Origin of the sequence: Geobacillus sp. FJAT-46040 (assembly GCF_002335725.1) — a bacterium.
GTDB classification, from domain to species: Bacteria; Bacillota; Bacilli; order Bacillales; family Anoxybacillaceae; genus Geobacillus; species Geobacillus thermoleovorans.
Map to the genome: position 1 here is coordinate 2,124,317 of NZ_NISS01000001.1, position 56,961 is coordinate 2,181,277.

Sequence of the window (56,961 nt, forward strand, 5' to 3'; positions counted from 1 at the left end):
AACGGCATAGCCCCCCATTTTCGGATGCCATCCAAGCCCGTACAAAATGCGGGAAGTATGCGGATGCGAAACGGGCAAATGTTGGTTCGGGACAATATAACGCCGCCAAAACCGTTCCATCTCCCGATCGGTGTAATACTTCGTCCATCCCGCACACTGCTTGACGCCGACTGTCTCGGCGACGGCATGCTCCGCCAATCCTTCCATAACGACTGCATCCAGCAACGTCGCATCTTCGCCTTCGTTCGGCAACTGCTTGAGACGGCATACATGGTTGTATTCATGCGCCACCAACGCGGCGATCTCCTCGTCGCCATGATCCGGCAGCAAGAAGAAAAACAATTTATCAGCAAACGCCACCCCGCCTTTTCCTTGGAATTCGCGCACAAGCTTCCGGTTTTCGTCATCGGCCGGCAGCAAAAATACCGGAACGTCCGGTCCCTTCCATATCCCCCGTTGCCGTTCATACAAACGGCCAAGACGTTCCCAAAGACGGCGCTCTTTCATCTCCGGCAAAAGCCGCTCGGCCTGCCGAGTGCTTCGGTACATGCCATACAGCCGTAAATAGCTGTAAATCTCACGCACCGGCATCTTGCCAAAAAGCGGCGCCAACCGTGCGCACAACCGGAGCGGATCGCCTTCATCCTCTTCAAGCCATCGATCGGTCGGAAGCAATCCCATCGCTTTTCCCTCCTTTTCTCTTACGTTATGTCGGCAGGGAAAAGACGGTGAAACAAAACAAAAAAGAGAGCCTGACGCTGAACCGAACCCGCCGTTAGTCACGCGTTTTCAGCTCTGCTCAACCAAGGCTCTCCTTTTCATCCATTACACATATTTTTTAAAAATCAATGTCGCATTATGGCCGCCAAATCCAAATGAGTTGCTTAAGACCGCACGCACGTCTTGCTTGCGCGCTTCATTCGGCACATAGTCGAGGTCGCATTCCGGATCCGGTGTTTCGTAGTTGATCGTCGGCGGAATGATGCCGTCGCGGATCGCCAGCACGGAGAAAATCGCTTCCACCGCGCCGGTCGCCCCGAGCAAATGCCCAGTCATCGACTTCGTCGAGCTGACGGCGAGCTTATAGGCATGATCGCCGAATACTTCTTTGATCGCCGCCGTCTCATACTTATCATTGTACTCGGTGCTCGTGCCGTGGGCGTTGATGTAATCGATCTCCTCCGGCTCCAGGCCAGCGTCATGAAGCGCTTGGCGCATCGCCCGCACGCCGCCTTCGCCGCCCGGAGCCGGCGCGGTGATATGGTACGCATCGGCGGTCGCACCGTAACCGACAATTTCGGCGTAAATCTTCGCGCCGCGGCGCAACGCGTGCTCCAATTCCTCAAGAACAACGATGCCTGCTCCCTCACCCATGACGAAACCGTCGCGGTTTTTGTCAAATGGGCGGCTCGCCGTTTTTGGATCTGGATTGGTTGAAAGAGCCGTATTGGCGCAAAAACCGGCGAACGACATTTTCGTAATCGGCGCTTCCGTCCCGCCGGTGATCATGACATCGGCGTCGCCGCGCTGAATGACTTTAAACGCATCACCGATCGAGTTCGCCCCGGTCGCGCAAGCGGTCACCGTGCACGAATTGATCCCTTTCGCTCCGAGGATGATCGATACTTGCCCAGCGGCCATATCCGGGATCATCATTGGCACGAAAAACGGGCTCACTCGGCGATAACCGCGCTGCTGGAAAATCTCAAACTGCTGTTCAAACGTCTCCATGCCGCCGATGCCAGAACCAATCCAAACACCGACCCGTTCAGCGTTGCTTTCATTAATGTCGAGATTGGCATCTTTGACCGCCATGAGCGCCGCAGCGACGGCGAATTGGGTAAATCGGTCCATCTTCCGCGCCTCGCGGCGGTCGATAAACAGCGACGGATCGAAGTCTTTCACTTCCGCCGCCACTTTCGCCGGAAAGTCGTCCGGATTGACGCGGGTGACAATGTCGATGCCGGACTGGCCGGCGATAATGTTTTTCCACGTCGTTTCTGCGTCATTCCCAAGCGGGGTGACGGCGCCTATGCCTGTCACGACGACTCGTCTTTTTTCCATCGTTTCCGTCTCTCCTTTTATTTCGATAATATACGTGCCGTTAACGGCCCCAGCGCAAAGCGATCGCGCCCCACGTCAGCCCGCCGCCGAATCCGACCATAATGATGAGATCATCGTCATGGATTTTGCCCGCTTCCAACTCTTCTACAAGCGAAATCGGAATGGATGCGGCCGACGTGTTGCCATATCGACGGATGGTTGTCGATATTTTCTCTTCTGGCAGCTCGAGCCGCTGTCTGGCCGCTTCGACGATGCGAATGTTCGCTTGATGCGGAATGAGAAAGTCGACATCGTCTTTCGTGAGCCCGGCTTTTTCAAGCACACGCACGCTTGATTCTCCCATTTGCCGGACGGCGAACTTGAATACTTCACGGCCGTTCATGACGATATATTCGTCTTTGTATAAATGTTTTCCTCCTGTTCCGTCAGCTCCCAACTCGAAAGATAAAATCCCGCGCCCGGGCGACACCGGACCCATGACGACCGCTCCGGCGCCGTCGCCGAACAGCACCGCCGTGTTGCGGTCGGTCCAATCGGTGATTTTCGATAGTTTGTCTGCCCCCACTACTAATATATACTTGTAGGCGCCTGTGTCAATAAATTGGGCGGCCGTGACCATCCCGTACATAAACCCCGCGCAGGCAGCGCTGATATCAAGCGCAGCGGCGTTGACGGCGCCAAGCCGCTCTTGCAGCATGCAAGCGACCGACGGAAACGGACGGTCCGGAGTGACGGTGGCAACTAAAATGAGATCAATATCCTTCGCCTCCATGCCAGCGTCTTGAAGCGCCCTTTCTGCGGCAAAATACGCCATATGGGACGTATCGATGTCATCCGGAGCGATGCGGCGCTCCTCGATCCCGGTGCGCGTCCGGATCCATTCATCCGATGTATCCATCATTTTTTCCAAATCAAAGTTGGTCAACACTTTTTCCGGCACATAGCGGCCGACCCCGATAATTCCTGCTCCCATATCATTCATCTCCTCTTTCTTTCCCAAAATGGCAAAAAAACGCTCACGCTGACAACCAAACTTGAATGTACAATCAGTCTACATCACCAATTATTATTACTTGGTACTAATTTTAGCCGAAAGAGCGTGGATGCGCAATAGAAAACGAAAGTTGAACCAGCGCTTTCCGTACCCCTAAGGCATTTGTCCAAACCGCTTTTTCCCTTCTGCCATACAATACAAATACGAGCAACCATCGCATGAAAGGGAGGATCGCCCATGGCCAACGGCGAAGCACAAGAACAACATCGCGAACGGCAAGACCGTTTTTCCCGCCTAATGTTCGGATCTTTTCCTTCTCGCGCAACCGGCGAGCGCGAAGATCAAGGGAGCGGGGCAGAACCGCCTTTACTGCCGAACATCGATTTCATGAAGCTGTTTGAAAACGTCAATACGCTAGCCGACTCATTGCAACAATTAAAACCGCTCGTGAAAAAGATCACCTCGCTCGTCGACTTATTGAAAAAATAGCAGACGCACCGGTCGATGCGTCTGCCCTTGTCGTTTACGGGAGTTCATTGTATTGGCAGAAAAATTGCCCGATTTGCCGAGCCAGTTGGCGCCGTTTCTCCGGCAGCTCGTAAACGACGCGCACCCGGTTGTTTGTCGTTTTCATCCATTGTTCATATTTACGGCTATGCAAGGCGGATGGATACGGGCTCACTCCGGCCAGCTGCCAAATCGTCACCGGAACGTCATGAGGACTGAGAAAGAGGGACGGAACAGCCTCGGGCACCTCCTCTTCTTTCAAGCCATAGGCAGTCGCGATTTCCCTCACCATCCGCCGGTACACGAATGGATGTTCCTGTTCATAGTCAAGCTGGGCGCGAACATCAAGGCAAGGGTTGATCATGGCGACGGCGCGGATTTGACTTGGCATGGCGCCAAGCAGTTGCAAGGCAACGAGCGCGCCCATTCCTTCGGCAACGATATAGATGCGCTGGTTCACAATTTCGCTTTTCAACACCGAGTAAATGAGTTGGCGCGCCAGCCGGACCGCTTTCGGACTTCCCCAATGCCGGCCGTACAAATGGGACGAAAAGACCGTATACCCACGTTCCAACCAATCTTCCAGCCATTGGCGCCGCCCCGGATGCTCGAGCCAAAAACTCGTCTGTTCGTTCACAAAATGGTCGCCGTCGCCCATTAAAAAAAGGGCAAACCCATTTGGGCGCTCCGGCACATGAACGATGCACCATTGCTCATCGAGTTGAAAAAACCGCCGTTGTCCTGCCATCGTTTCCATTCACCCTTGTTTGGCAATGCATAATGGTACAGTATACGATATGCGCGGCCAAAAAAAACGTCCGGGTATATGCCTACGTGACAAATTGTGATAAGATAAGAAAAGGAATGACGAGAAGATGGGAGGAACAAAGATGCGCTTGTTTTGGACGTTTTTTTGGACGTTTTTGCTCGTGCAAATGGCAACGTACGTCATGGGCTCGATGCAAGGGATCGGCTATAACTTCGCAACCGGTGCTTTGCTTGGCGTCATCGTGACGATCTTAGTCTTCGTGATTGCAGCCTTGATTCCGGACGAGCCGGCTGGGGATCACCATCATTGATCATTCGCTTCATAAGACAACGCCTTGGGGTGAAAGTCCCAAGGCGTTGTTTTTTGTCATTTTTAACCGAGAATCCTCCCACTTCAACACCTATATAATAGATGCAATTTGAAGCTTTAACATTTGTAGCTTTTACCGAGCATTTGATCGACTGTCGGGCGACCGAACAACGCCGCTTTCAGACCCATGTATGGGTCTGTGAAGCGGGTGGTTGTTCGGTCTTCCGTCACGCCTTGGCGTGACGGAGGCAAGCCTGTGGCTTGCCTTCGACAGTCGAAAAATGGACAAGCGACTTTTCCATCAAGGATATGTGAAACTTTTTCGTTGCATCTATCCTGAAAATACCCGAACTTCAAAATGTGCAAGGTTTCAGAGTTCGACATAGCGACATTTTCATCCCTTCGATGGTGACGAAATCTTTTTGTCATGGGAGTCTATATAGGTGTAAGTGGAGGAGCATTCCATCCATATTGATCTGGGCTTGTGTTTTCCGCCCATGCTCAAACAATGCGACCAACCCCGGCAGACAAGAAGCACGTCTCTCCGCGTCGTCGGCGCCCCCTTCGGCTCGTTTACGCCGACGGACGAATGGCGATCTGCCCGTTGTCAACATCGACCGTGACGGTGCTGTAATCTTTCACCCGCCCAGCGATCAGCTCTTTCGCAAGCGGCGTTTCGATTTGCTTTTGCATAAACCGTTTGAGCGGGCGGGCGCCGTATACTGGGTCGAAGCCCGCTTCGGCGATGTATTGCTTCGCCGCTTCCGTCAGCACGAGTTCGATATGCCGATCGGCCAAACGGGCCGACAGCTCGCGGGCGAACTTTTCGACGATGCCTTTCACTTCATTCATCGACAATGGCTTAAATAAGACGATATCGTCGATCCGGTTTAAAAATTCTGGGCGGAAATGGGCGCGCAGTTGGTCAAACACTTGTTTGCGCGTTTCTTCATCGATGTCGCCATGTTTGTTTTCTAACAACAGCGGCGATCCGATGTTCGATGTCATAATGACGACCGTGTTTTTAAAGTCGACCGTCCGCCCTTGCGAATCGGTGAGCCGTCCGTCATCCAGCAGCTGCAACAGGATGTTGAACACTTCCGGATGAGCTTTTTCGATTTCATCGAACAACAGAACGGAATACGGCTTGCGCCGCACCGCCTCGGTCAGCTGGCCGCCTTCCTCATAGCCGACATAGCCGGGCGGCGCTCCGATCAAGCGGGAGACGGCGTGTTTTTCCATATACTCGGACATGTCAAGACGGATGAGCTGCTCCTCACTGTCAAACAGCGCCTCGGCGAGCGCTTTGGCCAGTTCCGTTTTGCCGACGCCGGTCGGTCCGAGGAACAAAAACGATCCGATCGGGCGGTTCGGGTCTTTCATGCCGGCCCGCGCCCGCAAGACGGCGTCAGCGACAAGCTCGACCGCTTCGTCTTGACCGATGACCCGTCTATGCAGCAATTCATGAAGGCGAAGCAGCTTTTCCCTCTCTCCCTCGACGAGGCGGGTGAGCGGAATGCCAGTCCAGCGTGACACGATTTCGGCAATCTCTTCTTCCGTCACTTCCTCGCGCAGCAATTTCCCTTCACTTTGCTCACTGATTTCTTGCTCGAGCTGTTTGAGTTGCTTTTCCAACTGCGGAATGCGGCCATGGCGAAGCTCCGCCGCCTTGTTTAAATCATACTCGTTTTCCGCCTCTTCCAGTTCGCGTTTTGCCCGCTCGAGCGCCTCGCGCAAACGGCGGACGCGGTCAAGCGCCTCTTTTTCTTTTTGCCATTGCGCTTTCATGGCGTTCGCCTTTTCACGCAAATCGGCAAGTTCTTTTTGCAATGCCGCAAGCCGCTCGCGGCTCGCTTCATCCGTTTCTTTGCTTAAGGCCGCCTCTTCAATTTCAAGCTGCATGACGCGGCGCATCACTTCGTCCAGCTCCGACGGCATCGATTCCATTTCCGTCCGGATCGTCGCGCACGCTTCATCGACCAAATCGATCGCTTTGTCAGGCAAAAAGCGGTCAGAGATGTAACGGTCGGACAAAACGGCGGCCGCGACGAGCGCGCGATCGTGGATTTTCACTCCATGGTGCACTTCATACCGTTCTTTCAATCCGCGCAAAATCGAAATCGTGTCCTCGACACTCGGCTCTTGGACAAGCACTTGTTGGAAGCGGCGCTCGAGCGCCGGGTCTTTTTCGATGTATTGCCGGTACTCATCAAGCGTCGTCGCCCCGATGCAGCGCAACTCGCCGCGGGCAAGCATCGGCTTGAGCATATTGCCGGCGTCAATCGCCCCTTCCGCTCTGCCGGCGCCGACGATCGTATGCAGCTCGTCAATGAACAATATGATGCGGCCGTCGCTTTTTTTGATTTCGTTTAACACCGCTTTCAGCCGTTCTTCAAATTCACCGCGAAACTTTGCTCCGGCGACGAGCGCGCTCATATCAAGAGCGAAAATCGTTTTGTCTTTCAGCCCTTCCGGGACATCTTTGCGCACGATGCGTTGAGCGAGCCCTTCGACAATAGCGGTCTTCCCGACGCCCGGCTCGCCGATCAACACCGGGTTGTTTTTCGTCTTCCGCGACAAAATGCGGATGATGCGGCGAATTTCACTGTCGCGGCCGATGACCGGGTCGATTTTTCCCGCTTTCGCTTCCGCGACAAGGTCGCGCCCGTATTTTGCCAACGCTTCATAGGTTGCTTCCGGATGTGGACTCGTCACGCGTTGATCCCCCCTTACGTTTCTCACTGCCGCTAATAGTGCTTCCTTCGTCAGTCCAAACGACGCCAGCTGCCGAGCGACCGGCTCGGCGCCATGAGGCAACGCGAGCAGCACATGTTCGACCGATATGTACTCGTCTTGCATTCGCTTCGCTTCGTTTTCCGCCTCCTCAAGCAGCCGCGCTAAGGCGGGCGCAACATACAGCTGCCCGTCCGCCCCATGCACTTCAGGCTTTTGGCGAAGCTGGCTGCGAAGCCAGTCCGCAACCTTTTCCTTGTCGGCGCCGGAAAGCTCCACGAGCCGCGGCGCCAGGCCGCCTTCTTGTTCGAGCAGCGCAATCAGGAGATGCTCGACATCAAGCTGTTGATGATGTCGTTCTTTGGCGAGCGACTGCGCCGCCATCAGCGCCTCTTGCAGTTTTTCCGTCAAACGGCTTGCGTCCATGCCGCCCCCTCCATTTGACCTTCTTTGACCATAAATCATTATAGCGGATCGCGAAGCACACGGCAAATCAAAAGCCACTCCATACTTGGAATGGCTTTTGTTGTGCTTCACGGTTTGCGCAAATACGTCCAATGCCGATTATGGTTCGACGTTTCCGGGAACGTATCGCCGGCTTTCAGTTTCAGCTTTTTCGGGTGTTTTACATTGTCGCCCGTTTCGCCGATTTCAATGTACACGCCGTTGTTCGGCGCTTTATCCCCTGATTTGAAATGGCGCGGTTGGCCCATTTGTTTCATCCCCCTTGCTTCGATTGCATTTGTTAGCATTCCCGGTTTCGCCGCTGTTCATAAGAAGGGAAATGATGGGGCCGCCGCACACGGAGCGTCAAGCCTTCACAATAAAAACGTTTTTTCTCATGAAAATCCTTTTCCTTGCAAAGAACGAAAAAGGAACTCCCGAAACGGGAATTCCTTTCTCCTATAGGATCGACACTAAAATCGCTTTTTGGGCATGAAGCCGGTTGCCGGCCTGCTCAAATACGACCGAGTTCGGGCCGTCCATGACGCCGGCCGTCACTTCTTCGCCGCGGTGGGCCGGCAGACAATGCAAAAAGAGGTAATCGGGTTTGGCCGCTTTGACGAGCTCTTCGTTGACTTGATACGGCTGAAACACTTGAAGCCGCTCGGCGCTTTCGCTTTCTTGGCCCATGCTCGTCCATACGTCCGTATAAATCGCATCCGCTCCGGCCACTGCCTCAAGCGGGTCGTGCGTCACAACAACTGTTGCTCCGGTTTTCTCGCCGATCTGGCGCGCTGCCTCGACGTATTCCTCCTTCGGCTCATAGCCTGGCGGACAGGCAATGAAAATATCCATTCCCACTTTTGCTGCGGCCGCAAGCAAGGCGTTGGCGACGTTGTTGCCGTCGCCGACATAGGCGAGTTTGATGCCTTGGAACGTTTTCTTCGCTTCGTAAATCGTCAGCAAATCCGCCAACGCCTGGCACGGATGATCGTCGTCCGTCAGGCCGTTGATGACCGGAACGGACGCATATTCGGCCAACTCCTCGACTTTTTGATGGGCAAATGTGCGAATCATCATGACATCGACGTATTGCGACAAGACGCGGGCCGTATCGGCGATCGTTTCGCCGCGGCCAAGCTGCAAATCGTTTCCGTTTAAATACATCGCCTGGCCGCCAAGCTGAATCATGCCGACTTCAAACGACACGCGCGTGCGCGTTGACGGCTTTTCAAAAATCATCGCCATTGTTTTCCCGGAAAGCGGCGTATACGATACACCGGCTTTTTGTTTCGCTTTTAAATCAGCTGCTAACGCCAACAAGTCCATAATTTCGTCTGTTGAAAAATCGAGCAGCGTTAAAAAATCTCTCCCTTTTAATGACATCACTGCATTCATGCGATCACCGCCTGTTCTGCCTGTTTTTTCTTTTCCAACCAGCCGTGGATCGGCTGCACATCAAGATGATCGACATCGAGCGCCTGCAAGAAGAGCTTCAATGTCTCACGTTCCGTGAAGACGAGCAATTGTCGGGACAACGCAGTCATTCGTTTGTTCGCTTCGCCTTCCTCTTTGCCCAAGTCGATCACCGCGAGCGCCGTGTCGCGCTTCACCCAATCGGCAAACGGGACATCAGCGACGATGGTCAGCTGTTTCGCCGTCATCTCCGCCTCCAGCTCGGCGTCGATGTTGCCGATGACGTAGACCTCGTTCGCGTTCGCTTTCTTTTGCAAATACGGATAAAACGCTTTATACGCCGCTTCCTCCTTCGTTGCGGCGATGCTGATGCCTTCGCCGGTCGATTTCATCTCCGGTCCAACCACCGGGTCAACCCCCGGCAGCTTATGGGTCGAAAAGACCGGATACTTTAACACGGCGTACGGCATGACCGCCAAGCCGCGCGCTTTTTCGTCCACGATGTCGACAAGCGATTTCCCAAGCAATAATTTTGTCGCAATTTGCGCCAATGGCACGCCGGTCGTTTTGCTGACGATCGGCACCGTCCGGCTGGCGCGCGGGTTCACTTCCAGGACATATACATTGCCGTCCGCAATGACATATTGAATGTTCATAATTCCTTTAAAGCCGAGTTTTTTCGCAATCCGGCCCGCATAGTCGATGATTTTCGCTTTTTCTTCGTCTGTGAGCGTCTGCGCCGGCAGCCAAGCATAGCTGTCACCGGAGTGGACGCCGGCTTTTTCGACGTGTTCAATGATGACCGGCAGCACGATGTCTGTTCCATCCGTCACGATGTCCGCTTCTGCCTCTTTCCCGTCCAAATACGCATCAATCAAAATCGGATAGGTCAACTCGCCTTGCTCGATCAAAGCAGCGAGCTGCGCCTCGCTATGGACGATAAACATGCCGCGGCCCCCGATGACATACGACGGGCGAAGCAGCACCGGGCAGCCGATCTCGGCCGCTTTGGCGGCGAGCTCCTCGGCGTTGTTCGCCATCAAGCCCGGTACGTGCGGGATGTCAAGCTCCTCAAGCAACTGGTAAAAACGATCGCGGTCCTCGAGCTGGTCAATCATATCGTACGTGACGCCAAGCAGCGGCACGCCGGCTTCTTCAAGCCCTTTGACCAAATTGATCGCCGTCTGTCCGCCAAACTGAACGATGACATGCTTGATTTGTTCCGCTTCAATGACATCCAAGACGCTCTCTAAGGTAAGTGGCTCAAAGTAAAGGCGGTCGGCGACGGCAAAGTCCGTGCTGACGGTTTCTGGATTGTTGTTGATCATCACCGTTTCATAGCCTTCTTTTTGCAAGGCGAACACGCTATGAACGGAGCTGTAGTCAAACTCAATGCCTTGGCCGATGCGGATCGGTCCGGCTCCAATGATCAGCACTTTCTCTTTGCCGCTCGGTTGTTTTCGCTCGTCTTCGCCGAAATAGGTTGAGTAGTAATAATCCGTTTCTGAATGAAATTCGGCCGCGCACGTGTCGACCATTTTGTATGACGGCACGATGCCAAGTTCCTTCCGCTTGTTGCGCACGTCAAGCTCCGTCACGCCCCACGTTTCAGCTAAAAAGGCGTCGCTACATCCTTTTTCTTTCAAGAAACGGAACGTTTGCTCCTCAATCGTGTCCAACGTTGCAGCCGCTGCCTGTTTTTCAAGGGCGACAAGCCGCTCGAACGAGCAAAGGAAAAAGCGGTCGATTTTCGTCCATTTGTGAATGGCTTCAACCGACACCCCGCGGCGGAGCAGTTCCAAAATCGCGAAAAAGCGGCGGTCGTCTTTGTCGACAAGCAGCTGTTTCAGCTCATCATTCGTTTTCACCGAAAGCTCCGGCAAAAACAGTCCGTTGTTTTTGCCTTCGAGCGACTGCACCGCTTTTTGAAACGCCCGCTCCATGTTACGGTCGATCGCCATCACTTCCCCGGTCGCCTTCATTTGCGTGCCGAGCTTCCGATCCGCGTGCGGAAACTTGTCAAACGGCAAGCGCGGAAACTTGACGACGACATAATCCAAGGCCGGTTCAAAGCTGGCGTACGTCGTTTTCGTCACCGGATTGACGAGTTCCGCGAGCGTATAGCCGACCGCCAGCTTCGCCGCAATGCGGGCGATTGGGTAGCCGGTCGCTTTCGAGGCGAGCGCTGACGAGCGGCTGACGCGCGGGTTGACTTCAATCAAGTAATATTGTTTGCTGTTCGGGTCAAGGGCGAACTGAATGTTGCAGCCGCCGATGATCCCTAAGGCGGAAATGATTTTCACTGCTGAAGAACGAAGCATTTGGTACTCTTCATCGGTCAACGTCTGCGACGGTGCAACGACGATCGAATCTCCTGTATGAATGCCGACCGGATCGACGTTTTCCATATTGCAAACGGTAATGCACGTATTCGATTGGTCGCGCATCACTTCATATTCAATTTCCTTAAATCCGGCGACGCTCCGTTCGATCAAACATTGATGAATCGGGCTTTCGTTCAATCCTTTTTCCACGAGCGCGAGAAACTGCTCCATGTTTTCGGCAATGCCGCCGCCCGTCCCGCCGAGCGTATACGCAGGACGAATAATGATCGGAAAACCGATTTGTTCGGCGAACGCGACCGCTTCCTCGACGCTTGTAACAATTTCGCTTTCCGGCACCGGTTCGCCAAGCTCATGCATTAACGCGCGGAACGCTTCGCGGTCCTCCCCGCGCTTAATCGCTTCAATCGGTGTTCCGAGCAGTCTCACCCCATACTTTTCAAGCACGCCGGCTTCATGCAGCTGAAACGCCAAATTGAGCCCTGTCTGGCCCCCGAATGTGGCGAGCAGCCCGTCCGGGCGTTCTTTGGCAATGATCGCTTCGACCGCCTCAACGGTGAGCGGTTCAAAATACACGGCATCGGCATGGACATCATCGGTCATGATCGTCGCCGGATTGTTGTTCACTAAAATGACGCGGTATCCTTCTTCCTTTAAGGCGATGCACGCCTGCGTGCCGGAATAATCAAACTCAGCGGCCTGGCCGATGACGATCGGCCCCGACCCGATCAGGAGAATCGATTGAAGCGAAGAATCTTTAGGCATAGACGTTCTCTCCCTTGAACACGGTTTGCAAAAATTCGTCGAAAATATAGCCGGTATCGTGCGGCCCCGGATGCGCCTCCGGATGGTATTGCACGGACAAAATCGGTTTATGGCGATGGACGATGCCCTCGACCGAACCGTCGTTGACGTTGATGAAACGAATGTCAAACGGTTTGCCCACCAAACTGCCTTCTTTGACGACATAACTATGGTTTTGTGATGTCATCATCACGTTTTGCTTCACCGCGTCCCACACCGGTTGATTGGCGCCGCGATGCCCGAAGCGGAGTTTTTCCGTATCCGCCCCGTACGCCAAGGCAACGAGCTGATGGCCAAGGCAAATCGCAAGCGTCGGATACCGGTCGATCAGCTGACGGATAGCAGGAAGCTGATGGCGTAACTGTTTCGGATCGCCTGGGCCGTTCGAGAGGACAAGCCCGTCCGGTTTCAGCGCATCAATCGCTTCCGGCGTCGTATCATGCGGCACAACCGTCACCCGGCAGCCGCGTGCAAGAAGCGACTGCAAAATCGATTTTTTATAGCCGAAATCGACGAGCACCAAATGCGGGCCGCCTTCGCCGTATGTTTCGATCGTTTTCGTTGACACCGCGCGCACGGGAAATACTGCTTCCTCGCCTCCAACGGCTGAAATCGGCGACAAACTTAATTCCGCCATCATCGTTCCAGCGGTGCGGATTTCTTTCACAAGGGCGCGCGTGTCCACATGCGTGAGAAGCGGAATGTTCCAATGCTGCAAGTATTCCGCCAGACTGTATTTCGCCCCGTAATGAAACCCTTCTCGGCTCGCTTCGTAGACGACGACCGCTTCGACGTGCGGCCGCTTGCTTTCAAAATCGTTTTCGTTGATGCCGTAATTGCCGATGAGCGGGTACGTAAAAACGATGATTTGGTTTTTATACGACGGGTCGGTCAACACTTCTTGATACCCGGTCATGCCGGTGAAAAAAACGATCTCCCCGCTCACCTTTTCTTCAAGCGGAGCGGCGAGCTCCCCGCTGAACGTTTTTCCGCTCGCCACATGCAAATACGCTTTCATTGGCGCCACCTCATCGTTTGAGTTTTTATAACCGTTCAGGAATTTTTATGCATGAACAGGAATAAAAATTAAGCCGTCGGCCGTCCGTTTACAAGACGGCTGAGGCGTTGGCGTTGTTCAACACGTTTGTCAAAATGTCCACCGCTTCATCGATTTCCGCTTTCGTCACGACAAGCGGCGGCAACAGGCGGATCACGTTCGGCCCCGCCGAAAGGACGAGCAAGCCGTTTTCGTGAATCAATGGCAACAGCGGTGCGACGTCCGTTTGGCACTCGATTCCGACCAGCAGCCCGAGTCCGCGCACGTCCTTGACGATGTCAAGCGAAGCGAGCGCGTCATGGAGGCGTGCAAGCAAATAGCGGCCTTTCTCCTGCACATCTTGCAAAAACGCCGGATCAAACACCACTTCTAACGTCGCCTTGGCGGCGGCCATCGCGATCGGGTTGCCGCCAAACGTCGACCCGTGCACCCCAGGTCCAAACGATTCTTTCAAAAACGCTTTGCCGATCATCGCCCCAACCGGAATGCCGCTGCCAAGCCCTTTCGCTGCGGTGATGATGTCCGGCTCCACATCAAAGTGCTGGTACGCAAACGGCTTCCCAGTCCGGCCGATGCCAGTTTGCACCTCATCGATGATCAAAAGCGCCCCGTGCTGTTGACACAGCTCCGACGCTGTCTGTAAAAACGCCGGGTCAACCGGGCGGACGCCGCCTTCCCCTTGGACGACTTCAAGCATGACTGCCGCCACTTCTTCGCTCATCGCCTGCTTGAGCGCGTCGACATCATTCAGCGGCAAGTGAATGAATTCCGGAAGCAGCGGACCAAAACCGCTATGCACTTTCTCCTGCCCGGTTGCCGCCATCGTCGCGAACGTGCGGCCGTGAAACGACTGGCGGAACGTAATGACTTTGTGTCTCCCGGTATGTTTGCGCGCCAGCTTCAGCGCCGCCTCGTTCGCTTCCGCCCCGCTGTTGCAGAAAAAAACATAATCGCCGGCGCTGTGGGCGACAAGCAAGGAGGCGACCTCTTCTTGAATCGGGATCGTAAACAAGTTCGAGACGTGCCAATATTGATTCAGCTGTTGTTCAATGCCCTTTTGGACATGCGGATGGCGATGGCCGAGATTGCAGACGGCAATGCCGGAAACAAAGTCGAGATATTGTTTTCCGTTCACATCGGTCACCACCGTCCCTTCGGCCGACTGGACGGCGATATTCCAACGGTTGTAAGTTGGAAACAGCGCGCTCATGATGAGTAGACCCCCACTTCGTTTTCTTTTCGAATCGTTGTCCCATACCATGTTCCGTTCTGATAAAACGTCGTTTTGCCACTGACGATCATCACTTCCGGCAGCGCATCGGATAGGGCGGAGAGCGCCGCTTGCACTTTCGGGATCATCCCGCCCGTGATGACGCCGTCTTCGATCAGTCGTTCAATCATTTCCACCGTCGCCTCAGCCACGAGCGCACCGTCTCGCAAAATGCCGGGCACGTTCGTCACAAACACGAGCTGGCTGGCGCCGATGGCCGCTGCGACCGCCCCGGCGGCCGTGTCGGCGTTAATGTTGTACGTTTGCCCGTTTTGGTCGATGCCAAGCGGGGAAATGACCGGGATGTAGCCCGCCGCAAGCAGCGTGCGCAACAGCTGGGAACGAACGGTTTTCACACGGCCGACATAGCCGAGTTTGGCCAAGTCGATCGGTTCTGCTTCAAGCAGCCCCCCGTCCACGCCGGAAACACCGACCGCGGGCAAACCGTGCTGTCTGAGCATCGCGACAAGCTGTTTGTTCACTTTGCCGGAGAGCACCATTTCCACAACCGCGAGCACGTCTTTCGTCGTCTTCCGCAAGCCGTTGACAAACTCGCTCGGCACGGACAATTTTTTTAACATGTGTCCGATTTCCGGCCCGCCGCCGTGGACGATGACGACCTCCATCCCTTGTTCCCGCATCGTTCTGACGCTGGCAAAAAAGGCGGGAGACAGCTCATCGAGCACACTGCCGCCGCATTTGATGACGACCGTTTTCCCCATCGTTCTCTCTCCTTACGTCCGATAGCTGGCGTTAATTTTCACATAATCGTATGTCAAATCGCAGCCCCACGCAACGCCGACACCATCGCCTATATGCAAATCGACCTCAATGACGACCGTCTCTTGTTGCAAATACGCCTCCGCTTCTTCTTCCGAGAACGGCTGCGGCTCGCTTCCTTTCAGCATCACCATCGGCCCGATGGCGACATCGACGTTGTCCGGGTTCACTTCGGCATCCGAATAGCCGATCGCGCCGATGATCCGCCCCCAGTTGGCGTCCGCGCCGTAAACGGCCGTTTTCACTAAGTTGGAGCCAACGATTTGCTTGGCGATTTTTTTCGCTTCCTCATCCGTTTTCGCGCCGCGCACGCGCACTTCAATGAGCTTCGTCGCCCCCTCGCCGTCTTTGGCGATTTGCTTCGCCAAGTCTTCGCACGTTTTCCGCAGCGCCTCGTAAAAGTGTTCCCAGTCCGGATGATCCGGCGTCAACTCATCATTTCCAGCAAGACCGCTTGCCATCACGACGACCATATCATTTGTCGACGTATCGCCGTCGACCGTAATTTGGTTAAACGAAACGTCCGTAATCGACCGCAGCGCCGCGTGCAGCACCGGCGACGAAACATTGGCATCCGTCGTGATGAATGCGAGCATCGTCGCCATGTTCGGATGGATCATCCCCGATCCTTTCGCCGCTCCGCCGACGGTGACCGTTTTCCCGTCGATCGTTGTTTGGTAACAGGCGCGCTTCATCACCGTATCGGTCGTTAAAATCGCCGTTTGAAACGCCTCCGCATCCGCCATCGTCACCCCTGGAACAAGCTGTTTGATGCCGGCGCGAATTTTTTCCATCGGCAAATATTCCCCGATCACGCCCGTTGAAGCGACGGCCACATGGTGCAGCGCCAGGCCAAACTGTTTCGCGCACAACTCGCGCATTTCATAGGCGTCCTTGAGCCCTTGCGCACCGGTGCAGGCGTTCGCGCATGCACTGTTGACGATGACCGCCTGCAATTTTTGTTCTACAGCGAGGCTCGCCTGCGTCACTTTGAGCGGCGCCGCCTGAAAATGGCTTTGCGTATACACCGCCGCCGCCGAAGCGGGCACGTCGCATAGAATAACCCCTAAATCGTTTTTCGAATAGCGCAGCCCGGCATTCACCCCGGCCGCTTGAAATCCTTTCGGCGTAACCACTGTTCCATCGACGACCGCCGTTACTTGCGCCGTTTGTTTCGTTGCTGTCATTGTTCGTTCCCCTTCCCTCACGGATAGATCGGCAAGGATCGGAGGCCCTCCGCCTCATCCCAACCCATCATCAAGTTGAAGTTTTGCACCGCCTGCCCGGCAGCGCCTTTCATCAAGTTGTCGATCACCGACACGACCGTCACCCGTCCCGTCCGCTCATCGTAGGCGAGGCCGATGTCGCAATAATTTGAGCCGTACACGTCTTTTGTCGCTGGAAACTGTCCAAGTTGACGGATGCGGACAAACGGCGAACCTTCATAACTTGTTTTATACAAATCTACCAAGTCGTTTGGCGAAATCGATTGTTTCGCCTTCGCATAAATCGTCGCCATAATGCCCCTTGTCATCGGAATCAAATGAGTGCTGAACGTGATCGGCTCCATCGCCTCGTTCCATGTTCCGAGCATTTGTTCAATTTCCGGAATGTGCTGATGGACGTTCACTTTATAAATTTTCACGTTTTCGTTCACTTCGGAAAAATGCGTCCCAAGCCCTGCTTTCCGTCCCGCGCCCGATACGCCCGATTTGGCGTCCACGATGATCGAGTCTTCCTTAATTAATCCTTCTTTGACAAGCGGCGCCAAGCCAAGCAGCGTCGCTGTCGGATAGCAGCCCGGATTGGATAGGAGCACGGCTCCGCACACCGCCTCACGGTTCCACTCGGTCAATCCGTACACCGCCCGCTCTAAATACGCAGATGGCGCCGCCTCGCGCCCATACCATTGTGCGTACACCGCGCCGTCTTTCAACCGGAAATCGCCCGATAAATCGATCACTTTCACTCCCCGATCCACGAGCGCCGGCGCCCACTCCCCCGACACCCCGGGCGGCGTGGCGAAAAAGACCGCGTCATACTTGGCAAGCGCCTCGATTTCAAGTTTATGCAACACCGCACCATCGACCGCGCCGACGTGCGGGAAACTTTCCGATAAATGAATTCCATCCTGCGACGACGAGAACACGTCGCAACGGCTCACATGCGGATGCCCGTATAGCAAGCGGAACAACTCCGCGCCGCTGTACCCCGTCGCCCCGATAATGGCTACGTTCATCATGTTCCCCCTCACCCGTATGCCTCATGTAGTTCTCATTATAATACTGTATAAAAATAAAATCAAATGTATATTTAATAATTTTCAAGGATTTTTTTCTTGCCCCTCCCTCCGTCTATGGGAAACGAATACCGATTTGTCCCGGCAGCCAAGGTGCATCCTTGACTCCATCGCCCTCATGTTCTTGGGATGCAAAGACTTTCACAAACGATTCCACCGATGTTCAACAAGTTTTCAATCTTTCCACTATCCTTATATTGACTTCCCTCTTTTTTCCTGTACACTTTTAGATAGCGATACATTTTACGTAAGGTTGTGATCAGATGAACGAGATGGAATCTCGTGAATGGCAGAAGTGGCTTACATCGCTTGGGCGCGATCTTCGCCTTGAGAAGGGAACGTACTTGTTTCAAGAAGGGGAAAAAGCAGACGATATTTACTATATCCAATCGGGGAAAATCCAAATCAGCAAAATGGACATGGACGGACAGGAGCTCGCGCTGCGCATTTGCAGCCAAGGAGATTTGATCGGCGAGCTGACACTGTTTTGTCCTGGGGCCCGCTACATGCTGACGGCGAAAGTGCTGGAAGACGGCGTCGTTTCCGCCATTAAGCGCGAGACGCTCGAACAAGAACTTGCCAACAATCCGACGCTGGCGATCGAGTGGATGAAATGGATGAGCCTCCATTTCCGCAAAACGCAGACGAAATTCCGCGACTTGATTTTACACGGCAAAAAAGGAGCGCTCTATTCAACGCTCATCCGTTTGTGCAACAGCTACGGCGTCATGAAAGAAGACGGCATTTTGATCGACGTGCCGCTGACGAACCAAGAGCTCGCCAACTTTTGCGGCACCGCCCGTGAAGTCGTCAACCGCATGCTCGGCGATTTGCGGAAAAAAGGCGTCATCTCCGTGCAAAAAGGCAAAATCCGCGTCCACGACCTGCAATACTTGCGCGACGAAATCGCCTGCGAAGGCTGCCCGCCCGAGCTGTGCAGCATTGACTGACGGGCGGGTGCGGCAAATAAAAGGGAAGGCCGTTCTCGGCGCTCAGGGGCGGCCTTTGCTTTTTTGAAGCAAACACTCCCCTGCTGTTGAAAGCTACACTGCCTATCAACGATGCACCTGCAACCATCGCCACGGCTTTCCAACCACCTTTTTTTGAAAGAGCGTGCAAACGTTCCGAAAGAATGTGCAAAATCCGGAACAATCCGCAAAAATTTTGCACATTATTTCCGAATCCGCCTGAAATAATTTGAAAAAGGGATTCTGAAATAATGTGCTAATTTACAAATGTCCCCCTGCTTGGTGAGTTGTTCGTAGAATAGGGTCACGGGCATGGTGGGATGTTCCTTCCTCAATGCTAGAATATGATCCTCATCATCGGGGGACAGACGTCTGGAGCGGCCGCGGTCCGAACGGCGCTTCGGCTTCAAGGCGTCGAAGCCCCCTTTTTTGTATCGGGCGCACCAATCCAGAATCGTCTTCGCCGCAATGGGTTTGTCCCCTTGATGAGGAATCGAATGCACTCGCCCGCCCACCTCATTCAAATACGCCTTGGGCTCCACCTGGCCATTCACCAACGGAGCGATCAGCCCGTACCGAAACAGCGCGATGTCGTGTCTCATCGATTCATCCATCCGGATCTCCTCCCTGTCTCCCTGTGATGTTGGACCGTCCCGGTCCCTCTGCCTCCTATCTTACGAAACGGCTCGAGATTCGTCGAGAGGAAGGGTTTGTGGGAACATCAACCATCTCCATTTTTGGTGTTAAGTAGAAAATCAGGAAGCAATTTGATCCGCAAACAGATGCCACCTCTCGTTTGTCCACAGGTCTTGGATGATCGAGCCCACCCCCCGTCCCTCCAAAGTCTGCATCCACCAAACCGCCCGTTCTGTTCTTGCGTTCCCCACAGGGCCGATGATCCCCCACCTTCTCGCCGCCGCGTGATGCAAGCGGGAGAGATTCCGTAAAAATCGTCGGACATAAAATAAGATGACCTCCTTGGTGGGAAAACCAACCTGTTTGGTCTTCGCTCCTCGCCTTGGCGTTTCGAGCCACGTTTTGACCGCTTGCCAAATAACCGATCGTGTATATTGAACATACGGGAGGAGAAAAGAAGGCAGCACACTCACGGTTTTGCGACACTCTTGACAGCGATATCGTGCGATCCAAAGGTGATACTCCCCCTCTGCCGTCAACGCATAACGTTGGTAGTATCCGTGACGATGCAAGGGGCGGCGGGATGAACAGTGGGGGCATTGGTTCACGTCGGGAAAATCGTTCCCTTTCCCACGATCCGTATACGTTTGAATGTCAATGCCAAAGTCGTGAAACTGGATCACACTTCCTCCCCCTCATTGAAACGAATGGAAATCTTTGTCCGAAACAATTCACAAAAAATTTAGCACATTCCTTCAGAAAAGGGGAGAGGGCTTTCTGAAAGAATGTGCAAAAAAATGGGCGTTTTGTGCTGAAATAAAATGATAATTTACATCACGGATTCAGGTATTTTATATCGTGCAACATGATCTCCAGTGTATCAATCCATTCACAAAGGCAGAGCGATCCGCCTTCCTTTAAGCAATTCCCTCTTGAACCTCCAGTTGCGTTAGGGTGTATGATAAGGGAGAGACTAGCAAAAGAAAGAAGGAGGACAACTGTCATGGAGACGTATTCGATCGGCGAAATCGCCAAAAAGACAGGTGTATCCATCCGGACATTGCGGTATTATGATGAAATTGGACTGCTGCAGCCAACGAAAGATCCGTCATCAGGACATCGAATCTATACGGAAGAGGACATTCTTCAATTGCACAAAATTATGAGTTTGAAGTTTATTGGGCTTAGCTTGGAAGAGATTCGACAATATATTCACCAACCAACATACGACCTTACCTTAAAAGAAACGTTGATGCTGGAAAAAAACATGCTAGAACAGAAACGAAGACAGTTAGAAAGATCCATTCAAGCCATTGAATATGCCATCACCCTTTTAGAGGAAGAAGGAGAAATTGACAGCCTTCTCTTGATGAGCTTAATCCGCAGCATTCAAACAGAAGATGATCAAAAACGATTGATGACACATTACCTAGACCAAGAAACGGTTGATGCCATCTTCCATAATGAAGAACTCAAGCAAAAAGAGAACGAAATGATCAAATCCTATGCCCAATTCGTCAAACAAGTTCACGAACTGTACGGACTCCCCGCCGACCACCCTGACGTACAGCACATGATTGAAACGTTCCTGCGCTCTACTTTTGGTCTTTTGAGCTTGGAGACCGTTGAAAAGATTACCGAGCTACTTAACCAGAACCAATGGGATTCTTTTGAGTGGAAAGAAGAATGGGATGTTCTTAGTCCCCTCCCCTTTTCCAAAGAAGAGACGCAGTGGCTTGAACAAGCGATGGATGACTACATGCAACGTCTTGAGCACATGGGTATAGATATGAAGGAATCAAAGGAAGGAGAGAACAGTGGATATGAAAAATAGGATCGAAACGAAACAAGGCAGTCCAAAACCATTTTGGTATTTGCTCAAACAAGGAAAATTGAACAAATCGCTCATTGCTTTCGCCCTCATTCTTGGATTGATTGAAAGCGGGGCTGGGTTGATCATCCCCCTGTTTGCGAAAGACTTTATTGATCTCTTAGCCCATGGCGGAATGAAGTGGCAACAAATTTTTTGGCTCTTATCTGCTTTTCTCGTTCAAACGGCGGCAGGCGGCATCTCGTTTTATCTCATGTCGTATGCCGGAGAAGCTCTAGTAGCCCAGATTCGAAGTCGATTATGGAACCACATCCTTCATTTGCCTGTTTCCTTTTTTGACCGCTATGAATCGGGGGAAACGATGAGCCGCATTACTCAAGATACAGCAGTCATCAAATTGCTTATTTCCAACCATCTCGTCACATTTTTTAGTGGCATCGTCTCTGTGATCGGTTCCATCATTTTACTGATTATGATTGATTGGCGAATTACTCTCTTTATCTTTTTGGCCGTTCCCGCTGCTATGCTCATCATCATGCCGTTGGGAAGAAAGATGCATCAAATTTCTTTGCGCACGCAAGATGAACTGGCCAAGTTTTCGGGACATCTTGGCCGGATCTTGCAAGATATCCGTCTCGTGAAATCTTATAACGGTCAACACATGGAAGCAGAAAAAGGAGATCAAGAGATCAAAAATTTAATGACCTTCGGTTTGAAAGAAGCGAAAGTCTATGCTGTCATCTCACCGATGATTGCCACCGTCATGATGCTCGTTGTCGTGATCATTGTCGGTTATGGCGGCGCCCAGGTTGCATCTGGGCATTTGACGGCGGGAGAGCTTGCGGCCATCATCATTTATATTTTTCAAATTGTCATGCCTTTCACTACTACAGCTTCCTTTTTCACCACCTTTCAAAAAGCATTGGGGGCTACAGAGCGGATTAATGAAATCTTTCAAGAGCAACGGGAACTGCTGGGCTCACAAAAAGAACCCGACTTCAATCAAACATTGCAGTTCAAACATGTTTCCTTTTCTTATCATCAAGATAAACCGGTGCTAAAAGGCATTCATTTTACCATTGAGCCAGGCAAAATTTACGCTTTTGTTGGCCCCAGCGGCGGCGGAAAAACCACCATTTTTTCACTGATTGAACGCTTTTATCTGCCAGACGAGGGACAAATCTTGTTAGGAAACATACCTATCCATGAAATCGATTTACAAAAATGGCGACAAGCGATTGGCTACGTTTCTCAAGATATTCCCATTTTGTCAAGCACCATTCGAGAAAATATTTGTTATGGATTCGAAAGCATGCCTGAGCATGAAGAAATCGAACAGGCCGCTCGGCTGGCCAACGCTCACGAATTTATTCAAAAATTGCCGAATGGCTATGAAACAGAAGTCGGCGAACGAGGGATCAAGCTTTCAGGAGGGCAGAGACAACGTATTGCGATTGCTCGAGCCATCTTAAAAAACCCAAAACTCCTGCTATTAGATGAAGCCACTTCTAACTTGGACAGCGACTCAGAAAGCCTAGTGCAAGAAGCGCTGAAAAACGTGATGAAAGGTCGAACGACGTTGATTATTGCCCATCGGCTTTCTACCGTCACCGATGCAGACACGATCTTCGTTGTCGAAGACGGGCGCATTACTGGACAGGGAAACCATGAATTATTGCTGGCTACCCATCGTTTATATCAAAAGCTGGTCACCCATCAGTTTTCCCAAGGCAAAAGGTAATTAGGCAGCCATATACTCACCGACTTTCCAACTCACATTTCGCACCTTAACAAGAGGAAGAACAAAGGACTTTGTGAGCCACTGAACGCTAGCACCAGCAGGAGGCTGGCATTGAGAGTCCACCGCACCCAGCCGGTCAATCAATGGTGGAAGACCAAGATCTTACGAATGCGGATGTCCATAGGTGCAACCCTCTTTGCTCCCCTTGCGTGTCAAGGATTCATTCTGTGAAGCAACCATTCTTCCAAAAACAGGAGCTGAAACAATGAATCAGCTCCCCACTATAGGCAACACGTTCAATTTGATTGTATCAATTTTTGTAAAACATTGCCATCGAACTTTGTCGACCGATCAAAAATACAAAAAGAGCGGTGCGATGCCGCTCCCTTTTCTGCCTCCGATGGCGAAGCGATGAAAACTCGCAACGCTTCCGCTTTGAAGCTCATTTTTTATCAACTCCTATTTCTCTAAGTGTGCAATACACTAGCGCCCTGTTGCTGCTCGGGAATGTGCTCTTGGATGTCTCAAAGATTTTGCATTCAACCGGGTCAATTCATAATGTGATGCTAAGACAAAGCAGAAGCCCGCTTGGCTTCTGTTTTGTCCCCACCTTCAACGGCTTAAGGCTCATAACATAAACCGCTCGACATCATTCTCCGGTCCGATGAATTCCACGTCTGTTCCGATGGCTTGGAAGTGTTTGCGGGCGAAGGCAATTTTCGCTGCTTCACCGGGACGCAGTTCGTCCTCCCATTCCTGTCCTTTCGTCTCGAGGACGAAGTACAGTTTTTCCTCTCCATCCTTTTCGATGACAAGCGCCCAGTCGGGATTGTAGGAGCCGATCGGTGTGTCAATTTTAAACCAACCCGGCAGTTTGACGTACACTTTTACGTTCTCATCGTGTTCAAAACGTTTGGCGAACCGCTCTTCCACATCGGAATCGTAAAGGATATGGTCAAACGGCGATTTTTCGCTCGGGATGGCGTTGTCGTTCAAATAGGCGAGGAGCTTTTCATTTTGGAGTTGCGGTGGCATTTCTCAAATAGGCGGCTGAAATCAAAAACGCGCCCTTCGGAAATAACAGTTTGTACACAATCGCCTTCTCATTCCCGTCGAATGCTGTGGAGAAATTCCGCATCGATTACTTTCCTGTCATCGACAAGATCTAGCAGTTCGTCGTGTGGCCGAATCTCATCATTTCCGTCGGAATAATAAAGAGTGATATGCACTCCTTCTGATTGTGCGATTTGCAACGCGGGCAAAAAATCACTGTCCCCCGTCAACAATGCCGCATGAGTGATTAATTTCTTCGTACTATGCATAACCAAATCGGTTGCTAGCATCACATCGATCCTTTTTTGCTCAAACACTGGAAACCCACGCTCATCAATGCCACGAAATGCTAGCTTTCCCTCCCGGACGGTAAAACTACCAAGCCGGTTTAGTCTTTTGAAAAAACGTTGTGCATGGGAGAAATAGTCTTTTTCCTCTAGAGATGGATAGGATGATTGATGGGGAAGGCAATGGTAGTAGTACGTTCGTAAAAGCAGATGGCCTTGAGCCATTTGTTGAGCAAGCTTGCTGTAATCGATTTTGGCTTTTCCATGCCATTTCAACACATGGTCGAGATATCCACCATCAATAAATAAGGCAATTCGCGAATACAACGCATTCCCTCCCGTCCATGGCAATGAATACAAAAGGAGCGGCGATGCCGCCCCTCTCTCTTGACCTGCCATCCATCCGAACGGCAGCGGTTATTCTAAATATCATTATAATTGGAAAAACGGTGCATGTAAATCCCCCAGTTGAGACGAACAGATCATTCGCATCGAGCCGGTTCGCCCCGAGAAGCTGTTAGATTTCCGAGGCATAGGCAACGTTTTTGTGATGTTTGACTTGCTCTCGATGTCGTCTTGGCCTCGCTGGGCACTTCATTTGCCTTTTTCAGCAACTGTTCTTTTGGTTGAACACATGTCTTTGGGTTTCCAACCGCGCCATCCGATCGATGAGATGCCTTTTCCAGCCAAAAACAGAATAAGTTCATTGCGGTCCCCCACTCAGATCATCCCACCATTTTTTATTCGAATTCCTCACCTTTTCTAGCGATGACAAATATATAAAAACAACCGTTCCAGTTCCTCCGGCTCTAACTTTCGAACCAGGATAATAAACTCCCTATGGAATGAAGGATAAATGCTGCTAATGCTTTCTATTTCGTATTGCAACGCTTCTTCAGATGATGCCGATTGTATCCCCGTTAGTAATTGCCTTTGCTTCTCGACAGGGTACCCTTTTTCGTTCATGAATATTAGTACATTCTTGATTTGTTGAATAAATAACGGCGAGCTCTCCGCCCATTCATCGATTCGTTTCCGCCAATCCCCATTTTGTATGCTAGAGTTTTCAGATGAATTCTTTTCAAACAGCTGTTTTAAGGCATAATATAACTCCTTCACTTCCGCTTCTGAAAGGGTAACTCCCTTGCCCATTTTCGCATGTGAGGCATCCCAATCCCGTATATCATATTTCGGAGGATATCCGTTCCAGCTCACAAGATTTAGTTCCTTATTCCATCCTTTGGGCGAACTAGACAACGTCGCAATTCGTTTTTTGATTTCAAACTGAATCGTTGCCAAACAAACCGCTCCTTTATTTGGAATATATACTTGAATCAAAGCCAAAGGCATCGTAATCTTCTTTATAGAAATTTCTTACAAAAGGACAAATACTTCTAAAGTTGCGGCCAGTATACATCAACTGCACTTCTTTTTTCGCCCTAGTAATTGCAACATAAAGAACTTTCTTTTCATCATTCAGTATAGCTTCCAAATCCGCCCTGTAGCCGTCACTATTTTTATTGTCTCCGGCTCGTTTATCCAGTTCCTCAATCCTCTTTTTATTCGGATAATGATCACGGTCAAAATGAATCAAAAATACATAATCAAACTCAAGTCCTTTGACGCTATATGCATCTGTAAACAAAATCGGCTTTTTTTGTTTGTTCAACTCACATTTCGCACCCTCTCGACGAAAATCGGGAGGATTTTTTCGTTCCGATGTCGAATGAATCCTTGACACACAAGGAACGTAAAGGAGTTTTTCTCTTATGAACGTTCAAGTCAAAAAGGTCTATCGCAATCATTATTTGAATATAATAAGTGCCCTATTCAAGAAACTGGGCCTGCCCCAATTGATTGACCATCTCGTTCCCGTTGATCCACAGTGCCAGACTCGAGTCAGCGATGCCGTTCAGGCCATCATCTACAATATGTTTGACGGCCGGCAAGCCCTCGTTCACGTGGAACGATGGGCTCAGGAGATCGATCTAGAGAAACTCATCCGTCCCGGTCTCCATCCTTCCTGGTTGAACGACGATGCCTTGGCTCGTCATCTCGACCGCCTGTATGAGGCGGATATTCACAAGGTGATCAGCACTTGCTTGATTCACATTTATCGCAAAGAAGGCCTTTCCCTCCGAGCCTTTCACGCCGATACGACGGACAAGACGGTTTACGGCGCGTATGAATCGGCCTCATTAGAGGCTTTGCAGATCACACATGGCTACAACCGCCATCATCGTTGGCAAAAACAGATCGGTTTCGGACTGGTCGGCAACGAGGACGGCATCCCGTTTTACGGCGATGTGCACGACGGCAACCTGCCGGACAAAACATGGAATCCCGAGGTGCTGTCTCGTGTCCATGAACAGCTGAAGCAGGCCAAAATCGAAGACGAATGGATTTACGTGGCCGATTCCGCCGCGATGACGAAAGAGACCCTGGCGCAAACCAAAGCGGCCAACGCCTTTTTGATCACCAGAGGCCCTTCGTCGCTCCGGATCGTGAAAACCGCGCTGGCCGAAGCGGATGCTGAGGACACGACGTGGAGCGATCCCTTTACGTTGGCGGAGAGAAACGGCGCCACGTACCGGGTATGGGAAACGGCCTCGACGTATGAAGGCCACCCCGTTCGGCTGATCGTTGTTGAATCGAGCGCGCTCGACCAGCGAAAAGGAAAGACGCTTGAAAAAGAACGAACCAAAGAAGCGGAGCTTCTTCGCGAGGAACAAGCCCGTTGGGAGCGTCACCCCTTCTCCTGCCGGGAAGATGCCGAACAAGCCTTGGCGTCCCTCAAGGCGTCCCTTCGCCCCCGGTTTCATCGGGTTGAGGCCGCGGTCGAAGAGATCGTACGCCTGAAAAAACGGCGCGGACGGCCGAAAAAAGGGGCGGAACCCGAGGTGGAGACGCTGTATTTCTTGCACCTTGACGTCGAATTCGACCAAGACGCGTGGGAACAGGCGAGACGGAAAGCGTCCCGGTTTGTCCTCGTCACGACCGTTCCGAAGGAATGGAAGGGCCAACCCATGGATGCCCAAGAGATCTTGAAGCTGTATAAAGGGCAGATCTCGGTGGAAATGAACTTCGCTTTTTTGAAAGATCCGTTTTTCACGGATGAGATTTACGTCAAAAAACCAGAACGGGTCGCAGTATTAGGCTATTTGTTTCTGTTGGCCTTGGCGATTTACCGCGTTTTTCAGCGCCGAGTGCGTCAGTTTATTACTCCAGAACACCCGTTGAAGGCTCCTGGAGGCCGCAAGCTGACCCGGCCGACGGGACAGGCGATTTTTCAGCTGTTTCAATATGTGAACGTCGTCCTGTTCAAGCTGCCGGATGGACGCATCCAACGCTCACTGGATCGCTCCCTCACCCCTGAACAACGAAGGATTCTGCAGGGGTTGGGGCTGGATGAGAGCATTTACGTGTAACGTCATACGGAACGACCAGCGATGGTAAAAAAAGGATTGCCATCGCTCGTTGTGTTGGTCAAAAAGTTATTCTGAAAAACTAAATAAAAAATCCTTTGTTTTGACCTTGTTAGGGTGCGAAATGTGAGTCACATCATGCTTGTGCAATGAAAAAGCAATACCGCCTAACCAAAAGAAAAAACCCCAAACGGTCATGGATGCCTCCCGTTTGGGGTTCGCTCAAGAGTAGAGCACGATCATCGCGATGAAAAAGTACGCCGCGTTGGCGATTTCCAAAATGCCCAGTTTCATGATCGGCAGCGACTTGCCATATAAATAGACGGCGCGGATGACGCTCGGCGCGTAGGCCAAGACGGCGAACGGCTCGCCGATGGCGATGAGGCCGACGATCAACAGGGCGTGGTAGCCCCATGACAGCCATTTGTACCGCTCATTTTTCTTTTCGCGAATCATCGTTTTTACGTAAAACGTGCTGCCGATGAAAAAGAGGAAGGAAAACAGGGCGAGTTCAAACGCTTCAAGCGTCAACTCCCCGCGTCCGGCGTAAAAGGCGGCGAGGCCGCCGATGCAAAACGCCGCGATGGCGGCTACATCATTCCAAAAGGCGCGATCGTTCTTTTTCTTGCTGTAGTACGTGTTCACCAAGAAAAACGGCACCATGGCGAGCCCGAAGTAGAAAAGCGCCGGCTGTTGCCAAAGAGAGACGGCAAGCGCCGCGGCGGCGATGGCGCCATAGCGGGCGGCGGCGGGCACGTACGGCTCTTTCCGCTTCGTTTTCACCGCCATCAAGAGCGGATACGTCGCCAAATAGAGCGCAAGCCAGGCGACAAAGAGCGGCGCGTGAATCCACGAAAGCCCACCGGCGTACGCTCCGAGCCAAAACGGGATGATGAGCATCGCCCAGGCGCCGTGTTGTTTTGGCATCACCCATTTGCTTTTGTTCGCCATCCGTCTCATCCTCCGCTTACCGGTGGAATAAAGGCGACCGTGTCGCCGGCGTGAAGCGGCGACTCGTCGCGGGCGTACTCCTCGTTGACCGCGGTCATGACGCGCCCGAGCGAGATGCCGTAGCGCTCTTCCACTTCGTCTTTCAGTTGTTTCACCGTTTCCGGAACGTGCGGCCACATCACTTCCCGCTCGCCGATTTGCTCGCCCAAATGGGCGAAAAACAATAGACGGATCATTCCTCTTTCACCTCCGGTTTTCCGGACGGATACGCCGTTGTTTCCAACTGGTCGCCCACCCAGGCGCTTCCGTCCTCCCATTGCTCTTTTTTCCAAATCGGCACGATTTGCTTGATCCGCTCAATGGCATAGCGGTTCGCCTCATACGCTTCGGCGCGGTGCGGCGAGGAAACCGCGATGACGACGGCGATGTCGCTGATCTTAAGCCGCCCGATCCGGTGGGTGATGGCGGTTTTCGCCCCTGGCCATTTCTCCGCAATTTCCGCCCCGATTTGCGCGAGCATTTTCTCGGCCATCGACACGTACGCCTCATATTGCAAAAAGAGCGTCCGCTTGCCGTTCGTCCATTCACGCACCGTGCCGGCAAAGACAGCGACCGCCCCCGCTTCCGGACGCATCACTTTTTTCATCACATCCTCGACCGAAATCGGTTCAGACGTGATGGCAAACAACGATTCCGTCATGTCCCTCTTCTCACCTCATTCATCAACCATGGGATATATGCGGCCTCATCAGCCAGCGAAAACACCGGGTGCGCTAGCGGCCCTTCGAGCGGTTCCCAGGCGATGACGGCGCGGATGTTGGCGAGGTGCTGAAGCGACGCCCAATCTTCCCAAGTGCGGACGAGCACGACTTTCGGATGGGGCGCCTGCTTATAGCCTTCGACCAGCACGAGATCGAGCCGAAGCGGCGCATAAAGCGCCAACACATCATCCAACCGCCACAACGGGCGGCGGAGATGAAGCTGCAAAAGCCCGTCCCCTTCCACCGCCGTTGCCATCGCCCCGGCCCGCTCATGGCGGACGGAATCGACGCCTTCCGGCCGCGCGGGCTCGCCGCCATGGCCGTGGTGCTTCACCGTCCCGACGCGCCATCCTTCCCGGACAGCGGCCGCCACCCATTTTTCCATAAGCGTCGTTTTGCCGCTATGTTTATAGCCGACGACTTGCCAGACGTTCATTCGCTTGACCCCTCATCGTCATCCAAAAGCCACACTTCCACCTCATCGCCAACCGCAAACCCTCTCGTTCCGCCCGGCAGCACCATCAAGGCGTTCGCAAAGGCAAGCGAGGTGACAATGTTCGACTTGTCCATGCCGACCGGCTTCACGACAAGCCGACCGTCAACCGCCTCGACCCGGCTGCGCACGAAGCGGGTGAACGGGTTCGGCTTCGGAAAATCGGCGCCAAGGGTGGCTTTCGCTTTTTTCAAATACGGCTTGGCCGAAAACAGCCGCGTGCGCACGACCGGGCGGACGAACAGCTCATACCCGACGTAGCACGCCGACGGGTTTCCGGATAGACCGAACAGCAGCTTGCCATCAATCTCGGCGACGGTCGTCACGCTCCCCGGGCGCATGGCGATTTTGTTAAACAACACGTTCGCTCCGAGCCGCTTGTAAATGGCGGGCAAATAATCGAAATCCCCGACCGAGACGCCGCCGGTCGTAATGAGCATGTCCACTTGATCGAGCGCCTGGCGCACAGTGTGAAAACACGCATCGAGGTCGTCGGCGAGCTGGCCCAAATAAATCGGCTCGGCGCCGCTTTTGAACACCTGCGCCTCGATCATGTAGGAGTTGCTGTTGCGGATTTTTCCCGGCACAAGCGGTTCAGAGACGTCGAGCAGTTCGCTTCCAGTCGCAAAAATGCCAATCCGCGGCTTTTTCGCCACCTTCACTTCGGCGTAGCCAAACGTCGCCAAGAGCGCCGCCACCCCGGGATTGATGCGCGTTCCTTTTTCGACAAGCGGCTGCCCTTTTTTCGCATCTTCCCCTTGAAACGAAATGTTGTCGCCAGGGCGGAACGGGCGTTTAATGGCCATATACGTTTTTCCATCCCGCTCGTACTGTTTGGCGAGCTCCAACATGACGACCGCATCGCATCCTTGGGGAATTTGCGCCCCGGTCATCAAGCGCACCGCTTGAAACGGGCCGACGGGCTGCTTCGCCACTTGCCCGGCGCCGATCGTTTCAATGACTTCAAACTCGACCGGATGGTCAAGTCCCGCTCCTTCCGAGTCGGCGGCGCGAATGGCAAATCCGTCATACGGCGAGCGGTCAAATGGCGGCACATCATGGTCAGCACGCAAATCTTCGGCCAAATAGCGGCCATACGACTGGCGAAGCGGCACTGTTTCCTCTTCCCCCACTCCGGCATAACGCATCACCCGATCAATCGCTTCCGATACAGGAATCGGGGTTCGTCTTTCGACCATCTCTCTCTCTCCTTTCGATCATACGGCTGGCGGCAACTATATCGTTCTTTCAACGTTGTTGCCATTGTTGCAGCTGTTTTATGCCTTCTGCCAACTTTTCATCAACGACGCTCGCATCGGCAATATGCCGCAAAATCATCTCCCGCGTTTCGCCAAACAAAGCGGCGGACTGTTCGAGCTCTTTCCTCACTTTATCCGCATAGCGGTATTGTTCCTGAATATAGTTTAGCACGTCTTGGGCTCGATTTTCGACTTGATCGATCAGCTCCATCATCGCCGACCATTTGCGAGCTGTATGGATGCTCATTTGGACAACCGTTTCGATCAAAGATGAAATGGCTTCCGTTTGCTCTAGCGACCGTTCGATTTCCTGCTGCACAGCGTCAGTTAGCTGGTGAATCGTTTCCGTGCTGTCCGCCGTATGCTCAGCCAATTTCCTCACTTCAGCGGCGACGACGGAAAACCCTTTGCCATGCTCCCCGGCGCGAGCGGCTTCGATCGAGGCGTTTAACGCGATCAAATTCGTCTGGCCAGCGATTTCTTTGATCACTTTCACAATTTGTTCAATTTCTTGCGAGCGGCCGCGCAACCGATGCATCGCGGCCGATGTCGTTTCCATCTCACTGCCGAGCCGCCCCATCGCCTGCTCCATTTCTTCCGACATGCGGATACCTTCTTTTGCGGCTGCGACCATCTGACCCGCCGTCTCCACCAATGCGTTCCCTTGTTCGCATAAACGGTCGGAAATCGCATATGATGACTTGCTGAGCGTACTGACATTATCAACCTTTTCTTTCGTTCGGTCAACCAGCTGGCCTAATACATGGTGTTGCCCGTTGACCACCTCATGCTGGTGAACGATTTCCTGCAACTCCCCGAGCAATCCTGCCACCGTCTCATGAATGGCTTCCTTTTGTCTCGTGAGCTCTTCTTTCATCTCAGCGAGTTGCCGCTCCAGTTCTGTTTTTTCCTCCTCCCACTGCCTTCCCTTCACCAACGCCCACATATCCGTCTTCCCTTTTCCTTCTCTTGATTGGCTTCTGTTGTCAACACGTTGTATGTTATCTGCTGAACATGTCCGTTCTCATCCACGAAAGCAGACACCGCCTCTGCAAAGAGTCAGCAGAAGTCTGCTTTTTTTCATTGTACGATAAAGAAGAAACGTGCTGTTGTGACGTTTATCACATGGATCGATGTCCACTTTTTTTTACGTATGTGAGATCCGTCACAACACCTTCGCGGAAAACACGGTATGCTGAAGCTGTAACGATTGGATCAATGGAGGGATGATGAATGGAACAGCGGTTTACTGAACAATCATTGATTGGCGATATTGTTACTCAATTTCCGAAAGCAGCTGATTTGTTTAAAGCGCGGCGCATCGATTTTTGCTGCGGCGGACAGCGTCCGTTAAAAGAAGCGATCGAAGAGCTCGGACTTGATGGCGAAGCGCTTCTTCGCGAGCTGAACACCCTTTACGCGGAAGCGCAAAACAAGCCGACCGGAAATTGGAGTGAAGCGCCGCTAGCCGACTTGGTCGATCATATCATCAACACGCACCACCGCTATTTGAACGAGGAACTGCCGCAGCTCAGCCCGTATGTCACGAAAGTATTGCGCGTACACGGCATGCACCATCCGCATCTTTCCCGCGTGCATAAACTGTTTCATGAGTTAAAAACAGAACTCGAGCAGCATCTCATTAAAGAGGAAACGGGAGCGTTCCCGCTCATTTTGCAATTTGCCGACAACCCATCGCCGGAGAACCGGGAGGCGGTCGAGCGGGCCGTTCGCGAACTGGTCAATGAGCATGACGCAGCCGGTGATTTGATGAAAGAAATTCGTGAAATCACAAACGACTTCACCCCGCCAGAAGACGCGTGCGGCACGTATCGCCTCGTCTACAACCGGCTGGCCGCGCTTGAAGACGATTTGTTTACCCACATCCATTTGGAAAACAACATCCTCTTCCCGCGCGTGTTGGCGGCGGTGAAGGTTTAAAGGAAGAAAGACGCCGATTCGCACTTCCGAAAACATAAACCAAAAACGGGATCGCTTCTTCTATGGAAAGAGCGCTCCCGTTTTTCTTCATCCCCCAATATACGACATTTCAATTTTCGGGCGCTGTTTCGCTGTCTCTGCCGTCCGTTCTTCTGAATAGCGGTCTGTCCGCTCGCTCCAGATGGCGGCGATCAGCGCCTTCAGCTCTTCTTTCCCCGCGCCGGCGCGCAGTTTGTCTTTCAACGACACGCCCTCAGAAGCAAACAAACACGTGTACAGCTTGCCATCGGCGGAAATGCGCGCCCTCGTGCAGCTCCGGCAAAACGTTTCCGTCACCGAGGCGATAAAGCCGACTTCTACGTTCGTGCCCGCGTACCGGTAGCGGCTCGCCACTTCGCCGAAGTACGCTTTTTCAACCGGTTCGAGCGGATGTATGGCGTTGATTTGTTCATACATCTCTTTTTTCGTCACGACATGGGAGTAATCCCAGCCGTTCGTGGTGCCGACGTCCATAAATTCAATGAGGCGGAGCGGAATGCCTTGTTCTTTGAAATAGGCCGCCATCGGCACGATTTGCGAGTCGTTCCACCCTTTTTTGACGACCATGTTCACCTTGACGCCGAGCCCCGCCGCCCGGGCGGCTTCGATGCCTTTTAACACCGGGGTGACGCCGACGCCGATGCCGTTCATTTTTCGGAAAATGTCATCATCCAACGCATCCAAGCTGACGTTGACGCGCTTCAACCCGGCTTCTTTCAGCCGCTGCGCCCATTTCACTAAATGGACGCCATTGGTCGTCAAGCCGATATCGCGCAGGCCGGGAATCGCAGACAGCCGCGCAACAAGCGCGTCCAAATCGCGCCTTAAGAGCGGTTCGCCGCCCGTCAAGCGGATTTTTTCGACGCCAAGCTCGACAAAGCATTCCGAAAGAAGCGCCATTTCCTCGACCGTCAACAGCTCGCCTTCCGCCAAAAAGCGAAAATTCGGCCCGAACACTTCGGCCGGCATGCAATAGACGCAGCGAAAATTGCATTGGTCGATCACTGATAACCGCAAGTCGCGAAGCGGGCGGGACAGGCGGTCCATGACGTTCGTTCGGTTGCGCTCGCTCATCGCGCTCCCTCCTTTCTGTTTCGTTCGCCTCATGATGTTGCCAGGCGGCTTTGTTTATTCTCGTAAACGACCGAGTTTCGTCGCAAAGACCAATAAACTGAATGACAATCCGATCGTGACCGCCACCCATGCCCACGCTAACTCCATTCGCCCCGATTCCATGGCCATATAGACGGCGGTCGGGATCGTTTGCGTTTTTCCTGGAATATTGCCGGCAAACATGAGTGTTGCGCCAAACTCCCCGAGGCTGCGGGCAAACGACAGCACCGCTCCGGATAATAGTGCGTGTCTGGCAAGCGGCAGCGAAATATGCCAAAAGACTTGGCGCTCATTCGCCCCATCGATGCGCGCCGCCCCTTCAATGGTTGGATCGACCGCTTCGAGCCCGGTTTTGGCCGCCTGATACATGAGCGGGAATGACACGACCACGGCGGCCATCACCGCGGCACCGGGCGTAAACAGTACGGTCGTATGAAACGACGCCTCGATCCACTGGCCGATGGGGCTATGTCGGCCAAACAAGACGACGAGCAAAAAACCGACGACCGACGGCGGCAACACGAGCGGCAACATAAACACCGTCTCCACCACCGTCTTGCCGCGAAACCGGCGGCGCGCCATCCGCTTCGCCGCCGCTGTCCCTAAGACCGCGACAATCAAGCCGGCGAGGAGCGATACTTTGATCGATAACCAAACCGGTGACCAAAACGATGTCATAGGTCAGCCTCTCTTTGTTCCATCTCCATCCTACTATACGAAAACGAGCAGGCAAACGCTGTGACACTGCTCACATTGATTGTATCATATGGGAGGGGAAATCTGGGTTAGAAAAATTTGTGACAACCTGCACAAAAAAAGTGACAAACGGTGATTTTTTTCACTCTGTCCTTACTGTGGTGTTTTTTACAATAGAAGCAGCCGAACAAATGGAGGTGTCAATCATGGAACGGCAAAGCCAACCAGTGGAGAAACGCGATTTTTCCCTCTTGCGCTCGTGGCTGCAATCGTCGAAAAAAGTGATTCCGCTTCGCAAACATTCGTTTTTGTTTCAAGAAGGGATGCCGGCCAATGAGCTGTATTTGATTCTTTCCGGTAAAGTGCAAGTAAGCAAAATTGGCCCGGACGGAAAAGAAATGTGTTTCCGCATTTGTGGAAGCGGGGAAATTGTCGGCGAGCTGACGCTGTTTACGAACGACCCGCGCTATTTATTGACCGCCAAAGTGATTGAACCGGGCGAGGCAGCGGTGATGAATAAAAACGAACTCGAAGAGCAGTTGCTGATCAATCCCACCCTTACCCTTGAATATATGCGCTGGATGAGCAAGCATGCCCGGCGGACGCAGACGAAGTTTCGCGACTTGATGATGAACGGCAAAAAAGGGGCGCTCTATTCGACGCTCATTCGCCTATGCAACAGCTATGGCGTCCCGCTTGAAGATGGGAGTATTTTCATTGATGTGACGTTAAAAAACCAAGACTTAGCCAACTTTTGCGGCACGACACGCGAGAGCGTCAATCGGATGCTCAATGCGTTAAAGCAAGATGGAATTATTTCCATGAAGCGGGGGAGAATCACCGTCCACGACTTGAACTATTTAAAAACGGAAATCCAATGCGAGGACTGCCCACCAGATATTTGCTGCATTGAATGAAATTTAGCGGGCTGTCATAAAGGAGTTGCCAAGCAACTCTTTTATGGACAGCCCCCGCTCTTTCACTAAATTTTTTTCGCCCGCATCCGGCGATAGACGACGTAATGCCGGTTTAAATACGTCACCGGGACGCTCCATACATGCACGAGGCGGGTGAACGGCCAAACGCCGAATAACAGCAAGGCGGAGAGAATGTCAACTACCCCCACTTCGCTAACGCTTGAAGTGGGGGCTTGCAACTCCCCAGAAGTGCAAACGGACTTCGTCCTCCTTCCTTGACTTGGGGTTGCATCAGGGGGCAGGTTGACGACTACCCAACGACGCAGGTCATGCCTGCATCGTTACCGATTCTCTCGGTGTGTCTGTTGGCAGTACTTGGCTTCCACACACAACAGACGGACCTACGCTCGATGTTTTACGGTTACAACGTTTCCTGTAACCAACTCCATACATCGAGTAGCCGTGATTGGAGTGCCTTTATTGAACGGTTTTCTCCACGCCTTTATTCTATCATACACAAAAGAAAGGGGGAACGCGCATTCCTCTCCCACTTACTCCCTTTGGTCGTTGAAGTGGGAGTCTCCTGCGCGAAATAGGATGAATTTGAAATCCAATCGGCGCATCGCTGACGAGCTGCGGCAGCGGCGGGGGCATATCCGATGAAAAAAGCCGCCCTTCCGAAGCCGAAGAACATCCCGAGAAAATCGCTTGAAGCGGCCATTACCGCCATTGAAAACGCCAAAAAGCCAGTCTTGTTTATCGGCGGCGGAGTTATTCATTCCGGCGCCTCAGAGTGGATGCGCGAAGTGGCCACGCAAAGCCAAATTCCCGTCGTCAGCTCGCTGATGGGAATCGGCGCTTTTGATCAAACGAACCCACTCTACTTAGGGATGGTAGGAATGCACGGAACGTATGCGGCCAACAAGGCGGTTCACCAATGTGACCTATTGATTTGTGTCGGCGTGCGCTTCAGCGACCGGGTAACAGGGCAGTCTTGCTTGATTTCAATATTGCTGAGGAAGAAAACGTCTACCCGATCGTTCCCCCCGGGCAAAGCAACGATCAAGCCATTTTGACCCGTTGACTTATGCAAAAAGCGCCCGCCAACAAACAAATGCGGACGCTTTTTTGATGGAAAGTGATGTGCATCACTTCATTTTTTCTCAATCTCTCTATAATTAAGAAATATAAGGCTTTGGGCGGCATCCATCCTGTTTGCGGAACAGGATCGATCAATGTCCGCTCGTTTCCGCGCCGTCGTCTTCGCCGGTTTCGGTCACCTTCAGCATGGCGACGGCTCCCTTTTGAGCATGATTAAACTGGTGAGTGACGATCGGATACGTTCCCGGGCGGGTGACGGTAAATTCGACGACCGCACCGCCGCTTGCCGGAAGCATCACCGTCTGCATTCCTTGCAAATGGTTGTTCGGGTTGCCATCAAGGTACACATCATCGAAGACCGTGCCGACAACGTGAAACGAGCTTACCTCGTTCGGACCGACGTTGTTGACATACAAGCGGATTTTCTCGCCGACTTTCGCCAATAACGGCTTTTCTTTAAGGGTAAATGTGTCCCCGTTCGTATTCGGATCGCCAGGTTTAAGCGCCTTCGCTGAGAAAACGACATAGCTTGGCACGCCGTTTTGGAAGTCGTTCATGTCGTTGTATTTATACCATTCATTTTGGATGAGCACATATTCGCGATCCACTTCCTTGTCGGTCGGATAACCGTTTTTCGGCTTGACGATGATCACGCCGTGCATGCCGTTGGCGATATGTTGCAAGACTGGCTTCGTGCCGCAATGATACATAAACACGCCCGGTTTGTTTGCGGGGTAAGTGAACGTTCCCGATTTGTTCGGCATCACGTCAATAAAGTCTTTTGACGGTGCAGCGTGGACAGCGTGAAAGTCCATGCTGTGCGGGATGACTGGGTCCATATTTTTCAGCGTAAAATGGATCGTATCCCCTTCATTGACAACGACGAGCGGCCCGGGCGCCTGGCCGTTAAACGTCCACGCTTTGTAGATTTTTCCTTTGTCAATTTCAATATCGGTAATTTGCGCCGTCATTTCGATGCGGACGTCATGCGGTCCGATCCGCTCCATTTTCAGCGGCACCGGCGCTTGATTCACTCCTTTGTGCGCTGCTAAAACGTTCGTCGCCTGCTGTTGTGTGGCGGCCGTTTCACTTTTGCTTTCCACCTTCACCTGCTCTCCCCCGTTATTGCACGCCGCTAAAAGCGAGGCCGCCAACACGATCGATAACAACGCGGATCCATTTCGGTTCATCGTTCTTTCCTCCTCTAACGGAATCGGTTTACACCTTCAGCGTACGCCATTTCGGCTTCCCCTCTAGTGATTTGTATCACCAAGGAACACGCATATTTGAAGGGTTTGTGAAACGTTGAACAATATGTTTATCGCTACTGTAAAAACGATAAAGAGCGTGCCCACGTTGGCTAACGGAAAACGGGCATTTCGTTTTCCGAATCGTCATCAGTCCCCCCTTCAGTCCATCATGCCTAGTGAACAATAAAAAGAGGCCAAAAGCGGATACTTTTGACCTCTTTCGATGGTTACGATGCGTACCGTTTCGCCGATTCGCCGGCTTTTTTGCCGAAGACGATTCGATTCAATAAGAAGCAGATCAAGGTAAACAGGCTGAGAAGCATAAACCCGAGCACGTAAGAACCAGTCACATCTTTGATGATGCCCATTAAAATCGGCGGGAAAAAGCCGCCCAGTCCGCCCCATGCGCCGACAAGGCCGGTGACGGCGCCCGTTTCGGCTGGGAACAGCTGCGGCACGAGTTTGAACACCGCACCGTTGCCCAGCCCAGACATCACGGCCACAAACAAACAAGCCGCTGTCATCACCCAAATGTTTTCCATTCCAAATACGATCGTCAAGGCGCCGATTGTCATTCCAGCGTAGACGAACGTCAACACCCGTTCAGCTCCGATTTTATCGCCAAGATAGCCGCCGACTGGCCGCGCAAGCGTAGCGAGTACAGTAAACCCAGCCGCGCGCATCCCAGCATCCACTGGCGTCAACCCATACAAGTCAACAAGGAGCGACGGCAAGTAAATGCCAAAGGCGACAAATGCTCCGAATGTGACGAAGTAAAACAGCGACAACGTCCACGTATGTTTGTATTTCAACACCGACAGCGATTCGCGCATCGTTTTTTGTTGTTTTGGCTTCGGCATATCCGGTGTGAAAAACCAAACGAGAATAAGCATGACGACAACGGGGATGATCATTCCCCAAAACGCCCACGAAACGCCGAAAGCGGCAGCGATCGATGGAACCGAAAAACTGGCGACCGCTGTGCCGAAGTTGCCCATCGCGTTAATCCCGAGCGCTGTTCCTTGCTTTTCCGGCGGAGTCAAGCGCGACACGAACGTTACCGAGATCGCGAACGACGTCCCGGCCATACCGATGAAAAACGCCCAAAACAGAAGCATCGCATACGAATCCGCAAACCCTGCGCCGATGAGCGGAACGATTAAAAACAGGAGCAGCAGCGAAAACAGCCTGCGCCCGCCGATCCGGTCCGTCCAAATGCCAAGCGGCAAACGCATGATCGAGCCGAGCAGCACCGGAATGGCGACTAAAATGCTTTTTTGCGTCGATGTCAGCCCGTACATTTCTTGAAACGTGCTCGCCAGCGGCGAAAAGACGGCCCAAACCGCGAATGAAAACGTCATGGCCAATGTTGTGATCGGCAGCAGCGCCTTTTGTTTATTCATGAAAATCCCCTCCCAAACTTTCAAAATTTGTGACGTTGTTTGTACTTCCATCATATGCAGGAGAAGGAAACAGATTTGTGAGGTTGATCACATTCTTGCCTGTTGTCACCATTTTGCCACAATCGTTGTCACAGTCTTGTCACATCCAAAAAAAGAAAAAGCCCGTCCCCAAAAGGAACGGACACGATTTGGCAGAACGTTTTTCACATACGAACGATAAGAAACGCTGTTGGGCGCACACATCTCTTCCGCCCCGTCTACGGCAAACAACTTGTTTTCTCACCCACTCGCCCGTATCTCCTGCCTCATAAACAACCAATACGCGATCGCAAAGCAGATGAGGGTGGCGGCAATGAGCGCGGTCGCCTGCGGCCAAATGAGCAGCAAACTTTGCGAGAACGGCAAGGGGGCCGCAACAGCGCCGGCCGTTTGCTCCACCGTGACGATCCCTAGCGTTCGGACGTCCGGCGAAAGCAAGGCGGTTGTTGATTCATTGAACAAGTAGCTCGGCGACAATCTCATGAGACCAAGCACCAACTCTTGACGGCCGACCGCCTGCTCGACGGACGTAATGGCGTCAGACTGCAAAAACGATTTCGCAAACACTTCCACGATCATCGAGTAGAAAAGATTGAAAAACAGCCAAACGGCCATCGACGACAACGCGGATGTCGCCGCCTGGCGGAAGACGACGGAAAACAAAATGCCGAGATTCAGCCAAAAGGCGATATACACAAGACATAACAACAAAAAGCAGACCATGCGGGCAAACTCTTCGAAAGTAGGCGGAATCCCCAAGACCAAAATGCCCAACGCCATCACGAGCAGGCCGAGCGAAAGAAACAAAACAGCATTCAACAACAGCGCAGCGACAAACTTGCCGTTGATCACATAATCGCGCGGAATCGGCTGGGCCATGAGCCGGCTTAACGTCCCCCGATTCCGCTCCGAATTGATGGCGTCAAATCCAAGGGCGATGCCGAGCAGCGGCCCGAGAAAGCTGACAAACGTCAGAAACGAAGGCAACGTTCCGTCCGAGACGGTGAATAATTTTAGAAACAAGTAGGCGCCTTTCGCGATTTCCTTGGCCTCTTCCGAGGAATCCAACGCGTCCCGGATTGTCGTCATCGCCGTATACAGCGAGCCGAAGCAAGTAAGCAAGATGAGGGCGATTAAAATGATCATGCGCCAACTCGTCAAATAATCGGCCAGTTCTTTTTTGACAATGGCCGAAAAGGCGCTGTTTGCCCCTCTTGCTCGTTTCTTCTCATCAAGCGCACCCACCTTCAGCCGTTCGCTCCATCTTTTCACATATGAAAAAACATCGTTTGCCCATCGCTCTTCCTTACTGGCCTTCACGTACATCCCTCCCTTCAAAATAGCGGTGATAAATCTCATCAAGTCCAAAATCCCGCCGGCTGAGATGGAACAGCGAAGATCCTGATTCGATGATCGTCTGGCTGATGGCGGCGCTCACATCCGTTTGGCAATACACATCCCATCCATCTTCCGTTTGCTCCACTTTATTGACGCCCGGAATCGCCTCGATTTTGGACCGTAAGGAAGCGTCAAGCGGCGAAGCAACCACATGGATGACATAGGCATCCTGCAAAAACAGCTGTTGCGCCAGGCGTTCGATATTCCCTTCGGCCAACAATCGACCGCCCACGAACAAGCCGACTCGGTCGCAAATTTTCTGCACATGGTGCAATTGGTGCGAGGACAGCAGGACCGTGATGCCTTCATGACGGCTCAAATCGCGGATCAGCCGAAGCAGCTCGCGCACTCCCTCAGGGTCGATGCCCAACGTCGGCTCATCCAAAATGATCACTTCCGGGCGCTTCATCAACACATCGGCCAAGCCGAGCCGCTGCCTCATTCCCCGCGAGTATTTCCCCGCTTTTTTATGGGCCGCATCGGTCAAATTCACCTTCTCGAGCAGCTCCCACGCTCGCTTTTCCGCCTCGGCGCGAGGAATGCCGTTTAACGCCGCCGTATACAGCAAGTTCTCCAACCCTGTCATGTGATGGTAAAAGCCGACATCATCCGGCAAGTACCCGACTTTCCGTTTAACGTCAATGGGATTTCGCACTGGATCGATCCCGCATACCCTAACCATGCCGGACGTCGGCTCGGTGAGCCCGAGCATCATCAAAATCGTCGTCGTCTTTCCGGCCCCGTTCGGGCCAAGAAGCCCAAAAATTTCCCCTTTTTGAATGGAAAGCGACAAATGGTCAACCGCCCGATGGTCGCCATACGTTTTGCACAAGTTGTCAAGCTCGATGACAGCGGGTGCTGCCATGCTTACCTCCTCCCGTATGTTTTGATCAAATAGTATAGCCCTCCGGCCACCCCGAGAATGATCAACACCGCCACCACTCCCCAAACGGTCGACGTTTTGACCGAGACGCGGAACGCCGCCTCCACCGACGTTTCCGCCGTTTGCGCCTGGAAGTTGACAACATAATCCCCAGCGATCGCTTCATCCGACGCTTTCACTTTCGCCTTGACTGTTTTGGAATCGCCCGGGTTCAGCTGGGCGATCGTGCTTTGATCGAATTCCACTTCCCAATCAGGCGGAGCGTCAGCCGTCATATTGATGTTCAAAAGTGGAGCGCTTCCGGTGTTTTTGACAACAAGATCGATCACCCGTTCATGCCCCGCCGTCACATCGGTGCTTAAGTTTCCTGACGGCGTCGTCAGTTTGAGCGCATACGTGCCCGTAATGACCGCTTCTAACGTCAGCTCAGCCGACGTATCGCTCGTTTGCGCTTTGATCGGGATTTTGTACGTGCCCGCTTTCACATTTTCCGGCGGTTTAACCTCTACGGTAATGTCTCTTGATTCATTCGGCTCGAGCTTCACCGACGTAACGGAATTGCCTTCCGATTTGAACGTGACTTGCCAACCTTTTTCCGCCGCCGAACTTAACGCGTAATTTTGCGTCTTGGCAGTTCGATTTTTCAGCGTGACATCATACGTGAAGCTCGAATCCGCGTGCCCCTCGAGGTTCGTTTGTTCCGACGTCAGTTCCGTTTTAAACGATCCTTGTTCCGTCACGCGGACAAGCAGCGGCAATTTCGATGAACCACTGTCCCCTTTCGCGACGAGCCAAAAGCGGTAATCCCCCTTGTCGACATCCAGCGGCACGGTCACTTCCAACGTGACCTCTTCTTCTTTTCCGCCTCGGACGGACAGCTGCTCAATCGTTCTCCCCTCAGCGGTAATCGAAGTCGACCATCCTTTCGGCAGGTGGTCAAACGAGAAGGTGACGTTTTCAATGTTGGAACCGTTGTTGATGACATTGACCGTATAGTCGATTGTTTCCCCCGGCGTCACGGAAAGCCCGGTGTATGGCGTGAAGAGAACAACACCGCTTGCCGCCGATGCCGGGCGGATCGGAAGAAGAAGCGAAAAGAGAGTCAAGATCATGGCGAACATCATGATGATCCTGCTTTGCACGACATTCACTCCCTCCTTCTGTTTTCACTTCTGTATACGCCAGAAATGGATCAATGGATTTGTTTTGCAGGAGAAAAATTCAGTTGTAGAATAGATGCAGAGCAACCATTCCAAGCATGCGTCGGGAGGTGGGCAAGATGGAAGACCGACGGAAAGACCTCGAACTGCTCGAGAAGATCGCCGAAGGCTCGCGCGCCGCCTTTGACCGTTTTTACGAAAAATACGCTCCGATGGTCTATCATATCGCTCTTCGGATCGTCGGCGACGAGGTGGAGGCGGAAGATGTCAGCCACGATGTGTTTCTCGAAATCTTGCAAAAACCGCATCAATTCGACCCGAAACGGGGAAGCGTTCAAGCCTTTCTTGCCGTGAAAACGAAAAGCCGGTCGCTCGACCGCCTGCGCAAGAAACGGGACCTTTTAGTGAGCCGCCTTGAGGAAGCAGCTTTAACAGAAAAGGGGGCGGAATTTGATTTTCTCCGCCAACTGGAACAACAAGTCATCATAGACGCTTTAACCCATCTCCCCGAGGAGCAGCGGCAAGCCATCATTCACTTTTACTTTCATGGGGAAACACAGCGGGAAATCGCCGCCGCGATGAACAAACCGTTAGGCTCCGTCAAGTCGCTCATCCGCTACGGCTTGCGCAATTTGCGGAAACAAAAAGAGCTGTTCCACTGGATGGGGGCTGGCAGAGGTGAAGAACAGCATGAAGCATAGCCATATTTCGGAAGCAAAAATCGTGGACTGGCTGTTAGGCGTGCTGCCAGAGCAAGAAAAAGAAGACGTGTCCAACCATCTAAAGCAGTGCCTTGAATGCCAACGCTTGCTTGAAGCGTGGAAAAACATCGGGCTTAAGGAGGAAGCCCAATATGAAGCACCTCCCCTTTCTCATAAAGAGCGAATTTGGGCCCAAGCAGAAGCGCAAAAACAAACGAAGCGGATGCGGCGCGGTCTCCGCATGGCAGGCGGGTGGATCGGTGCAGCTTTGGCCGTTTTCCTTTTCACCTTGCGCCTTTCCGCTCCCAGCGACGGACCAGCCGCTTCCCATGACCGATCGGATGAGCCATATCGATACCAGATTGTCGAACAACATACCGACATTCCGATCGAGCGAATCATCCATAATCCCAAAACGAAACAAATTCCGATTGAGCCATCGGCGCTCTTTCAACAGATGGACGGCACGATTTGGCTCAATGACGATACGAAGGAAATGTTGATGGAAATTGAAGGGCTGCCGCCGTTTGCGGCCCGCGATTATCAATTGTGGATCATTTACACCAACAACGAGGTCAAAGGGGAACTGTTGACGATCCGCCACGGAGCGGCGCGCATTTTGATCACCGGCGAGGATGTCAAACAGTTCAAGCAAATTAAAGCGAGCCTCGAACCAAAAGGGGGAAGCGCGGCGCCGACCGGGCCCGAGACCTTTATAGTCGAGTTGAACCACGAATGATCTTTCAACAAAAATGGGGAAGGGCGCCTGCTCCTCCCCCGTATGTTTTGAACACACATCCAACATCCGCCGCATGCGCCCGGGCAACCGTCTCACGAACGCCGTAGCGCCGTCATTTTAAGCGGCCGTTTTTCACCGCCCTCTTACCGTTGGCTTCGCTCTTTTGTCCGCAGCGCCTTTGGAATGTAAACACAATACGGCTCGCTTTCCAAATAGTCGCCCGTTACAGCGTAAGCGCGTGAACGAGAGCCGCCGCACACATATCGGAACTCGCAGACGCCGCATTTTCCTTTATATTTGTCCGGATTGCGCAAGTCTTGGAAAATCGGCGAGTGTCGGTAAATGTCCGCCAGCGGCGTTTCCCGGACGTTCCCGGCTTTGACCGGCAGCAGCCCGCTCGGATAGACGTCGCCAATATGGGAAATAAAGACGAAACCGTTGCCGTCGTTTACTCCTTTCGGCGCGCGGCCGAGCCCGTCGACTTGTCCGGTCAACCCTTGGTTCAACACATCTTCGTAACGGATGCCGCCTTTTGTCGCTTTTCCTTCGCGCATTTTCGCCTGTAGCACAACGCGGCGGTAATGCTGGCCGGCTGTCGTTTTAATGTCAAACGGAACGCGCTTGCTCGTTTCATACAACCAGCGGAACACCCGCTCATGCTCGATGGGGGAAATCATGTCCTCCTCCTTCCCCCTGCCTGTCGGCACAAGGAAAAAGACGCTCCAAAGGACGCATTTCAGCTTCTCAACCAATTCCGCCATTTCATCAAGCACATGAACGTTGTATCGCGAAATGACGGTGTTGATTTGCACGGGAATGTCGAGCTCATGCAAGTATTGAATCGCACGGATCGTCAAATCAAACGAGCCGCTCACGCCGCGGAAATGGTCGTGAATCTCGGCGTTCGGCCCGTCAAGGCTGAACGCCCAGCGCGACAGACCGACCTCTTTTGCTTTGCGGATCGCCTCTTTCGTCACGTTCGGCGTCGCGCTTGGCGTCATTGACACGCGCAGCCCTTTATCGATCGCATATTTCGCTAAATCGTACACATCCGGACGCATGAGCGGATCGCCGCCCGTAAAGACGAGCATCGGCTGATCCATCTCGTAAATCTCATCGATCAGTTTTTTCCCTTCCTCAAACGTCAACTCGCGCGGATCGCGATGGTATTGCGCTTCAGCGCGGCAATGAAGGCACTTGAGTTGGCACGCCCGTGTCAACTCCCAAATGACGATAAACGGGTTTTTATTGAAATCGTGCATCCAATTCCCTCCTTGGCCTCCATTGTACCGCAACATTCAGGCGCGTTATGTGATATCGATCACCTCCACAGCAAAGCCACAACAGAGGGCTATTGTACAGGCGAAATCATTTTTCACTTGCGTATCATGAGCGTCTTCCTGCATCAAGTGCATTTTTTGGTGAAAAACCGGGAAAAAGAACCATTTCGTGGTCAAGGATGGCTCCTCTGATTGAAAAAAAGTATATGCTGTGTCTCCTTCGGCCACAATTCCCCCTTCACCGGTACTCTCCCTCCGTATTGACATTGCGCCATACAGTTTCATCCGCGGCAAGCTGTTGGGCGTCAACATAGCGGACGCGGGCGCCGTCAATAAGCGAGATCATCCGCCGTTCGCCGGCGTCAAGCAGCTCGGCGATCACGGAACGAAGCCGACGATGGTATAGAGCGACCAATGGCTCTGGGCGGCCGCCATGGAGTGGAACGATGGCGTCAAACGTCGGATCGATATAGGAAGCAAGCCGCTCCGCCACTTCCCGCCGCATGTACGGCATGTCGCACGGCAGGACGAACACCCAGTCGGCTCGGCTCTGTTCCATGACGGTGTAAAGGCCGGCCAGCGGCCCACAGCCGCGGCAGCGCTCCACATCGAGCAGCACCGGGATGTCCGTTTGCCGGCGGAATTCATCGATAAGCGACGGGTGGCTGACGATGTACAATTCATCGGCGACGGATCGCAGCGCCGCGACGGACCAAGTGAAAAACGGAGCTCCTTCGTGCAACGCAAACGCCTTCGGCCGCCCAAACCGGCGCGACTGGCCGCCGGCGAGCACCGCTCCGGCAATCGTTTGTTTCATCATGCTTCCCCTTTCCGGACATCCATCGTTTGTTTTTACCGTACCATACCAACCAGCGAAAAAAAAAGATTTCCGCCTGCAGACGGAAATCCCAATGGAGCGGATGATTTATTTTTTGCCGATGGCCACCCGCCATACGTCCGGCCCTTCCTCTAAGTACTCCCATGTAAACTGATCCGGACGCTCCATCATGAATTGGTATTGCAGCGGACGCGGGTCATGGTCATTCGTCAGCTCCATCACTTCCCCCGGCTTCAAACTGTCAAACAGCCGAAAAATTGCCGGATGGCGGTCGCGCGGCGGATAGTCCGGGGCGTGGATTTTGGCGGCAAATTGGTTCATAACATTGGCCTCCTTTGTAGTATAATGAATTATATACTTTATCATAACCGCTTGAACCTTGGGGGGTAGTGACGAGCGTCACAGCCCGAAGGTGAACATGTTCAATCCCCATGAAAGGAGAAATGGCGGTTGGAAGAGCTTGTTGGCTTTTGCGCGCAATGCGGCAAGCCGATCCATTGTCTGCATGGGTTTTTAAACGGCGTCGTCAGCCGAGAAACAGAGACGTTGTACTGCTTTCCATGCTATGACAAGCAAAAGGAAACCGAACACACCACGCCGGACAAATGCCACAAGTGATTGAAAACGTTCACAAGTCAACTACCCACCACTTAAAGCCTAACGGCTTTTGAAATGGGGGCTTGGCAAGCCCTAGTTGACTACCCTCAGCCATTCAATGGCTACGTTGGAAGGGTCATGACACTTACGGATGCTCCTCCAGTCCGTAACCCTGTCGCAGATGGTTAAAAGCTCTGATGGGTAGGAGCGGTGCTGTCTGCCGAACAAGCCCTTCCAACATTGGGGAGGAGGAACTCACTCCTGAAAGGAGGAAGGGCGATTCCTCCCCGACTTTCGCTCTCGCTTAGAAGTCGGGGTCTCCTCGCCAAAGAAGATGAAAGGGGGGCTGACCCAAAAATCCACTAACAAGTGGACTTTTGGAGCCAGCTCTTTCTTTTTTAAATCGTACATTGATCATGAACGATTCCGATTAAATCCCTTGTTTCTCCTTATTATTAAAGAAAGGAAGTTCGATTTTCTTAAAAACAATGTCGCTGCCGGGATTAACATGACCGTACGGGCTAAAACGCACTCCTTTTCCTGGACGGATACAAAGCGACAATGACACAAAACGTTATTTTCAAATTTCTACGAATCATTTATAATATGAATGGGGAACGATTGTCCTCATTTGTTCTGCGCTACAATCCCATCCCTTTCCTCAACCACTTACTCTACACGCTCGTTTCCCCAGTCCTCAAAAGAAAGGAGCGATTCATCATCACTCGCTTTTCCAGGGCTGCTATATATCTTATTAGAAGGGAGGATTTTCCTTGGAAGAGATATTGAAACAAATTTTGGACAAGCTCCAAATGATCGAACATGAAGTAAGCGACGTCAAAACAAACATGGCAACGAAACAGGAGCTCGAAGAAGTGAAGCAAAACTTCACAACAGAGCTTGAGGATATTAAAGCCAACATGGCAACGAAACAAGAACTTGAAGAAGTGAAGCATAGTTTCACAAAAGAGATCGAAGACATCAAAGCCAACATGGCTACCAAACAAGAACTTGAAGACATCAAAGCCAACATGGCTACCAAGCAAGAACTTGAAGACATCAAAGCCAACATGGCTACCAAACAAGAACTTGAAGACATCAAAGCCAACATGGCTACCAAACAGGAGCTTGAGGACGTAAAGAACAACCTAATGAAAGAATTAGATCATGTCAAAGCCAATATGGTCACGAAGCAAGAGTTTGTTTTCGTCCAACAAGCAGTGCTTGAAACAAATGAAATCGTTAAGAAAATAGAACAAAACATGGAAAAGCACGAACGGATTTTAGATCTTCTTTCTAGGCGTTCGATTGAACAAGAAGCGGCAATTTCCAGCATTCGTCTTATTAAGGCACCATAAGCAAGGAGAGAGCATCCCTCCCTACCTTTCTTAGGTGTGGCCGCCTTTTATAGTAAGGAAGAAACGTCTCCATCGGAATGCGCTTGGCGATTTCGTAAACTACATGAGCCATATGATCCAATGGAATGATATCGCTTGGCAACGTGAGGTGATCCACGGTACACTCTTCAAAAATATGATGATGTGTCATAAAAGAATCGCTCCTTTTTCGGTGATAGTGGTTTATGGTGACTCTATTCTGCCAGAAAACGAACGATTCTCTTCTATATTTCGTGTAAAAACGGGCTAATCCCAAAACGCATTCGCGTTTTGGGTCAGCCCGTTTTTGTTATTCTTCCTCCGCCAAATTCGCCACCGACAGCTCTTCCCCTTCGCCGTGAGTTGGTTTGCGCAAATGGAACATCGCTTTGATGGCAAAGACAAGCAAGGCGGCGACGCCGATCAAAAAGATCGTATCCGGAACAAAGCGGACAAGCAGCAAGTTTTGGACGATATCTTGTTGTAAGAACGAAGGTGAACGCGACGCCCAATAGCCATTGACAAACGCTTCCTTAATTTGCAAAATCCCGACCGGAAGCAGCGTGATGGCGATCATGCCGGCCAATCCAATGTTTAACATCCAGCATGAGAACTTCAGCCATTTGTCATTCCACGCCTCTGGTTTGACAATGTTGCGCAGCGAGTAAAGGAGCACGGCGATCGCAAACATGCCATACACGCCCATCATCGCTCCGTGGCCGTGAGCCGGCGTTAAGAATTGACCGTGTTCAAAGTAGTTGACCGCCGGCAAGTTGATCAGAAAGCCGAGCACCCCTGCACCGACCAAATTCCAAATGGCGGTTGAAATCAAGAACCAGAATGTGGCCTTGTACGGGAAGTTGACTCCGCCGTCGCGCATCATTTTATATTGTTCGTACGCTTCTAAAATAAGGAGCGTAAGCGGAATGACTTCAAGCGCCGAGAACACCGCGCCAAGAGCGATCCATACTTCCGGCGAACCGTTGTAATAATAGTGGTGGCCGATGCCGATGACACCGCTGCCCAATAAAAGCGTGAATTGGAAGTATAGCGCTCTGACCGTCGATTTTTTCGTCACCAATCTCATTTGTACGAGCAAGAACCCGATGACGACAACGGCGAACACTTCGAAAATGCCTTCTACCCACAAGTGGATGATCCACCAGCGCCAGAAGTCAGCCATCGTAAAGTTCGTGTCCGGCTGGATAAAGAACGCGAAGATGTAAAAGAACGGAACGGCAATGGCTGAGTAAAACAGCAAGTGGATGAGCCCGCCTTTGTCGCTTTCCCGCTTCAGCCCGCGCTTGACGCCGCGGAAGACGATGAACAGCCAAAGGAGCATGCCGACCACCAAAATGATTTGCCAAATACGGCCGAGCTCAATGTATTCCCAACCTTGATGGCCAAACAGGAACCATTCGTTTCCTAAATAGCCGTTGACGCCAAGCCATTGGCCGATCATGCTGCCGGCGACAAGGACAACAAGCGCCCAAAAAAGCAGATCGACGAGCAACCCTTGCTTTTTCGGTTCTTGCCCGCCGACAAGCGGAGCGATGAAAATCCCCATGCCGAGCCAAGCGGTGGCAATCCAGAAAATCGCCAGCTGCAAATGATACCCTTTGGCGATGTTAAACGGTAATATGTCGTAGATCCATTTGATGCCAAAAAAGCTGTCTGGTTCCGTATAGTAGTGGGCAAGCAATGCCCCGAACATCGTTTGGACGAAAAAGAGCGCCGATACGACGACGAAATATTTGCCCGCTTTCACCTGCGACGGAGTCAGCGGCTGCCGCCGCAAATCGATGACCGGAAACTTCCCTGCGGCATACGCTTCTTGCATGCTTAATTGGTAACGATAGAACACATACAAAATGATCCCGACAAACAAAATCAAAACCGTGACGCTGACGCCGCTCCACCATACCGCAGAAAACGACATCGTATTGCCGGCGTCCTCATAGTACGGCCAGTTGTTCGTATACGTAATCTCGTCGCCAATTCTTAGCGTGCTCGACAACCAGGCGGTCCAGAAGAAAAAGTCGGCAATTTGCTGGATTTGGTCGCCGTCCGCGACCCAAGCACGGCCTGATTTTGGCATGTCGCTTTCTTTGATCAATCCTTTTTTCAATCCCCAACCATCGCCATTGGTGAACACGTCGCGGTAATAGTCGCGCACTTTTTCCAACCCGTATACTTGCGCATCTGTCAGGACGAGAACATCCGTAACCGGGTTGTAGCGATTTTTTCGCATTTCCTTGATGACTTGTTCGCGGATGATCGTTTTCTCATCGGCGGTTAAATCGGCAAACGGTTTGTGATACCGCTCTTTTGCTTTGTAATCTTGCATGCCTTCCGTATAAATTTTCAACGCTTCCGCCGTATAGTCCGGCCCCATATACGACCCATGCCCAAGCACGGTTCCGTAATCCATCAGCCCGTATTTTTGGAAGACGGCCTGCCCGCCGATGATCGTTTCTTTCGTCATCAACACTTGGCCGTCTTCACTGCGCACTTCCTTCGGCCTCGGCGCCATTTCTTTAAAAATCCAATATCCGCCGACAAGCAGGACGGTAAAGCTGATCACAATAGTGAAAATGAGAATCGATTTGAGAAAACTGTTGGTCGTTTGCCGCCCCGGCCGCATGTTGGGGCGAACGGATCGATGAACTTCCATATGAGCCAACCTCCTTCTTGTTTGTTCGCCCCCATTGTAGCGCGCTGATCGTTCGGCGGTTTGTGAGCCGGGGCAAATGTCCGTTATGATTTATATCACAGCTTTATGGCGTGAGAATGTATACAATGAAGGCAGAAAAGGCCAAACGGCGCGGATGTTCAAAAAGAGAAAAGCATCGATGCTCTGTTGACAGCCGCCACACTTTTGTCACATTTCCAAAGGAGAGAACGCCATGGCGAACCATTGGATGAAAGACCGCTTAAAAGCTGTTCCGTTGTTTCGTGAACTGTCCGATTACGAGCTTGATTCGCTGGTTGCCATTTCCCACGTGCGCGTTTACAAGCCGCGGACGTTTGTCTTTATGCAAGGCGACCCGCTCGAGCGAGTCTATTTCATTCATTCCGGCACGGTAAAAATTTATAAAACGGACTTCAGCGGGAAAGAACAAATCGTTTCGATTTTGCAGACGGGAGAAATGTTTCCGCATGCCGGCTTTTTCTTAAAAGGCACCTATCCGGCCCACGCCGAAGTGGTCGAGGAAGCGACATTGATCGCGATCCCGATCCACGATTTCGAACAAGTGCTGATGGCGAGCCCTGAACTTTGCATAAAACTGTTTCGCGTCATGGGCGAAAAAATCGTTGATTTGCAAAACCGGCTCGAAGCGCAAGTGCTCCATAATACGTACGAACAAATCGTGTTGCTTTTGTTGCGGCTGACGCGCACGAACGCCGTCAAACAAGGGAAGTGGCACCGTCTCACCGTCCATGTGACAAACCGCGAGCTGGCCAACATGATCGGCACCGCCCGGGAAACGGTCAGCCGGACGTTGAGCCAGCTGAAACGGAAAGGGCTGATTGACGTCGACGAACACGGCTTTTATTTGATTGACCGCGAAGGGCTCGAACAAGAAATCTTTTTCTAACTCCTTTTTCCCCATCGTCCGGCACCGGTCGGGATGCGCAATGGAGCTGATGGGGTTTCCTTTCAAACATTTCGGCAAGCCCATCTTTCTGGAACATGCTATTCCGCCCTTTCAAACGAAAACGAAACCTTTTTTCCAAAGTGGAATATGTCATGTTTCGGCCGAAAGATGTGAGCTATATCACAACATTCCACAGTGAAAATGATTATCATGATAGTCAAAAAGGAGGGAAAGCGCATGGGTGTGACGATTGAACTCGATGTACGCGAAGATTTGCGGCAAAAGCGGGAACCGTTTGAAAAAATTATGAACGCCATCAAGCCGCTGCAGCCGGGCGATACGTTCATTTTACACGCCCCGTTCAAGCCGCTGCCGTTGTTTCCGATTATGAAAGCGAAAGGATTTACGTACGAGGCCGAACAAATCGAGAAAAAACATTGGAGAGTAACGTTTGTCAAACAGGGGGGATGACCGATGATCCTCGATAACCGCGGACTCGAGCCGCCGCAGCCAATGATGCGGACGCTCGCTGCCCTCGCTAAGCTGAATCCTGGGGAGACGCTGACGATCATTAACGATCGCCGCCCGATGTTTTTGTACGAGCAGCTTGACGAGCTTGGCTACCGGCACGAGACGGTCGCACGCGAAGACGGCAGTTTTGAAATCCGCATTACGAAAGGATGAGCAACGTGTTTCCTACTCGCACGGGGACGGAAACAGACGTCCGTCTTCCGTTCTCGTTTATCATGTTCGCCGTGTTGGCGTTCGCCGCGTCGCAGCTTATGTTGCTTGGAGCGATTCCCTCACTTAGCAGCGGCGCGTTCCGGCTGCCGTTCGTGTGGGCGGCGGCCCACCTGGCGTTGCTTGGCTTTGCATTGATGACGGCCATGGGGGCGATGTACCAGCTCGTTCCGGTCGCCTTTTTGACGCCGATTTGGAGCGAGCGGCTCGGTTTTTGGCAGTTTGCGATCACCGCTCTCGGCATCGTCGCCTTTGCCGCCAGTTTAGCGTTTACGCCAAACCAGGCGTTTCTCCCTGGCTTGCTTCTGCTGTTCGGCATCGTGCTGTTTGTCTGGCAAATGGCGATGACATTAAAACAACAAAAAAACAAAACGATCATGACGCTGTTTGTCGCGACTTCCTTGTTGTTTTTGCTGCTGACGGGCGCCGCCGGAGGGCTGCTTGCCTTTCACTTTTTCGCCGCCACAGGCGCCAACAGTCATGAAACGGTGTTCGGCTTGCATGTGCTGTTCGGGCTGTGCGGCTGGTTCACACTGCTCATCATAGGCTTTTCGTACAAAATGGTGCCGATGTTCTCGCTCGCCCACGGCTTTTCGCTGCGGCCGGCGCGTTACGTCTATGCGCTGTACATCAGCGGGATTGCTGTGGCGTTCGCCAGCTTATTCTTGCGAAGCCACGCATGGCTTGCAGCCGGTGCAGCCTTGCTCATGAGCGGATTCGTTGTTTTCGCCTGGCATATCCGCGCCATGTTGCAAAAGCGGATGAAAAAAACGCTTGACCGCCCGTTCCGCTTTTCGCTTTCGGCCATCGTCATCGGCCTTGTGCTGCACGTTGCCGCCTTTGTCGCCATCGTCGTCGGCAGCGGACGGCTGCTTGGCATCATTGTTTATCTATTCATTGTCGGCTGGATTCTCTTCAGCATCGTCGGCTATTTGTTCAAAATCGTGCCGTTTTTATGGTGGACGCATCGCTACAGCGAAAAAGTCGGCCAACAAAACGTGCCGACGTTAAAACAAATGATGAATGAGCGAGCCGTCACCGTCCAATGCCGCCTATGGCTCATCGCCCTCGCGCTGGCGGCCGTTGCGCTTGCTGTCGCGAGCGTGCCGCTGTTCGCCATCACTCAAGTGCTGTTGGCTGGATTAAGCGTTGCCTTTGCCGGAACGATTTTAACGGTCTTCCGAAAATAAGCGAATGAGGAGGAAAAGAACGATGGATGTCCGCGAACTTGCCATTCAACAGCTGAAAACGGTCCTTGATCCGGAGCTCGGCATTAACGTCGTCGATTTAGGGTTGATTTATGACTTAAAAATCGAAGATGGGCATATCAATGTCCTGATGACGCTCACGACCCCCGGCTGCCCGCTTCACGACTCGATCGCCGGCGGCGTCAAACGGGCGCTTGAGCACATTGACGGCATCCGTGACGTGCGCGTCCAAGTGACATGGAACCCGCCATGGACGCCGGAGCGAATGAGCGAAGAAGCGCTCCGGCAGCTTGGGCATTTTTCTTGAAACACTCCACTTTTTCCATCCCCTTTTCGCCGTTCGCCCGTGTTGGGCGGGCGGTTGTTTCATTGTTCTGCAACTGCTGAACACTCCCCGCCCTTTATTTTTGTATCATAATAGAAAAAACGAGAGCCATCGCTTGGCTATTTAAAGGAAAAACGAATCGAGGCCGCGAATCATATACCAAGAGGTGAGAGCGATGTTTGCCAAAATCGACGAGCTGAAACAACGGTTGGATGCGTTGCGCCCTTTGCCTCCAGGGTTGGTGAAAAACTTGCGGGAATCATTTCGGATCGAATGGACGTACCATTCGAACGCCATCGAAGGCAATACGTTAACCTTGCTGGAAACAAAGCTAGTCATAGAAGAAGGGATTACCATTGGCGGGAAACGGCTTAAGGAACATTTGGAAGCTATTAACCATGCGGAGGCGATTGACTTTATTGAAGAGTTAGTCGCAAACAAAGAACATTTGACTGAGCACGTGTTGAAACAGGTCCATTATTTAGTATTAAAGAGCATTGACAATGAAAATGCCGGGAAATATCGAACATACAATGTGCGCATTTCCGGCAGCTCGTACACCCCCCCTCACTTTTTGCATATACAAGATGAAATGAATCAATTGTTTTCTTGGTATGAAACGAATCAACATGCTCTTCATCCAATCGAACTGGCGGCTCGTTTCCATTTTCAGCTCGTATACATTCATCCATTTGCTGACGGAAACGGACGAACCGCCCGCTTAATGATGAATTTCATTTTAATGCAGCATGGCTATCCGCCCGCTATTGTGAAAGCAAACCCGGAACAGCGCCGGAAGTATTACGAAGCGTTGGAAAAAGCGAGCGTCAAAGGTGAGGTCACTCCGTTCATTCAACTGATCGCCGCATGTGTCGAAGAAAGCTTGCGCCATTACTTGTACGCTTTAGGGATGGAGGATTAACAACAGAGCGCAAACAAAACGACACGGAACAACGGGCATTTCCGTGTCGTTTGTTTTTCTCCTCCATGAGACCTGCCTCCGGTTGGCGTTTGATCGGCTATTCAAGCAACACGTTCCACAACCATGCCATCAAAGGAACGATGACAAAAAAGGCGAAGGCGATGTATCCGACATATCGAATCCACTGGGGAAATCCTCGCCAATCGAGGGCTTCCCGCTTCATCGCCCCTCCCGCGGCGATCCGATCCAACTCTTCGACCGGCGAAAACACCCGGTCATCCATCCGTTATTTGAATAAAAAATGTGTTCAAACGAAAAATCCGCCTTTTTTGTTTAAAAGGCGGATTTCCTCTTGTGAAGCACGCTTTAGCTGACCACAAACATGTTCGTTTCCTCATTGCCGATTTTGCTTACACATACTTGCGAAACCAGCGCACCGTCTCCAAAAACGCTTCACGCGTCACTTTATGGCCGGCGTGCGGGTCGGCGATGAATTGCAGCCGGTCTTCGTTTCCTTCATAAAGTGGTTTAATTTGCTTGTAAAACTCATATGTATAAGCATACGGGACGACTTGGTCGGCTTTCCCGTGCCAGATGAACAGCGGCCGCCCGGCGAGTTTTTCCGGCTGCTTGGATAAATCGTAGCGGGCGAGCTTTTCTTTTTCGAGCGCAAGCAGCGTCGGCGGCAGCGGAATGTCGATTTGGCGCCGCTTTCCTTCTTCAATCATCTCATCAAAAAAGGCGCTGTAGTTCGGGCAGCCCATGAGCGCCACCGCCGCCCCCACCCACGGATAGACGGCGAGCGCGCCGAACGTGACGATTCCGCCCATCGATGTCCCAGCGAGCCCAATCCGTTCTCGGTCAGCCAGCCCGCGGCTTACAAGGTCGTTTTTCATCTCCTCGATTTCGGTGATCGTGCGCACAACAATGTCCCAAAACGACAGCTGCAATTTCCGTTCGCTCAAGCCTTCGTCCCGTTCACCGTGAAACAGCGCGTCGGGAAGCACAGCGCGGTAGCCCGCCTCGGCGAGCAAGTAGCCGAAATGCAAATTATGTTCTTTGGCGCTCGTAAAGCCGTGGATAAAGAAAATCAGCGGCAGCCGTTCGTCCCGCTTTTCCGGCTTGACAACGTGAAGAACCGGCACGCCGGCCAACTGTTCCTGTTCAATGATCACCATGGTTGCACAAACCCCTTTTCTTTGGCTCTTCACCACAACATGTACTTGACAAGCAATGCGGTTTCCTGCGTAAGGATAGGCAAAAAGTGCTGATTTTCCCTCACAAGCGTAAATAGGGTATGTTCAGAAAAAATCAAGTACAACTTTTGGTGAAGAGCCTTTTCTTTTTCCATCGCTGTATAGTTTACCATATGGACAGCGATTTTGGAAAAGAGTTACACTATGTAGTGTAAAGAATAACGAGGGCAAAGGAGTCGGACATGAAGCCGTATTTAATCGCGTTGGATTTGGATGGAACGTTGCTCAAAGGGGATAAAACGATTT

Annotated in this window: 54 protein-coding genes and 5 pseudogenes (2 of these 59 only partly in view); 20 read left to right on the forward strand and 39 right to left on the reverse strand. The window is 52.2% G+C overall.

From position 1 onward, the window contains the following. The 3 genes from CD000_RS11225 to CD000_RS11235 form a co-directional block, all read right to left on the reverse strand. Positions 1–681, reverse strand: the 5' portion of a protein-coding gene (locus CD000_RS11225) for a DUF2268 domain-containing putative Zn-dependent protease (protein ID WP_096225678.1). The gene continues 123 nt to the left of window position 1, outside the view; the window shows 681 of its 804 coding nt (coding positions 1–681); the start codon lies at positions 679–681; the stop codon falls past the left edge of the window. Positions 682–825: 144 nt separating this feature from the next. Beyond that, entirely contained in the window at positions 826–2,064 is a 1,239-nt protein-coding gene (fabF, locus tag CD000_RS11230; protein WP_014195168.1) for a beta-ketoacyl-ACP synthase II, read from the reverse strand. Between the two features lie 40 nt (positions 2,065–2,104). Next, positions 2,105–3,037 carry a beta-ketoacyl-ACP synthase III gene (locus tag CD000_RS11235; protein WP_014195167.1) on the reverse strand — a complete coding sequence of 311 codons (933 nt, stop codon included), beginning with the start codon at positions 3,035–3,037 and terminating at the stop codon, positions 2,105–2,107. Between the two features lie 258 nt (positions 3,038–3,295). On the opposite strand from CD000_RS11235, the gene CD000_RS11240 reads away from it, so the two are divergent. Then, complete coding sequence (locus CD000_RS11240) at positions 3,296–3,547, forward strand: hypothetical protein (protein ID WP_014195166.1); 252 nt, start codon at positions 3,296–3,298, stop codon at positions 3,545–3,547. A gap of 34 nt (positions 3,548–3,581) precedes the next feature. Here CD000_RS11240 and CD000_RS11245 read toward each other — a convergent pair whose 3' ends face one another. Continuing rightward, a complete protein-coding gene (locus CD000_RS11245) occupies positions 3,582–4,322 on the reverse strand; it encodes an alpha/beta fold hydrolase (protein WP_014195165.1) in 741 nt (246 codons plus the stop codon). A 133-nt stretch (positions 4,323–4,455) separates the two neighbouring features. Here CD000_RS11245 and CD000_RS11250 point away from each other — a divergent pair, with 133 nt between their 5' ends. After that, positions 4,456–4,644 carry a YjzD family protein gene (locus tag CD000_RS11250; RefSeq protein WP_011230302.1) on the forward strand — a complete coding sequence of 63 codons (189 nt, stop codon included), beginning with the start codon at positions 4,456–4,458 and terminating at the stop codon, positions 4,642–4,644. Positions 4,645–5,216: 572 nt separating this feature from the next. On the opposite strand, the gene clpB is transcribed toward CD000_RS11250, so the two are convergent. The 9 genes from clpB to argC all read right to left on the reverse strand — a co-directional run bounded on the left by clpB (position 5,217) and on the right by argC (position 17,728). Next, positions 5,217–7,802, reverse strand: coding sequence for an ATP-dependent chaperone ClpB (gene clpB, locus CD000_RS11260; protein WP_096225680.1), 2,586 nt, complete (start codon positions 7,800–7,802; stop codon positions 5,217–5,219). 107 nt (positions 7,803–7,909) lie between these two features. Continuing rightward, positions 7,910–8,089 carry a YjzC family protein gene (locus CD000_RS11265; RefSeq protein ID WP_096225681.1) on the reverse strand — a complete coding sequence of 60 codons (180 nt, stop codon included), beginning with the start codon at positions 8,087–8,089 and terminating at the stop codon, positions 7,910–7,912. A 190-nt stretch (positions 8,090–8,279) separates the two neighbouring features. Then, positions 8,280–9,218: an ornithine carbamoyltransferase gene (gene argF, locus CD000_RS11270; protein WP_096225682.1), complete on the reverse strand. Its 939-nt coding sequence runs from the start codon at positions 9,216–9,218 to the stop codon at positions 8,280–8,282. Continuing rightward, the gene (locus tag CD000_RS11275; RefSeq protein WP_096225683.1) at positions 9,215–12,343 is read right to left on the reverse strand and encodes a carbamoyl-phosphate synthase (glutamine-hydrolyzing) large subunit; all 3,129 of its coding nucleotides are present in this window, start codon (positions 12,341–12,343) and stop codon (positions 9,215–9,217) included. Before CD000_RS11275 ends, argF begins: the two co-directional genes overlap by 4 nt. Then, positions 12,336–13,400, reverse strand: a complete 1,065-nt coding sequence (locus tag CD000_RS11280; RefSeq protein ID WP_011230295.1) for a carbamoyl phosphate synthase small subunit — start codon at positions 13,398–13,400, stop codon at positions 12,336–12,338. The genes CD000_RS11275 and CD000_RS11280 overlap by 8 nt, the downstream gene beginning before the upstream one ends. Before the next feature lie 88 nt (positions 13,401–13,488). Next, a complete protein-coding gene (locus tag CD000_RS11285) occupies positions 13,489–14,649 on the reverse strand; it encodes an acetylornithine transaminase (RefSeq protein WP_096225684.1) in 1,161 nt (386 codons plus the stop codon). Beyond that, positions 14,646–15,431 carry an acetylglutamate kinase gene (argB, locus tag CD000_RS11290; RefSeq protein ID WP_096225685.1) on the reverse strand — a complete coding sequence of 262 codons (786 nt, stop codon included), beginning with the start codon at positions 15,429–15,431 and terminating at the stop codon, positions 14,646–14,648. Before argB ends, CD000_RS11285 begins: the two co-directional genes overlap by 4 nt. 12 nt (positions 15,432–15,443) lie before the next feature. Then, entirely contained in the window at positions 15,444–16,676 is a 1,233-nt protein-coding gene (gene argJ, locus CD000_RS11295) for a bifunctional ornithine acetyltransferase/N-acetylglutamate synthase (RefSeq protein WP_096225686.1), read from the reverse strand. A 17-nt stretch (positions 16,677–16,693) separates the two neighbouring features. Then, a complete protein-coding gene (argC, locus tag CD000_RS11300) occupies positions 16,694–17,728 on the reverse strand; it encodes an N-acetyl-gamma-glutamyl-phosphate reductase (protein ID WP_096225687.1) in 1,035 nt (344 codons plus the stop codon). Between the two features lie 323 nt (positions 17,729–18,051). Here argC and CD000_RS11305 point away from each other — a divergent pair, with 323 nt between their 5' ends. Further along, positions 18,052–18,738 carry a Crp/Fnr family transcriptional regulator gene (locus CD000_RS11305; RefSeq protein WP_096225688.1) on the forward strand — a complete coding sequence of 229 codons (687 nt, stop codon included), beginning with the start codon at positions 18,052–18,054 and terminating at the stop codon, positions 18,736–18,738. Positions 18,739–19,016: 278 nt separating this feature from the next. On the opposite strand, the pseudogene CD000_RS11315 reads toward CD000_RS11305, so the two are convergent. After that, positions 19,017–19,370, reverse strand: a pseudogene (locus tag CD000_RS11315) (helix-turn-helix domain-containing protein); the annotation flags it as partial. 141 nt (positions 19,371–19,511) lie between these two features. Further along, positions 19,512–20,075 carry a DUF6431 domain-containing protein gene (locus tag CD000_RS19170; protein ID WP_033011559.1) on the reverse strand — a complete coding sequence of 188 codons (564 nt, stop codon included), beginning with the start codon at positions 20,073–20,075 and terminating at the stop codon, positions 19,512–19,514. A gap of 320 nt (positions 20,076–20,395) precedes the next feature. Here CD000_RS19170 and CD000_RS11325 point away from each other — a divergent pair, with 320 nt between their 5' ends. Beyond that, positions 20,396–21,226 (forward strand): MerR family transcriptional regulator, encoded by an 831-nt coding sequence (locus CD000_RS11325; RefSeq protein ID WP_033004934.1) that lies wholly within the window; start codon positions 20,396–20,398, stop codon positions 21,224–21,226. Beyond that, on the forward strand, positions 21,216–22,964 hold the full coding sequence (locus CD000_RS11330; protein WP_198962539.1) for an ABC transporter ATP-binding protein: 1,749 nt from the start codon (positions 21,216–21,218) through the stop codon (positions 22,962–22,964). The genes CD000_RS11325 and CD000_RS11330 overlap by 11 nt, the downstream gene beginning before the upstream one ends. Positions 22,965–23,591: 627 nt before the next feature. On the opposite strand, the pseudogene CD000_RS11335 reads toward CD000_RS11330, so the two are convergent. The 4 genes and pseudogenes from CD000_RS11335 to CD000_RS11350 all read right to left on the reverse strand — a co-directional run. Beyond that, a pseudogene (locus CD000_RS11335) lies at positions 23,592–23,984 on the reverse strand (restriction endonuclease); the annotation flags it as partial. An 83-nt stretch (positions 23,985–24,067) separates the two neighbouring features. Then, positions 24,068–24,631, reverse strand: a complete 564-nt coding sequence (locus CD000_RS11340; protein ID WP_033008850.1) for an NYN domain-containing protein — start codon at positions 24,629–24,631, stop codon at positions 24,068–24,070. A gap of 762 nt (positions 24,632–25,393) precedes the next feature. Next, positions 25,394–25,603, reverse strand: a pseudogene (locus CD000_RS19175) (YdbC family protein); the annotation flags it as partial. Between the two features lie 13 nt (positions 25,604–25,616). Continuing rightward, a complete protein-coding gene (locus CD000_RS11350) occupies positions 25,617–25,973 on the reverse strand; it encodes a 3'-5' exonuclease (RefSeq protein WP_233130429.1) in 357 nt (118 codons plus the stop codon). A 100-nt stretch (positions 25,974–26,073) separates the two neighbouring features. Between CD000_RS11350 and CD000_RS11355 the strand changes: the two genes are divergently transcribed. After that, positions 26,074–27,732: an IS1634 family transposase gene (locus CD000_RS11355; protein WP_096224667.1), complete on the forward strand. Its 1,659-nt coding sequence runs from the start codon at positions 26,074–26,076 to the stop codon at positions 27,730–27,732. Between the two features lie 219 nt (positions 27,733–27,951). Here the strand turns inward: CD000_RS11355 and CD000_RS11360 are convergent, their stop codons facing one another. Genes CD000_RS11360 through CD000_RS11385 form a run of 6 tightly spaced genes read right to left on the reverse strand, consistent with a single transcriptional unit; the run spans position 27,952 to position 32,139 of the window. After that, complete coding sequence (locus CD000_RS11360) at positions 27,952–28,680, reverse strand: YwiC-like family protein (protein ID WP_096225692.1); 729 nt, start codon at positions 28,678–28,680, stop codon at positions 27,952–27,954. A 5-nt stretch (positions 28,681–28,685) separates the two neighbouring features. Continuing rightward, positions 28,686–28,916, reverse strand: a complete 231-nt coding sequence (gene moaD / locus CD000_RS11365; protein WP_096225693.1) for a molybdopterin converting factor subunit 1 — start codon at positions 28,914–28,916, stop codon at positions 28,686–28,688. Beyond that, complete coding sequence (locus CD000_RS11370) at positions 28,913–29,380, reverse strand: molybdenum cofactor biosynthesis protein MoaE (protein ID WP_063330036.1); 468 nt, start codon at positions 29,378–29,380, stop codon at positions 28,913–28,915. The genes moaD and CD000_RS11370 overlap by 4 nt, the downstream gene beginning before the upstream one ends. Continuing rightward, positions 29,377–29,877 (reverse strand): molybdopterin-guanine dinucleotide biosynthesis protein B, encoded by a 501-nt coding sequence (gene mobB / locus CD000_RS11375; protein WP_096225694.1) that lies wholly within the window; start codon positions 29,875–29,877, stop codon positions 29,377–29,379. The genes CD000_RS11370 and mobB overlap by 4 nt, the downstream gene beginning before the upstream one ends. Further along, entirely contained in the window at positions 29,874–31,133 is a 1,260-nt protein-coding gene (locus CD000_RS11380) for a molybdopterin molybdotransferase MoeA (RefSeq protein ID WP_096225695.1), read from the reverse strand. The genes mobB and CD000_RS11380 overlap by 4 nt, the downstream gene beginning before the upstream one ends. Positions 31,134–31,182: 49 nt before the next feature. Next, the gene (locus tag CD000_RS11385; RefSeq protein WP_020279769.1) at positions 31,183–32,139 is read right to left on the reverse strand and encodes a methyl-accepting chemotaxis protein; all 957 of its coding nucleotides are present in this window, start codon (positions 32,137–32,139) and stop codon (positions 31,183–31,185) included. Positions 32,140–32,426: 287 nt separating this feature from the next. On the opposite strand from CD000_RS11385, the gene ric reads away from it, so the two are divergent. Then, positions 32,427–33,134 (forward strand): iron-sulfur cluster repair di-iron protein, encoded by a 708-nt coding sequence (gene ric / locus CD000_RS11390; protein ID WP_096225696.1) that lies wholly within the window; start codon positions 32,427–32,429, stop codon positions 33,132–33,134. A gap of 87 nt (positions 33,135–33,221) precedes the next feature. On the opposite strand, the gene moaA is transcribed toward ric, so the two are convergent. Then, on the reverse strand, positions 33,222–34,247 hold the full coding sequence (moaA, locus tag CD000_RS11395; protein WP_096225697.1) for a GTP 3',8-cyclase MoaA: 1,026 nt from the start codon (positions 34,245–34,247) through the stop codon (positions 33,222–33,224). A gap of 54 nt (positions 34,248–34,301) precedes the next feature. Then, a complete protein-coding gene (modB, locus tag CD000_RS11400) occupies positions 34,302–34,964 on the reverse strand; it encodes a molybdate ABC transporter permease subunit (protein ID WP_047817904.1) in 663 nt (220 codons plus the stop codon). A gap of 224 nt (positions 34,965–35,188) precedes the next feature. Between modB and CD000_RS11405 the strand changes: the two genes are divergently transcribed. Then, positions 35,189–35,899, forward strand: coding sequence for a Crp/Fnr family transcriptional regulator (locus CD000_RS11405; RefSeq protein ID WP_033027965.1), 711 nt, complete (start codon positions 35,189–35,191; stop codon positions 35,897–35,899). A 65-nt stretch (positions 35,900–35,964) separates the two neighbouring features. Here CD000_RS11405 and CD000_RS11410 read toward each other — a convergent pair. Next, a pseudogene (locus tag CD000_RS11410) lies at positions 35,965–36,099 on the reverse strand (respiratory nitrate reductase subunit gamma); the annotation flags it as partial. A gap of 501 nt (positions 36,100–36,600) precedes the next feature. On the opposite strand from CD000_RS11410, the pseudogene CD000_RS11420 reads away from it, so the two are divergent. Next, positions 36,601–36,906 (forward strand): annotated as a pseudogene (locus tag CD000_RS11420) (acetolactate synthase large subunit); the annotation flags it as partial. 225 nt (positions 36,907–37,131) lie between these two features. Here the strand turns inward: CD000_RS11420 and CD000_RS11425 are convergent. From CD000_RS11425 to CD000_RS11445, 5 genes are all read right to left on the reverse strand, one after another. Then, complete coding sequence (locus CD000_RS11425; protein WP_096225698.1) at positions 37,132–38,190, reverse strand: multicopper oxidase domain-containing protein; 1,059 nt, start codon at positions 38,188–38,190, stop codon at positions 37,132–37,134. Positions 38,191–38,477: 287 nt separating this feature from the next. Then, complete coding sequence (locus CD000_RS11430) at positions 38,478–39,653, reverse strand: MFS transporter (protein WP_033027961.1); 1,176 nt, start codon at positions 39,651–39,653, stop codon at positions 38,478–38,480. A gap of 279 nt (positions 39,654–39,932) precedes the next feature. After that, a complete protein-coding gene (locus CD000_RS11435) occupies positions 39,933–41,012 on the reverse strand; it encodes an ABC transporter permease (RefSeq protein ID WP_023633804.1) in 1,080 nt (359 codons plus the stop codon). After that, positions 40,999–41,955 carry an ABC transporter ATP-binding protein gene (locus tag CD000_RS11440; RefSeq protein WP_023633803.1) on the reverse strand — a complete coding sequence of 319 codons (957 nt, stop codon included), beginning with the start codon at positions 41,953–41,955 and terminating at the stop codon, positions 40,999–41,001. Before CD000_RS11440 ends, CD000_RS11435 begins: the two co-directional genes overlap by 14 nt. Positions 41,956–41,957: 2 nt before the next feature. Further along, positions 41,958–43,124, reverse strand: coding sequence for a COG1470 family protein (locus CD000_RS11445; RefSeq protein WP_096225699.1), 1,167 nt, complete (start codon positions 43,122–43,124; stop codon positions 41,958–41,960). Positions 43,125–43,252: 128 nt separating this feature from the next. Between CD000_RS11445 and CD000_RS11450 the strand changes: the two genes are divergently transcribed. Together CD000_RS11450 and CD000_RS11455 are read left to right on the forward strand one after the other, a co-directional pair. Continuing rightward, positions 43,253–43,834 (forward strand): sigma-70 family RNA polymerase sigma factor, encoded by a 582-nt coding sequence (locus CD000_RS11450; protein ID WP_023633802.1) that lies wholly within the window; start codon positions 43,253–43,255, stop codon positions 43,832–43,834. After that, entirely contained in the window at positions 43,824–44,573 is a 750-nt protein-coding gene (locus tag CD000_RS11455) for an anti-sigma factor (RefSeq protein WP_096225700.1), read from the forward strand. The genes CD000_RS11450 and CD000_RS11455 overlap by 11 nt, the downstream gene beginning before the upstream one ends. A 143-nt stretch (positions 44,574–44,716) precedes the next feature. Here CD000_RS11455 and CD000_RS11460 read toward each other — a convergent pair whose 3' ends face one another. From CD000_RS11460 to CD000_RS11475, 3 genes are all read right to left on the reverse strand, one after another. Then, complete coding sequence (locus tag CD000_RS11460; RefSeq protein ID WP_014195094.1) at positions 44,717–45,835, reverse strand: TIGR04053 family radical SAM/SPASM domain-containing protein; 1,119 nt, start codon at positions 45,833–45,835, stop codon at positions 44,717–44,719. A 256-nt stretch (positions 45,836–46,091) separates the two neighbouring features. Continuing rightward, the gene (locus CD000_RS11470) at positions 46,092–46,673 is read right to left on the reverse strand and encodes a molybdenum cofactor guanylyltransferase (RefSeq protein WP_033007367.1); all 582 of its coding nucleotides are present in this window, start codon (positions 46,671–46,673) and stop codon (positions 46,092–46,094) included. Between the two features lie 105 nt (positions 46,674–46,778). Then, positions 46,779–47,012: a DUF2249 domain-containing protein gene (locus tag CD000_RS11475; RefSeq protein ID WP_013523134.1), complete on the reverse strand. Its 234-nt coding sequence runs from the start codon at positions 47,010–47,012 to the stop codon at positions 46,779–46,781. 129 nt (positions 47,013–47,141) lie between these two features. Here CD000_RS11475 and CD000_RS18830 point away from each other — a divergent pair, with 129 nt between their 5' ends. Next, complete coding sequence (locus CD000_RS18830; RefSeq protein WP_021322324.1) at positions 47,142–47,309, forward strand: hypothetical protein; 168 nt, start codon at positions 47,142–47,144, stop codon at positions 47,307–47,309. Positions 47,310–48,061: 752 nt separating this feature from the next. Then, on the forward strand, positions 48,062–48,646 hold the full coding sequence (locus CD000_RS11485) for a hypothetical protein (RefSeq protein WP_096225702.1): 585 nt from the start codon (positions 48,062–48,064) through the stop codon (positions 48,644–48,646). Between the two features lie 328 nt (positions 48,647–48,974). Here the strand turns inward: CD000_RS11485 and CD000_RS11495 are convergent, their stop codons facing one another. Further along, positions 48,975–51,338, reverse strand: coding sequence for a nitric-oxide reductase large subunit (locus tag CD000_RS11495; protein ID WP_096225703.1), 2,364 nt, complete (start codon positions 51,336–51,338; stop codon positions 48,975–48,977). A 232-nt stretch (positions 51,339–51,570) separates the two neighbouring features. Here CD000_RS11495 and CD000_RS11500 point away from each other — a divergent pair, with 232 nt between their 5' ends. The 6 genes from CD000_RS11500 (at position 51,571) to CD000_RS11525 (ending at position 55,459) form a co-directional block, all read left to right on the forward strand. Further along, entirely contained in the window at positions 51,571–52,263 is a 693-nt protein-coding gene (locus CD000_RS11500) for a Crp/Fnr family transcriptional regulator (RefSeq protein ID WP_096225704.1), read from the forward strand. 237 nt (positions 52,264–52,500) lie between these two features. Then, positions 52,501–52,734, forward strand: coding sequence for a DUF2249 domain-containing protein (locus CD000_RS11505; protein ID WP_014195085.1), 234 nt, complete (start codon positions 52,501–52,503; stop codon positions 52,732–52,734). 3 nt (positions 52,735–52,737) lie between these two features. After that, complete coding sequence (locus CD000_RS11510; protein WP_013146125.1) at positions 52,738–52,947, forward strand: DUF2249 domain-containing protein; 210 nt, start codon at positions 52,738–52,740, stop codon at positions 52,945–52,947. Then, on the forward strand, positions 52,944–54,194 hold the full coding sequence (locus CD000_RS11515) for a hypothetical protein (protein ID WP_096225705.1): 1,251 nt from the start codon (positions 52,944–52,946) through the stop codon (positions 54,192–54,194). The genes CD000_RS11510 and CD000_RS11515 overlap by 4 nt, the downstream gene beginning before the upstream one ends. Before the next feature lie 22 nt (positions 54,195–54,216). Beyond that, positions 54,217–54,519 (forward strand): metal-sulfur cluster assembly factor, encoded by a 303-nt coding sequence (locus CD000_RS11520; RefSeq protein ID WP_011230255.1) that lies wholly within the window; start codon positions 54,217–54,219, stop codon positions 54,517–54,519. Positions 54,520–54,712: 193 nt separating this feature from the next. After that, positions 54,713–55,459, forward strand: coding sequence for a Fic family protein (locus CD000_RS11525; RefSeq protein ID WP_011230254.1), 747 nt, complete (start codon positions 54,713–54,715; stop codon positions 55,457–55,459). Between the two features lie 97 nt (positions 55,460–55,556). Here the strand turns inward: CD000_RS11525 and CD000_RS11530 are convergent, their stop codons facing one another. Further along, positions 55,557–55,730, reverse strand: coding sequence for a hypothetical protein (locus CD000_RS11530; RefSeq protein WP_233130432.1), 174 nt, complete (start codon positions 55,728–55,730; stop codon positions 55,557–55,559). A gap of 139 nt (positions 55,731–55,869) precedes the next feature. Then, positions 55,870–56,637, reverse strand: coding sequence for an alpha/beta fold hydrolase (locus CD000_RS11535; protein WP_096225707.1), 768 nt, complete (start codon positions 56,635–56,637; stop codon positions 55,870–55,872). Positions 56,638–56,897: 260 nt separating this feature from the next. Between CD000_RS11535 and CD000_RS11540 the strand changes: the two genes are divergently transcribed. Then, positions 56,898–56,961: the start of a Cof-type HAD-IIB family hydrolase gene (locus CD000_RS11540; RefSeq protein WP_011230249.1), read on the forward strand. The gene runs 743 nt beyond the window's last position; 64 of the gene's 807 nt are visible here — the first part of the coding sequence; its start codon is at positions 56,898–56,900; its stop codon lies beyond the right edge, outside the window.

What these genes read in the sequence shown, in the direction of transcription:
- CD000_RS11425 (WP_096225698.1), bottom strand. Translation starts at nt 38,190, where the DNA reads ATGAACCGAAATGGATCCGCGTTGTTATCGATCGTGTTGGCGGCCTCG.
- CD000_RS11235 (WP_014195167.1), bottom strand. Translation starts at nt 3,037, where the DNA reads ATGGGAGCAGGAATTATCGGGGTCGGCCGCTATGTGCCGGAAAAAGTG.
- CD000_RS11370 (WP_063330036.1), bottom strand. Translation starts at nt 29,380, where the DNA reads ATGACGGAATCGTTGTTTGCCATCACGTCTGAACCGATTTCGGTCGAG.
- CD000_RS11265 (WP_096225681.1), bottom strand. Translation starts at nt 8,089, where the DNA reads ATGGGCCAACCGCGCCATTTCAAATCAGGGGATAAAGCGCCGAACAAC.
- argF (WP_096225682.1), bottom strand. Translation starts at nt 9,218, where the DNA reads ATGAATGCAGTGATGTCATTAAAAGGGAGAGATTTTTTAACGCTGCTC.
- CD000_RS11535 (WP_096225707.1), bottom strand. Translation starts at nt 56,637, where the DNA reads ATGGTGATCATTGAACAGGAACAGTTGGCCGGCGTGCCGGTTCTTCAC.
- CD000_RS11280 (WP_011230295.1), bottom strand. Translation starts at nt 13,400, where the DNA reads ATGAAAGCGTATTTGCATGTGGCGAGCGGAAAAACGTTCAGCGGGGAG.
- CD000_RS11430 (WP_033027961.1), bottom strand. Translation starts at nt 39,653, where the DNA reads ATGAATAAACAAAAGGCGCTGCTGCCGATCACAACATTGGCCATGACG.
- CD000_RS11470 (WP_033007367.1), bottom strand. Translation starts at nt 46,673, where the DNA reads ATGATGAAACAAACGATTGCCGGAGCGGTGCTCGCCGGCGGCCAGTCG.
- CD000_RS11525 (WP_011230254.1), top strand. Translation starts at nt 54,713, where the DNA reads ATGTTTGCCAAAATCGACGAGCTGAAACAACGGTTGGATGCGTTGCGC.
- CD000_RS11450 (WP_023633802.1), top strand. Translation starts at nt 43,253, where the DNA reads ATGGAAGACCGACGGAAAGACCTCGAACTGCTCGAGAAGATCGCCGAA.
- clpB (WP_096225680.1), bottom strand. Translation starts at nt 7,802, where the DNA reads ATGGACGCAAGCCGTTTGACGGAAAAACTGCAAGAGGCGCTGATGGCG.
- CD000_RS11520 (WP_011230255.1), top strand. Translation starts at nt 54,217, where the DNA reads ATGGATGTCCGCGAACTTGCCATTCAACAGCTGAAAACGGTCCTTGAT.
- CD000_RS11460 (WP_014195094.1), bottom strand. Translation starts at nt 45,835, where the DNA reads ATGCACGATTTCAATAAAAACCCGTTTATCGTCATTTGGGAGTTGACA.
- CD000_RS11380 (WP_096225695.1), bottom strand. Translation starts at nt 31,133, where the DNA reads ATGGTCGAAAGACGAACCCCGATTCCTGTATCGGAAGCGATTGATCGG.
- argJ (WP_096225686.1), bottom strand. Translation starts at nt 16,676, where the DNA reads ATGACAGCAACGAAACAAACGGCGCAAGTAACGGCGGTCGTCGATGGA.
- fabF (WP_014195168.1), bottom strand. Translation starts at nt 2,064, where the DNA reads ATGGAAAAAAGACGAGTCGTCGTGACAGGCATAGGCGCCGTCACCCCG.
- CD000_RS11405 (WP_033027965.1), top strand. Translation starts at nt 35,189, where the DNA reads ATGGAACGGCAAAGCCAACCAGTGGAGAAACGCGATTTTTCCCTCTTG.
- CD000_RS11330 (WP_198962539.1), top strand. Translation starts at nt 21,216, where the DNA reads ATGAAAAATAGGATCGAAACGAAACAAGGCAGTCCAAAACCATTTTGG.
- modB (WP_047817904.1), bottom strand. Translation starts at nt 34,964, where the DNA reads ATGACATCGTTTTGGTCACCGGTTTGGTTATCGATCAAAGTATCGCTC.
- CD000_RS11240 (WP_014195166.1), top strand. Translation starts at nt 3,296, where the DNA reads ATGGCCAACGGCGAAGCACAAGAACAACATCGCGAACGGCAAGACCGT.
- mobB (WP_096225694.1), bottom strand. Translation starts at nt 29,877, where the DNA reads ATGAACGTCTGGCAAGTCGTCGGCTATAAACATAGCGGCAAAACGACG.
- CD000_RS11305 (WP_096225688.1), top strand. Translation starts at nt 18,052, where the DNA reads ATGAACGAGATGGAATCTCGTGAATGGCAGAAGTGGCTTACATCGCTT.
- argB (WP_096225685.1), bottom strand. Translation starts at nt 15,431, where the DNA reads ATGGGGAAAACGGTCGTCATCAAATGCGGCGGCAGTGTGCTCGATGAG.
- moaA (WP_096225697.1), bottom strand. Translation starts at nt 34,247, where the DNA reads ATGAGCGAGCGCAACCGAACGAACGTCATGGACCGCCTGTCCCGCCCG.
- CD000_RS11500 (WP_096225704.1), top strand. Translation starts at nt 51,571, where the DNA reads ATGGCGAACCATTGGATGAAAGACCGCTTAAAAGCTGTTCCGTTGTTT.
- CD000_RS11475 (WP_013523134.1), bottom strand. Translation starts at nt 47,012, where the DNA reads ATGAACCAATTTGCCGCCAAAATCCACGCCCCGGACTATCCGCCGCGC.
- CD000_RS11325 (WP_033004934.1), top strand. Translation starts at nt 20,396, where the DNA reads ATGGAGACGTATTCGATCGGCGAAATCGCCAAAAAGACAGGTGTATCC.
- CD000_RS11275 (WP_096225683.1), bottom strand. Translation starts at nt 12,343, where the DNA reads ATGCCTAAAGATTCTTCGCTTCAATCGATTCTCCTGATCGGGTCGGGG.
- CD000_RS11360 (WP_096225692.1), bottom strand. Translation starts at nt 28,680, where the DNA reads ATGGCGAACAAAAGCAAATGGGTGATGCCAAAACAACACGGCGCCTGG.
- CD000_RS11455 (WP_096225700.1), top strand. Translation starts at nt 43,824, where the DNA reads ATGAAGCATAGCCATATTTCGGAAGCAAAAATCGTGGACTGGCTGTTA.
- argC (WP_096225687.1), bottom strand. Translation starts at nt 17,728, where the DNA reads ATGAACGTAGCCATTATCGGGGCGACGGGGTACAGCGGCGCGGAGTTG.
- CD000_RS11510 (WP_013146125.1), top strand. Translation starts at nt 52,738, where the DNA reads ATGATCCTCGATAACCGCGGACTCGAGCCGCCGCAGCCAATGATGCGG.
- CD000_RS11495 (WP_096225703.1), bottom strand. Translation starts at nt 51,338, where the DNA reads ATGGAAGTTCATCGATCCGTTCGCCCCAACATGCGGCCGGGGCGGCAA.
- CD000_RS11505 (WP_014195085.1), top strand. Translation starts at nt 52,501, where the DNA reads ATGGGTGTGACGATTGAACTCGATGTACGCGAAGATTTGCGGCAAAAG.
- CD000_RS11355 (WP_096224667.1), top strand. Translation starts at nt 26,074, where the DNA reads ATGAACGTTCAAGTCAAAAAGGTCTATCGCAATCATTATTTGAATATA.
- moaD (WP_096225693.1), bottom strand. Translation starts at nt 28,916, where the DNA reads ATGATCCGTCTATTGTTTTTCGCCCATTTGGGCGAGCAAATCGGCGAG.
- CD000_RS11245 (WP_014195165.1), bottom strand. Translation starts at nt 4,322, where the DNA reads ATGGAAACGATGGCAGGACAACGGCGGTTTTTTCAACTCGATGAGCAA.
- CD000_RS11285 (WP_096225684.1), bottom strand. Translation starts at nt 14,649, where the DNA reads ATGAGCGCGCTGTTTCCAACTTACAACCGTTGGAATATCGCCGTCCAG.
- CD000_RS11440 (WP_023633803.1), bottom strand. Translation starts at nt 41,955, where the DNA reads ATGGCAGCACCCGCTGTCATCGAGCTTGACAACTTGTGCAAAACGTAT.
- ric (WP_096225696.1), top strand. Translation starts at nt 32,427, where the DNA reads ATGGAACAGCGGTTTACTGAACAATCATTGATTGGCGATATTGTTACT.
- CD000_RS11515 (WP_096225705.1), top strand. Translation starts at nt 52,944, where the DNA reads ATGAGCAACGTGTTTCCTACTCGCACGGGGACGGAAACAGACGTCCGT.
- CD000_RS11250 (WP_011230302.1), top strand. Translation starts at nt 4,456, where the DNA reads ATGCGCTTGTTTTGGACGTTTTTTTGGACGTTTTTGCTCGTGCAAATG.
- CD000_RS11385 (WP_020279769.1), bottom strand. Translation starts at nt 32,139, where the DNA reads ATGTGGGCGTTGGTGAAGGGAAGGCAGTGGGAGGAGGAAAAAACAGAA.